This is a genomic window from Luteibacter sp. UNC138MFCol5.1 (assembly GCF_900110505.1).
GTDB lineage: Bacteria > Pseudomonadota > Gammaproteobacteria > Xanthomonadales > Rhodanobacteraceae > Luteibacter.
The window spans coordinates 1-52080 of sequence record NZ_FODZ01000008.1; the positions used below are offsets into that span (position 1 = coordinate 1).

Here is a 52080-nt window from a genome sequence, read left to right on the forward strand (position 1 = left end):
AAGAACGGCGTGTGACGGCCACCCTCGTCCTTCGACAGGATGTACACCTCACCCTCGAACTGCGTGTGCGGCGTCACCGAACCCGGCTTGGCCAGCACCTGGCCACGCTCGACGTCTTCACGCTTCAGACCGCGGACCAGCACGCCGACGTTGTCACCGGCCTGACCCTGATCCAGCAGCTTGCGGAACATTTCCACGCCCGTCACCGTCGTGCTCTGGGTGTCCTTCAGGCCGACCACTTCGGCCGCGTCACCCACCTTGACGATGCCGCGCTCGACGCGACCGGTCAGCACCGTGCCGCGACCCGAGATCGAGAACACGTCTTCGACCGGCAGCAGGAACGGCTTGTCGATGTCGCGCTCCGGCTCCGGGATCCAGCTGTCGAGCGCGTCGACCAGCTTGATGATCGCCGGCACGCCGATGTCCGACTGGTCGCCGTCCAGCGCCAGACGCGCCGAACCCGCGATGATCGGGGTGTCGTCGCCCGGGAACTCGTACTTCGACAGCAGCTCGCGCACTTCCATCTCGACCAGCTCGAGCAGCTCGGCGTCGTCCACCATGTCGGCCTTGTTCAGGAACACGACGATGTACGGCACGCCGACCTGACGCGACAGCAGGATGTGCTCGCGCGTCTGCGGCATCGGGCCGTCAGCGGCCGAGCAGACCAGGATCGCGCCGTCCATCTGCGCCGCACCCGTGATCATGTTCTTGACGTAGTCGGCGTGGCCCGGGCAATCGACGTGACCGTAGTGACGGGTCGGCGATTCGTATTCCACGTGCGCGGTCGAGATCGTGATGCCGCGCGCCTTCTCTTCCGGCGCCGCGTCGATCGAACCGTAGTCCTTGAATTCACCGCCGAAACGCTCGGCGCCGATCTTCGTCAGGGCAGCCGTGAGCGTGGTCTTGCCGTGATCGACGTGACCGATGGTGCCGACGTTGACGTGCGGCTTCTTACGTTCGAACTTACCCTTTGCCATGAGCGCTAAACTCCGCTGGAGCCAATGAGATAGTAAAAAAGGAACCGCCGCGGACGACGAAGATGGTGCTCATGACTGGAATCGAACCAGCGACCTCTTCCTTACCAAGGAAGTGCTCTACCGACTGAGCTACATGAGCACGTGACGCAGTGCGCGTAGAAACAATGGAGCGGGAGACGGGAATCGAACCCGCACAATCAGCTTGGAAGGCTGAAGTTCTACCATTGAACTACTCCCGCACCGCGCGGAACTCGTATGGTGGAGGAAGGTGGATTCGAACCACCGAAGGCGTAAGCCAGCAGATTTACAGTCTGCCCCCGTTGGCCGCTTGGGTATTCCTCCAACAAAGAACGCCTATTGTCGCGAGCGTCCTGGAACCTGTCAACAACTTCCGCACGTGGAAATCACGCGTGGCGACCGTTTCACAACGGTGTCGACGACCCGCCGGGACGGGTTCCGGTCGGGGGCCGCGAAGTGTAGCGACGACGCCCGACGAATGAAAGGCCTCCGTTGCAGGTAACCCTCTGGGTGCCCGCTCCGGGTGATGGCTCAGGCCTCGCGCGTCGCCAGCACGAGCGGCTCCATGGCGCGCGACATCTCCATGAGCTTCAGCGCGTATTCCTGCAGCCGGACGTCGCGTTCCTCCACGGGCTTCCATGGCGGTACCGGCGTCGGCTTGCCGCCGTCCGGCTTGTCCAGCGCCACGAACACCATGACGCAGCTGGTCGCCAGGCGCTGCTCGCCGCTGCGCAGGTCGCGGGCGAGCACGTCCACGGACAGGTGCATGCTGGAGGTGCCCGTGTGGATCAGCCGTGCCCTCACCGTAACCAGGTCGCCGATCAGGATCGGCGCCAGGAACTGGATGCCGCTGACCGACGCGGTGACACAGTAGGCGCCGCTCCAGCCCACCGCGCAGGCGTAGCCCGCCTGGTCGATCCACTTCATCGCCATGCCGCCGTGCACCTTGCCGCCGAAATTGACATCGGTCGGCTGGGCCAGGAAACGAAACTCGACTTCACGCTGGGTGCCGGGCATGCCCTTACCTTGCTGGGGGAAAGTCTCATTATGACGTTCCGGTGGCTTGTCGGGCTGCCCCGGCGGGCATAGATTCGGGTCATAGCCCACCGGAGCCACCCATGGTCCTTCGCAGCGTCGCAACGCGGCTCGCCCTGGGCGTCCTGCTGGGCTCGGCGATCGTGCTGATCGTGACCGGTGGCCTCATGCTCTCGCACACCCGGGAGCAGATGCTCGCGCAGACCGAGCAGGAGGCCTCCGCTGTCTCAGGCTGGGCCGCGACGCGCATCCAGGGCCGTCTCGATGCCGTCGCCCGCGTGGCGCGCGTGCTCGCCGGCGTCCTGAAGACGCGCCGCGACGAGGCCCCTGCCCTGATTCGCGACACCCTGGCCGTGAATCCCGAGATCGTGGACATCACGGCGGCCTTCATTCCCCACAACGGCGCCGCCCGGGAGGCCGACGCGGCCATGGCACGCCGCGCGCCCGACGGCGCGCTGAGCATGGGCAGTCGCCTCGCCGATCCCGAAACGTACTGGACAGCCCCGTGGTTCGTTCGCGGCCTCAACTGCGAGCACGGCTGCTGGCAGTCGCCCTTCCACATGGCGGGACGCAACGACACGCTGGTCGGCTACTCGGTCGCCATCCCGGGTTCCACGACGTCGGTCGCCGGCGTGGCGGACGTCACGATCAGCCTCGGCTGGCTGCAGCAGCTGCTGGGCGAACTGAACAAGCCCGACCACGCCGCGGCGTTCGTGGTGGATGCCGACGGCATGTTCCTCGCCCACGACTGGACGTCCTACGTCGGGACGCGTGGCAGCAAGCCCTTCGTCGCCGCGCTGAAGGAACACCGCAACCCGGTCCGCATCACCCCGGAGATGGGCGGCCGGGTGAGCGAGCCCGTGTGGGTCTACCTGGTGCCGATCGCCGGCACCACCTGGACCGCCGGACTGACCATGCCGGAGCGCGAGGTGCTCGCGGACCTCCGCCGCACCTACTATGTCGACATCCTCCTGGGCCTGGCCGCCCTCGCCGGCGTCTCGCTGATCGCGCTGGTCATCACGCGCCGGATGATGGCCCCGCTCGGCATCCTTTCCGATCGCGCGGAGGACGTGGCCCGGGGCGAACTCGACTTCGCGCTGCCCGACGTGCGCCGCAAGGACGAGGTGGGACGCCTGACGCGCGCCTTCGACCAGATGCGCCGCCAGCTCGCGGGCCACATCGACAGCGCCAAGCAGCTCGCCCGCGAGCAGGAGCGCATGGCCAGCGAACTGGACATCGCCCGGCAGATCCAGCTCGCGCTGATTCCCGAGGCGCACTGGCTCGCGGACGATGGCCGCGTCGAACTGCACGCAGTCCTGCGCCCGGCGAGCGCGGTGGGCGGCGATCTCTACACCTACTTCGCGCTCGGCGCGAAGCACATCTGCGTGATGGTGGGCGACGTATCCGACAAGGGCATCCCCGCCGCCCTGTTCATGGCGCGCACGATCACGCTGGCGCGTACGATCGCCACGCACGCGCGTTCGCCCAGCGACATCCTCGGCGCGCTGAACCGCGAACTGTGCAAGGGCAACGACACCTGCATGTTCGTCACGCTGCTGTGCGGCGTGCTGGAAACCGAGACCGGCCTCCTCACGCTGGCCAGTGCCGGCCACGAGCAGCCGGTGCTGCACGCGGGCGGCAGCGCGCTGTTCGTGGACGTCGAAACGGGCCCCGCGCTCGGCCTCGACCGCGATGCGCGTTACCCTGTGCGCGTACTCACGTTGCTTGGGGGCGACACCGTGCTCATGTACACCGACGGCGTCAGCGAGGCGCACGCGGCCAGCCAGAAGCTCTTCGGGTCGCACGCGATCCTCGACAGCGTCGCGCGCCTGCAGGACGGCGCGACGCCCGAGGCCTATGTCGAGCAGGTGCTCGGCGACGTCGACGCGTACGTCGCCGGCGCGCCGGCGTACGACGACATCGCCTTGCTCGCCCTCACCTGGCACGACAGTCGCGTGACGGAGGTGCCGCTCGATGCGGTTGCGCATTCCTAACCGGCTCGAGGATGTCTTCCTCGCGCTGGACAGGGCCGAGGGAACCCTCGACCGCGCCGAGGTCGATCCGTCCTGTCGCGCGGACGTGCGCCTCGTGCTGGAAGAGCTGCTGGTCAACACCGTGCGCCACGGCTACCCCGACGGGCGCGAGGGAAGCATCGAGATCCTGCTCCGGGTGGAGACGGACGTCGTGCACCTCGAGCTCCGCGACGACGCGGTGCCCTTCGATCCGCTGCAATACGAAACACCCGAACTGCCCGGCGACATCGCGCGCCGCGAGATCGGCGGCCTTGGCCTCCACCTCGCGCGCAGCATCGCCAGCGACTTCCACTATGCGCGCGATGCCGACGGCAACCGTGTCGTCATCCGCTTCGACCCTTCCGACGAGCCCGCCACATGACCCTCATCGTCCGCAGCGAAACCCCTTCGACCCACCGCACCGTCGTCTGGCTGGAGGGCCGCCTCGACGCGGCGAACTACACGGCGCTCGACGAGGCGCTGCGGGACATCACGCCGCTGGTGGACAACGGCGGCACGCTGGTCGTCGACCTCTCCGCGCTCGAATACATCAGCAGCGCCGGCCTGCGCAGCCTGGCGCAGTTGCGCAAGAGCATGCACGACCGCGACGCCCGCACGCTGCTGCTGAACCCCCAGCCCCAGGTGAAGAAGGTCTTCGAGATCGTGAAGGCCGTGCCGATCGCCGAGGTATTCGCCACCGTGGCCGAACTCGACCAGTACCTCGACCACATGCAGCGCCAGGTCAGCGGCACCGGCTGAACGATCAGCGGCGATTGTTCTCGACGAGGCCCGAGCGCAGGGTCTCGAGCTGGTCCTTCAGGCTGACGAGCGTGTCGACATCGCAACCGGTGGCGCAGAACACGTCCACCGGCACGTCGGCCGCCTTCTCGCGCATCGCCCTGCCCGCGTCGGTCAGCGTCACGATGACCTGCCGCTCGTCCTCCGTGCCGCGCGTCCGTTCCACCAAGCCGGCGGCCTGCAGCCGCTTCAGCAGCGGGGTGAGCGTCGCGGAATCGAGGAACAGGCGCTCGCCCAGTTCCGACACCGTGATGCCGTCGCGCTCCCACAGCACCATCATCACCAGGTACTGCGGGTAGGTGATGTCCAGGTTCGCCAGCAGCTGGCGATAGAGCTTGCCCATCGCCAGGTTCGCCGAATACAGGGCGAAGCACAGCTGCCCGTCGACCGTGCGGGGCACCTGGGTACCGGCGGGAATGGAGGGCTTGCTCATGCCCCGGAATCTAGGGGCGAGGCAGTTCGATTGCAAGCGATTGAATTGCCCGCCAGTGGGCTGGAGCGGAACGGGCCCGGACGCCGATGGAACCTTGAGCTGGCGACACGCCCTCGCGAAAAGCTGTCGCGGCCGGGTCCGCTCCCACAGGGGCACTCCACGCTGCCCCTGAAAAAAAAAACCCCGGCGGGGCCGGGGTTCGTCGTTACACGTTGAAGCGGAAGTGCAGGACGTCGCCTTCCTTGACGATGTAGTCCTTGCCTTCGAGACGGAGGCGGCCCGCTTCCTTGGCGCCCTGCTCGCCGTTGAACTTGATGTAGTCGTCGTAGCCCACCGTTTCGGCGCGGATGAAGCCGCGCTCGAAATCCGTGTGGATGACGCCGGCGGCCTGCGGCGCCGTGGAACCGGCGCGGACCTGCCACGCACGCACTTCCTTCTCGCCGGCCGTGAAGTAGGTCTGCAGGCCGAGCAGCTTGTAGCCGGCGCGGATCACGCGGTTGAGGCCCGGCTCGTCGAGGCCGAGGTCCTTCAGGAACTCGTCGCGGTCGGCGTCGTCGAGCTGCGAGAGCTCTTCTTCGATCGCCGCGCAGACGGGCACGACTTCCGCGCCCTCCTCCACCGCGCGGGCGCGCACGGCGTCGAGGTGCGGATTGTTCTCGAAGCCGTCTTCCGCGACGTTCGCGATGTACATCAGCGGCTTCATGGTGATGAGGAACATGTCCTTCACCAGCGCCTTCTCGTCGGCGTCGAGGCCGGCGGCGCGCGCGGACTTGCCCTGGTCGAGGGCGTCGCGCAGCTTCTCGAGCACCGGCTTCTTCGCCAGCGCGTCCTTGTCGTTCGCCTTCGCCGAGCGCGTCGCGCGGTCGAGCGCCTTCAGGACGGATTCGAGATCCGCGAGCGCCAGTTCGGTGTCGATCGTCTCGATGTCGGCGATCGGATCGACCTTGTTGGCGACGTGGATGACGTTGCCGTCTTCGAAGCAGCGCACGACGTGCGCGATGGCATCGGTTTCGCGGATGTGCGCGAGAAACTTGTTGCCGAGACCCTCGCCCTTCGACGCGCCGGCCACGAGGCCCGCGATGTCGACGAATTCCATCGTCGTCGGGATCACGCGCTGCGGCTTCACGATGGCCGAGAGCGCGTCGAGGCGCGGATCCGGCACCGGCACGATGCCCGTGTTCGGCTCGATCGTGCAGAACGGGAAGTTGGCGGCGGCGATGCCGGCCTTGGTCAGCGCGTTGAAGAGGGTGGACTTGCCGACGTTAGGCAGGCCGACGATGCCGCATTTGATGCCCATGGCGAATCTGTGTCCGATGAGATGTGGGAGTGGTCAGGCGACCGTGTGCAGGCGCTTCATGGCTTCCTCGAACTTGCCATCGAGCGCCAGCGGCAGCACGTCGAACGCGCGCCCGATGCCGTGCATGATGGCGTCCTCGTCGGCCGCGCTGGGACGTCCGAGCACCCAGGGGGTGACCTTGTCCTTGTGCCCCGGGTGGCCGATGCCGACCCGCAGGCGGTGGAACTTGCCGTGGCCCAGGTGGGCCATGATGTCGCGCAGTCCGTTCTGGCCGCCGTGGCCGCCGTCGAACTTCATGCGGACGGTGCCGGGCGAGAGGTCCAGTTCGTCGTGGGCGACGAGGCACTCTTCCGGCGCGATCTTGTAGTAGCGCAGCGCCGAGGCGACGGCGATGCCGCTCTTGTTCATGAACGTCGCGGGCTTGAGCAGCCAGACCGTCTCGCCCCCGATGCGCAGCTTGCAGGTCTCGCCGTGCAGCTTGCCGTCGAAGGTCCAGCGCTCCCCCTGATCCATCGCCAGGGCGTCGACGCACCAGAACCCGGCGTTGTGCCGGGTCCTGACGTATTCGGCCCCGGGGTTACCGAGGCCGACGATAAGACGAAGTGTCGCCATTGCGAAAAGCGGAGCCGGCCCGCGGCGCGGAGGCGCGCGGGCCGGTGCCGATTACTTCTTCTCTTCGGTCGCGGCGGCGTCGCCACCTTCGGCGGCCGTCGGATCGACTTCTTCCTGGATCGCGGCCACGGTGACGACGGCGACGTCGTGCTCCTTGCCGAGGCCCAGTTCCGGGATTTCCACGCCGGCCGGCAGCTTGAGGTCGGACAGGTGGACGATGTCGCCGGCCTTCAGGTCGGCCAGGTCGAGTTCGATGAACTCCGGCAGGTTCTTCGGCAGGCACGAGACGGTCACTTCCGTCAGGTTGTGCGAGATCACCAGACCGGCGGTCTTGCCGGCCGGGGACTTCTCCTGGTTCAGGAAGTGCACCGGAACGGCGACGCGGACGGCCTCGTTCTCGTTAACGCGCTGGAAGTCCATGTGCAGCATGAGCTGCTTGAACGGGTGCTTCTGCCAGTCCTTGATCAGGACGCTCTGCTTCTTGCCGTCGACCGTCAGTTCGATGACCGACGAGTAGAACGACTCGAAACGCGAACCGAGCAGGATGTCGTTGTGAAGGACCTGGATCGCCTGCGGGGCTTCGCCCGCGCCGTACACGATAGCCGGCACGTAGCCCGCAATGCGAAGGCGGCGGCTCGCACCCTTCCCTTCGATCTTGCGGCTCGTGGCGGTGAGCTGATGATTGGTAGCCATGGTGTTGCCTCAAGTAAACCGCCTCGCGGCGGTGGGTAAAGGACTCCCCCGCGACCAGGGGAGCCCGAAAAAACGAAGATCAGTCGATGTAGAGCGAGCTCACCGATTCGCCGTAGGCGATGCGGCGGATCGTCTCCGCGAGCAGTTCCGCGACCGACAACTGACGGATTTTCGCACAGTTACGGGCGTTGTCGCGCAACGGCAGCGTATTGGTCACCACCAGCTGGTCGAGCTGGGAGTGCTCGATGTTGTCGATCGCGGCCCCCGAGAGCACCGGGTGGACGCAGTAGGCGACGACCTTGCGGGCGCCCTTTTCCTTCAGGGCGGCCGCCGCGGCGCAGAGCGTGCCGGCGGTATCCACGATGTCGTCGACCAGGACGCAGGTCTTGCCGTCCACGTCGCCGATGATGTTCATGACCGTGGCCACGTTCGCCTTCGGGCGGCGCTTGTCGATGATCGCGAGGTCGGCGTCGTCGAGGCGCTTGGCGAGCGCACGCGCACGCACCACGCCGCCGACGTCCGGGCTGACCACGATCAGGTCGTCCATGCTGTGGTGACGCCAGATGTCGGCCAGCAGCACCGGCGAGGCGTACACGTTGTCGACCGGGATGTCGAAGAAGCCCTGGATCTGGTCCGCGTGCAGGTCGATCGTGAGCACGCGGTCCGCGCCGGCCGTGGCGATCATCTTCGCCGCCAGCTTCGCCGTGATCGGCACGCGCGCCGAGCGCGGGCGACGATCCTGGCGGGCGTAGCCGAAGTACGGCATGACCGCCGTGACCGTGCCGGCCGAGGCGCGCTTGAGCGCGTCCACCAGCACCAGCAGGTCGAACAGGTTCTCCGCGCTGGGAGCGCCCGTCGGCTGGATCACGAAGACTTCCTGCTTGCGGACGTTCTCCTCGATCTCGATCTGGGCCTCGCCGTCGCTGAACCGGCCGATGAGGGCCTTGCCGAGCGGGATGCCCAGGCGGGCGGCGACATCGTCGGCGAGCGCGCGGTGCGCGTTGCCGCTGAACAGCATCGGGGTGGACGTATCCACGGAGGAACTCCTGGCGTTTGGTGGGTTGGTGTTCGGCTCTGCCACCGCGGACGGTGGCTGGGGCGGCAGGATTCGAACCTGCGCATGCGGGAATCAAAATCCCGTGCCTTAACCAGCTTGGCGACGCCCCAACAATTCGTTCCGGCGAGCCGTGCGGCGCGCCCTCGCTTTGCCGCAGCCCGCGGCCCTACCCGACGTTACGACACGATTCCCTTCGCCCCGATCCGGTTCCGCGCGACGAGCAGCGGTGACGGATCGATGCCCGCGGCCACGTGGGCCGTGAAGCCCCCGGGACAGCGCGAAGCGACACCGAGCGCCGCCTCGTGGGTTCTCGTTTCCAGGAAGACGCAGCCGCCGCTGCCGGACAACCGCGCATGGCCGAAGCCACCCAGCCAGTCCAGCGCCGCTGCCACCCGCGGGTGCCTCGCGCGCACGACCGGCTCGAAGGCGTTTTCCGCCGAAGCCCCGGAAACAAAGGATGAAATTGTCGCCCGCGGGGCCTGGCGTGTCAATTCGGGCGCCGCGAAAAGCGCCGCCGTGGGGACGTGCTCCCGGGGGTCCACCACCACGTACCAGCGGCGCGGCAGTTGCATCGGGGTCAGCGCCTCGCCCACCCCCTCGGCCCAGGCGGAACGCCCGCGGACGAAGACCGGCACGTCGGCGCCGAGCGCGAGGCCGAGCGCTGCCAGCGCGTCCTCGTCGAGGCCCGTGTCCCATAGCGTGTTGAGACCGACGAGCACCGACGCGGCGTCGGAACTGCCGCCCCCCAGGCCGCCGCCCATCGGGATCCGCTTCGACACCTCGATCTCGGCGCCCAGCGCGGTGCCGGTATGCACCGCCAGGAGCCGGGCGGCGCGCACGGTCAGATCGGCCTCCTCGGGCACGCCGGGAACGGCCTTCGGACGCGTGATCGCGCCATCCGTCCGCACCCGCAGACGGACCTCGTCGCCCCAGTCGAGCAGGCGGAAGACGGTCTGCAGTTCGTGGTAGCCGTCCTCGCGACGGCCGACGATGCGCAGGAACAGGTTGAGCTTGGCCGGTGCCGGCCAGACGGTCCAGTCGCCTTGCGCCAGCGGTTCGAGCGGCCGGCTCATGAACACGCGGAGGTGGTCGGGGAAGCCGTTCTCGCGATCGCGCCGCAGCGCTCGCGCGAAGTCCGGTGCATGCTTGTCGACCACCGCGAAGCCATGCTTCGCGTAGAACGGCGCGTTCCAGGGAACGTCGGCCAGCGTGCCCAGGTCCACCCGGCGATATCCCGCCTCGCGGGCCCACGCGCAGGCGTGCTCGAGCAGCGCCGCGCCGATCCCCTTGCCGCCGAACGCCGGCAGCACGTCGATCTCGGCGATCCCGATGGCGTGTTCGGCCCCGTCGGTGTCGAGGCACACGAAGCCGACCACGTCGCCGTCGGCCACCGCCACCCAGACCATGCCGCGGGCGATCAGCTCGCGCACCGTGTCGACGGGCAGCGACATGCCCGAGTAGGAAGGCCATGCCTCGTGCCCACGGAACAGCTCGACGGCCGCGCGCTCGATCGCGCAGAGGCGTTCGGCGTCGTCGTCGTGGGCGCGGGAGATCGTGAAATGCATGGCGGAGCCGCGTTACGGAAGCCGCTCAGTATAGCGGCGGCCCTCCGCGATCGATGACGGATAGGCCCCCGCGTAGGAGCGGACCCGGCCGCGATGGGTGCTCGCGGCCAGGTCCGCTCCTACGGGGCAATAAAGGTGCGGATCAGCGGCCGAACGACCAGCTCTCGATCGACAGGCGGACCTTGTACGGGGGCCGCTCGGCGAAAACGCGCGAGGGCATCGCCGGCTGCCTGACGGTGTCCCATTGCCGGTAGTCCACGGTCCAGCCGTCCTGCACGAGCCGCGACGGCAGGCGATCCGCGCCGAAGGCGATGTCGGCGGGGCCGGTATCCGCGCGCAGCCCGAGCACCCAGCGCTTCAGTTCGGCAAGCGGAATCTGCCAGCCCACGGTCTGCGCCATGAGCGTCTCGGCGTCGGGGCCGCGGCGCGTCCCGCCGTCGAGGCCTTCCAGTTCGGCTCCCGCGGGCCCGCCCGTCAAGCGGAACGTGCGGCCGGTGACGGGGCCGCGCACGACGAACTCGTAGCGGTCGCCGTCCTGGCGCCAGCTCAGGCTGCCCGACCCGGAATCCTTGTCGCTCGCCACCGAAAGGCGGCCTTCGAGCGTCCAGTGATCGGTATCGGCGAGCGAGCGCTCGCGTTCCTCCTGCAGACCGAGCGTCACGGCGTCGCCGGGCTGGCGCACCGGCGGGCGCGTGGTGGCGCAAGCGGCGAGGAAGAGGATCGACAGCGCGGCGAGGACACGGATCGGATGCGGCATTCGCGAAAGGGGCGCCATCAGGGTTTCAGTTTCCGCTCGGTCTTTTCGAGCGACGCGTTCCTGGGGTCGATGCGGCGGACCTCGTTGAGCAGCTTGCGCGCCTCGTCGTGATGGCCGCGGCTCCACAGGACTTCGGCGAGATGCACGCCGATGTCGCCATCCTTGCGCTGCGCCCAGGCGCCGCGCAGGGTGGCTTCCGCCTGGTCGAGGCGGCCCTGGCGAAATTGCAGCCAGCCCCAGGAGTCGGCCACGGACGGATCGTCGGGGCGCGCGGCGCGCGCCGCCTGGATCAGCGCCTGGGCCTCGCCGAGGTCGCGGTCGTTGTCGGCCAGCGTGTAGCCGAGCGCGTTGCTCGCCTCGATGTCGCCGGGCTTCAGCTCGAGCACCTTGCGGAAGTCGCTCACGGCGCGGTCGACCTGCCCCGCCTCGGCGTAGGCGAGACCGCGGCCGTAGAGCATGTCGGTGTCGTCCGGCTTCACACGCAGCGCCTTGTCGTAGGCCGCGGCGGCCGCGTCGAAGTGGCGCCCGTCCATGTTCAGTTCGCCCTCGAGGGCGTAGGCCTGGCGGAGCTGGTCCGGCCGGTCGGCGTAGGTGGTCTGCAGTTCCGCCACGATCTCCTGCGCGTCGTCGTCCTTGCCCTGTTGATGCAGCACCACGGCACTGCGGACGGAGGCATCGAAGATATGCGGGTCGTCGTCGCCCACGGCGGCGTACCAGTCCAGCGCGTCCTCCTGCTTGCCCAGCAGTTCGGCGAGCTGCCCCAGCACGAAGGCGTTCTCTTCCTGCACCGCGTCGGGGCGGCGGCGGATCTCCTGATACAGGCGGCCGACCGCAGCCTTGTCGCCGGCGCGCGCGGCGAGGCTCATGCGCAGGGCGTAGGTATCCGGGTTCTGCGTCCCCGTGGCGAGGAGGGTGCCGGCGGTCTTGAGATCGCCGTCCTGGATCAGCAGGGTGGCGTAGGCGAGGCGCAGGCGCGGGTTCTTCGGGTCCTTCGCGACCGCCTTCGCGAAGAGCTTGCGCGCGCCGGCCTTGTCGCCGGCGCGATAGGCCTGCTGGCCAGCCCAGGCGTAGGTCGTGCCGTCATGGAACTTCGCCAGCGCGGCCTCGCCGATGCGCTTCGCGTAGTCGTGCCGGCCGAGGTTCTCGCCCAGTTCGCTCATGGCGAGCCAGGCCGTGGCGTCGTCGGGCAGGCGCTGCGGGGTGGCGATGCGCTCGAGCAGCACGCCGGCCTGCGCCGCGTCGCGGGCGCCGACCACGATCCGGCCGAACTCGCGCCAGGCATCCGGGCTACCGGAGGCGACGAGGATCTCCAGCTGCCGCTGGGCTTCGTTGGTGTCGCCACGGTCCAGCGCCATCCGGGCGCGGCCGCTTGCCAGGTCGGCGGGCGTGGCGCCCAGCGCGGCCCAGCGGTCGAGCGCCTTGCCGGCGGCCGCCTGATCGTGGACGGCGAGGGCCAGCTCGACCGCGCGCGCGGCCACTTTCGGGTCGTCGCCGATCGCCGCGGCCTTGCCGTAGGCGTCCGAGGCGGTCTTGAGATCGTTGGACGCCAGCGCGAAGTCGCCGGCCATCAGCTGCGCCTGCAGGTCGCGCTCGGGCGGAACGATGGCCACGTGCAGCCGATCGAGCGGCTGGACGCCGGTCCGGACGGCCTGCGGGGCCTCGCCCGGCGACGGGCCATGGCCCGTGGTGGCGCAGCCGGCCAGGACGACGCCGAGGGCGCCGGAAATCACAAGATGCCGCACTCGCTTGAACTTGGACCGACCGGTCAGCACACTACTCTCCGTCATCTGGAGGACACATCCGGACAATCCCCGGCCCTCCTGTCAGCGCACAATGCGCCCTTAGCTTAGCCGACGCCACTCAAGCCGACCTCAGAGTCATGCCACTCATCGCCCTCGGGCTCAATCACCTCACGGCGCCGGTCAGCCTGCGCGAGCAGGTGGCCTTCGACGCCGCGGTGACACCCGAGGCGCTCGGCGACCTCACCCGGCAACCCGGGGTCGAGGAGGCGATGATCCTGTCCACGTGCAACCGCACCGAGCTGTACTGCAGCGTGGCGGAAGGATTCGAGGGCACGCCCGGCCAGTGGCTGTCGCGCCAGCACCGATTGACCCCGCAACGCCTCGACGAGTTCCTCTACCGTCACGACGAACACGACGCCGTCAGGCACATGTTCCGCGTCGCGACGGGGCTGGACTCGATGGTGCTGGGCGAGCCGCAGATCCTGGGCCAGGTGAAGGACGCCTACCAGCACGCGCGCTCGGCGCAGAGCCTGCGCGCCCCCATGGAGCGGCTCCTGCAGCACACCTTCGCGGTGGCCAAGCGCGTGCGGACCGACACCCGCATCGGCGCCCACACGGTGTCGGTCGCCTACACCGCCGTGCGCCTGGCCGAGCAGGTGTTCACCGATCTGCGCCAGGCCTGCGTGCTGCTGATCGGCGCCGGCGAGACCATCGAACTGGCCGCGCGCCACCTCGCCGACAAGAACGTGCGCCGGCTCATCGTCGCCAACCGCACCCTCGAGAACGCCCAGGAGCTGGCCGGCCGCTACGCCGGCTACGCGATCTCGCTGGCCGACCTGCCCCGCCACCTCGCCGAGGCCGACATCGTCATCACGTCGACGGCGTCGCGCCTGCCGGTGGTGACGCGCGCGATGGTCGCCGACGCCATCGCCGCGCGCCGCCGTCGCCCCATGTTCATGGTGGACATCGCCGTGCCGCGCGACATCGAGCCCGAGGTGGCGACGCTGGACGACGTCTACCTCTACGGCATCGACGACCTGCGCCAGGTGATCGATGAGAACCGCCGCTCGCGGGAGCTGGCCGCCCGCGAGGCCGACGCGATCATCGATCTCCAGGTCGAACGCTACATGGCCTGGCGCCGCGCCCTCACCCTCCGCAATCCGGCGGTGGACATGCGCGCGGCGGCCGAGGCGCAGCGCGACGAGGTCCTCGCCCGGGCCCAGGCCATGCTGGGCAAGGGCCGTCCGGCCGAGGAAGCCCTCGCCTTCCTCGCCAACACGCTGACCAACAAGCTCCTGCACACCCCCAGCGCGCGGCTGCGCGACGCCGCCATGGCGGGCGACCTCGACCTCCTCCACGCGGCCGGCCGCCTGTACGGACTGGACCCGGACGACGACGTTTCCGCATGATGTACGGCTTGGGACTCGCCCAGAGCCGGACCTCACGCACCGCATGACCCCCTCGATCCGCCGCAAACTCGAAGCCCTCGCCGAACGTCACGAGGAGATCGGCCTGCTGCTCGCGCAGCCGGACGTGCTCGCCGACGGCCAGCGCTTCCGCGATCTGTCGCGCGAATACGCGCAGCTCGAACCCGTCGCCCTGTCGCTGAAGGATCACGACGAGGCCGAGCGCGAACTGGCCGAAACACGGGCGATGCTCGACGACCCCGAGATGCGCGACATGGCCGCCGACGACATCGCGCGGATCGAGGCGCACCTCGCGCGACTGGACGGCGAGTTGCAGGTGCTGCTCCTGCCGAAGGATCCGCGCGACGAGGGCAACCTCTTCCTGGAAGTGCGCGCGGGCACCGGCGGCGACGAAGCCGCCATCTTCGCGGGCGATCTGTTCCGCATGTACGCGCGCTACGCCGAACGCCAGCGCTGGCACGTGGAAATCCTCAGCGCGAGCGACGGCGAGCACGGCGGCTACAAGGAAATCGTCGCCCGCATCGAGGGCCGCGGCGCGTATTCGAAGCTGAAGTTCGAGTCGGGCACGCACCGCGTGCAGCGCGTGCCGGAGACCGAATCGCAGGGGCGCATCCACACGTCCGCCGCCACCGTGGCCATCCTGCCCGAGCAGGACGAAGTCGGCGACATCGAACTGCGCGACGCCGACCTGAAGGTCGACACCTTCCGCGCCTCGGGCGCGGGCGGCCAGCACGTCAACAAGACCGACTCCGCGATCCGCATCACGCACCTGCCCACCGGCACGGTGGTGGAATGCCAGGACGAACGCAGCCAGCACAAGAACCGCGCCCGGGCCATGAGCCTGCTCAAGGCGCGACTGCTGGACGCCGAGCGCAGCAAGCAGAGCGCGGCCCAGGCCGAGTCGCGCCGCCTGCAGGTCGGTTCCGGCGACCGCAGCCAGCGAATCCGTACGTACAACTTCCCTCAGGGCCGCATCACCGACCACCGCGTCAACCTCACCCTGTACCGCCTGACCGAAGTCATGCAGGGCGACCTCGACGAGCTGATCGACACCCTCACCCGCGAGAACCAGGCCGACGAGCTGCAGACGCTCACCGCGGGCGGTTGACCGTCCTGCGAGCACCCATCGCCGATACGAACGGCTCCCACCCTCCGGTAGTCATGCTGCTACCCGAGGGTGGTGTCGGCGGTCCGGTGTCGCATCGAGGCTGACGACACCGTGACGCTCACTGAGGCACAGTTCGCGGACCACACGGGAGGCATCCGGCATGGGCAAGAAAAAGAAGTACGAGAAAGCGCTCGAGGAACTCCAGGTCGAACTCATCGGCCTGACGCGCTGGCTCAGGCACACCGGCAAGCGCATGGTCGTCGTCTTCGAAGGCCGCGACGCGGCCGGCAAGGGCGGCACCATCAAGGCGATCACGGACAAGCTCGACACGCGCGCCGCGCGCGTCGTGGCGCTCTCCAAGCCCACGCCGACCGAAGACACGCAGTGGTATTTCCAGCGTTACGTCGCGGAACTGCCGGCGGCGGGCGAACTCGTGCTGTTCGACCGCAGCTGGTACAACCGCGCCGTCGTCGAACCCGCCATGGGCTTCTGCACCGACGAGCAGTACGACCGCTTCATGAAGGCCTGCCCCGTCTTCGAGAAGATGCTCGTCGACGACGGCATCATCCTGCTGAAGTACTGGCTCTCGGTCGATCAGGAAGAACAGGAGCAACGCTTCGCCGAACGCGCGGCGGATCCGCTCAAGCGCTGGAAGCTCTCGCCCGTCGACATCAAGGCGCGCGACAAGTACGCCGAGATCGGCGACCTGCGCGACGCCATGATCCAGCACACGGACACCGAGGACGCCCCGTGGTTCGTCGCCGACTTCAACGACCAGAAGACCGGCCGGCTGAACCTCATCCGCCACCTGCTCGACCGCATTCCCGACAAGCTGACGCCGGACAAACCCTTCGACCTGCCGCCGCTCGCCGGCAAGCCGAAGAAGGACAAGGTCACCGCGAAGGCACAACGGGTGCCCGAGGTCTACTGATCGCCACGATCGCCCGCTGAATCGAGCATCTTCACCAGGGTCAGCAGCTCGTCGCGCGGTGCGTCGGCGAGCTGCCGGATGGAGATCTCCGACCATTCCGCGATGCCTTGCGCGTTCGGTCGGGCGACGAGAGCCGAAGGGCTTTCGTCGCGGAGGGGCCCGTAGGATGGAAGCACGGGAGGTTCGAGCGCGTTTTCCGCTGCCACCGACGCACCGTACGCGGCCAACGATGCCGTCGACCCCCACCCCCTCCAGGCGCGCTCCGCGTCACTCATGCCCGCCGAAATCCGGGCATCGCCCAGATAACTCAGCGCCTCGTGCCAGGGTCCACGGCGCTTTTCGTCCATCGAAGAGGCAAGTTCGTAAACGCTGGTTCTGAAGGATGTGTCGCGCTCGCTCATCGTCATGGAGGCCAGGTGCCGCTCGACCGAAGTGAACGCTCCCGAGTCGTCGAATGCGATCTGCGAGAGGGTCATTCTGTCGAGCGACTCGAACGGATTGGCCGCCGACACATCGGCGTGGATCTTCGCGCCACCGTAATAGATCACCGATACGCAGTTGCTCGCTTGCCTGGCGAGCGTCAGCCTGTCGCTGGACCCGTCGCGAGGGACCTCGTTGAAGACATCCGCGCGGATGCCCTCCGCGCGGATCTGGCTACCGATCGACGCGACGAAGTCACTGAACGTCGCTGCCGCCGCCTCGGGATCGACGGTTCGCCCCCGCCCCACCGACGCAAGCGCCAGACCGACGCGGGACAGCGAAAGACCGCCACCCGCGGGGTCCGCGCGCCCTGCCGCCTCTTGCTTCGCGAGCATGTCGGTGTAAGGTGCGCCATTGACGATGCGCACCGTATCTCCCGCCCGCATCTCCCTGTCGATCGACAGGCAATCTGCACGAACAAGTTCCATGTGCCCTCCTTGCGCGAATGCCGCGGCAACGAGCCGCGACGCGGTTCGTCTCTGATCGATTCGCCGTGGGAAGGGCATCGGCACGTCGACGGCAAGGTTTTGACGGCGATCGACGAAAGCGATGTAGGGATCCGCGCAAGGTGGCGAGCGATCTTTCTCGCTGTGGGCCCCGCGAGCACCCGTCGCGGCCAGGTCCGCTCCTACCAGGCGCCTCGCGGTGAAAGCGTCTGTCCGACGTGCTGCCTCGGTGATCGGAGAGGTGCCGGGCTGTGCCCCTCGGAGCGAGTTCGGTCGCCTGCGACCGCATGTCCGAGCGCCGAGGGGCACAGACGGGCGCCTCCGCGCCAGGCGACACGGCGTGCGACACCAACGCGATCGCGAAGCCGAGCCAGCGCCCGGCTGGCGTTACGAATGGGTGACCGTGTGGCGACGGGGATGCACGGGGCGACGCGGCAGGCGTCCGTTGCGCGAGAGGCGCAGCCATTGCTGGAGGGCGAGCAGGCCGCCGGCCGATTCGATCATCGCGGCGGGGACCCACATGATGACGCCGCCGATGAGCTGCCCGGTGAGCACGTTCATCGTGAACGCGCGGCCGCAGATCTCGAAGATCGGATAGAGATCGGTCTTCGAGAAGGTGACGATGGCACCGGCGACGATCTGCGGCGTCATCGTGATCGCGGGCGACAGGACGCGCCAGCCCGGGGCCATGCGTCCCGGTGGCTTGGGCCGGTGATCGAGGACGATCCACCAGTAGGCCAGGCCCGAGATCATCATCGACCAGTTCATGAGTCGGTAGAGACGCCAGTCGAGCATCGCCAGCGTCTGCATGTCGGGGATGAGCCAGACGAGGATCAGCGCGACGAACGACGCCGTGACGAACGCGGGGTTGAGCGCGACGACCGAGAACGCCCGCCAGGCGAGCGAGTGTCCCGCGCGGCGCAGGCGGACGCGCCACGCCAGCGGGAGGCCCGCGCGCAGCACGCTGCCCGGATACGCCGCGACGATCAGCAACGGCGCAAGGTGATGCAGCAGCACCTGCTGGATGCGGTGCATGAAGAATTCATGCTCCGCGTAGTAATCGAAGTACGTATGCAGCGCGACGTACACGATCGTCATGCCGACCCAGAACGCCGCCTGCCTGGCTGGCGGCACGCGGAGGCGCCGCGCGCCGCGCACGTAGAGCCAGGCCGCGCCGACGAAGAGGACGAGGAACACCCAGGAGAACTCCCAGGGCACGATCCACTTCATCGCGACGGACAGCACGGTCAGAGCACGCGCCGGCTTCGGCGCGTGCGCCGCCAGCCGTAGATCAGGCCGATGATCGCCACCAGGCCCGGCACCAGCACGATGTTGATGAACTTCAGTCGCAGGCCCAGCGCGTCGATCTCCGCGTTGAGCTGGTGCTGCACGTCGCGCAGCTCCTTGCCGATGGCGAGCTTGCGCTGCAGGTACTGCTCGACCTCGCGACGCTGTTCCGCCGTGGCGGTCGACGGGCCCGTGCCGTTCTTCGTGGGCTGCAGTTCCGCGAGGCGGCGCTGCGTGTCGTAGAGCTCGTTCTCCAGCTCGCGCTTCTTGACGAGGAACTTGCGGTCCGCCGCCGCCTGCAACGAGCGCACGCGCGTGAATGGCCGCTGCGAGTTCACGCGACCGCGGATCGAAAGCAGCGCGGTGGATCCACCGAGGTTGTCGACGATGTTGGCCACGAAGTCGCCGTTGTTCGCGAACGGCGTCATCTGCTGCTGACCGAGCAGCGGCTGCACGTCGATCCAGAGGCGATCGGAGAGCAGATCGGTATCCGCGATCAGTACGACCTCGCCCGGGGCCGCGGCCTGGTCGAGATGGCCCTTTTCGCGGCGCTCGGGGAACGCCGTGCGGAACGTGTCGCGCAAGCGGCCCGCGATGACGTAACGCTCGTGCGTGGGTTCGTAGTTCTCCAGAAGCGTCGACGGATCGCCCGTCGCGTCGCGCACGCGCTGCGCCGGGACGACGGCCGCCTCGTCGGAGGTCTGCACCAGCGGCGTGAAGCGCGCCTTCGTGTCCTGCGCGAGTTCGAAGAAGCCCGCGGTCGAGAAGTTCACGCGCTGCAGGCTTGCCGTGACCACGTCGTCGTGGTTGAGATCCTGCGCGCCGAGGCCGAGCATCGCCGGGTGGGCCACGGTGTTGCCGTTGAGCTCGATCGTCAGCGCCTGCGAGCGGTCGAGAACCACCTTGGTCGGGTCGTACAGCACGCCCCACGTTTCGAACAGGCGGCGCAGGTCGGAGTCGTGGTCGTCCACGATGCCGCGCGAGTCGATCAGCGGCGCGTTGTCCATCTCCGCGTCGGGATCGACGAACACGACGAGGTGCCCGCCGCGCAGCACGTACTGGTCGATCGCGTACTGGGCATCTTCCGTGAGGTGCTTCGGATGGATCAGCAGCACGACCTTCAGCGCATCGTCGATGTGCTTGAGGCTCGCGGGGTCCAGCGTGGTCACGTCGGCGAGCTGGTCGAGCTGGCGCACCACGCCCCAGGCCGGCTCGCCGATCACGAGGTTGCCTTCCACCGGCAGCGTGCTGATGACGCCGAGGCGCGGCTTGGTCGGCATGCCGAGCTCGTAGAGCAGCTTCGCGATGTCGTATTCGACGAAGGGCTCGCGGGCCGGGTCGAAGAACGGGATCGACTGGGGAGGCACGTCGCCCGAGCCATCCATGCCGACCAGCCCGAAGAACACGCGCTCGCCGTTGCTGCCGCCGCTGGCCGGCGAAAGACCATAGCTCTCGGCGGCGTCCTCGTCGTCGGAATACGGCACGGGATCGATGACCCTGAAGCGCACGCGGCCATGGGCGCGCACGGCGATCTCGCGCAGCATCTCGTGCACGCGCTGCTCGTAACTGCGGATCTGCGGCAGGTCGCGCGTCGCATGGTCCGAGAAATAAAGGGTCAGCGTCAGCGGCTTCCGCAGGCTGTCCACGATCTGCTGGGTGCCCGGCGTCAGCGTGTAGATGCGGTCCTCGGTGAGGTCGACGCGCGCGGTGCGCAGCGACATCGAACTGAAGGCGATCGTCACGAGGAACAGCACCGCGATGCCGAGCAGCGCGAGCCGGAGCCGGAAGGAGCGCGTCACGTGCAGGTGTCGCATCGTCAGCGCGTCCGCTTCAGGTCGAGCACGATGACGCTGGCGCCAAGCCAGGCGACGATCGTGGCGAAGAAATAGACCAGGTCGCGCAGGTCGAGCACGCCGCGCGCGATCGCGTTGGCGTGACGCGAAATGCTCAGCTGGCCCAGCGCGCCGATCAGCCGCGGCGGGAGCGAGTCCTGGAAGAAGTCGACCACCTGCGGCTGGCCCACGAGCAGGAGCAGGAAGCACACCGCCGCGGTCAGGATGAACGCGACGATCTGGCTACGCGTGGACGCCGACATGCAGGTGCCGATCGCGATGAACGCGCCGGCCATCAGCCAGCTGCCGACGTAGCCCGCGAGGATGACGCCGTTGTCCGGATCGCCGAGGTAGTTGACCGTGATCCAGATGGGGAACGTCAGCACGAGGCAGATGCCGATGAACGCCCAGGCGGCGAGGAACTTGCCGAGCACCGCCTGCGCGATCGAGGCCGGCAGGGAGAACAGCAGTTCGAGCGTGCCGGAGGCGCGTTCCTCCGCCCACATCGGCATCGTCACCGCGGGCACCAGCACGAGGTACAGCCAGGGGTGCATGTCGAAGAAGGGCTGCAGGTCGGCGAGGCCGCGGTCGTAGAAATCGCCCGCGTAGAACGTGAGCAGGCCCGCGAGAACGAGGAAGATCACCATGAAGACGTACGCCACCGGGGTGACGAAGTAGCTCCACAGTTCGCGTCGGGCGATCGCCGAGACCGCCGTCATGCCTGTGCCCCGCGCGGCTGCGTCGTGATCTGCCGGAACACCTCGTCGAGGCGTCCCTGCTCCAGCTGGATCTCCGATACCTGGAGGTTCTGCGTGCGCAGCAGCGCCTGGACATCCTCGAGGATCGGCAGGCCGGGCCGCGGGAACACGGTCACGCGACCGTCGAGCGGGTCGACCTCCACCATCGCGACGTTCGGAATGCGCGCCAGCATCTCGCGCGACACGCCGCTGCCCTGCGCGCTGAACGAAACCGCGCCGTGGTAGCGCGAACGCGCCTCGAGCTCCGCCGGGGTCGCATCGGCGAGCAGCTTGCCGTTGGCGATGATCGCCACGCGATTGCACAAGGCGTGCACCTCTTCGAGCAGATGAGTGGAGATCAGGATCGTGCGCTCGCGCGCCATGGCGTCGATCAGCATGCGGACCGAATGCTTCTGGTTCGGATCGAGGCCGTCGGTCGGCTCGTCGAGCATGAGCACCGGCGGGTCGTGCAGGATCGCCTGCGCCAGGCCCACGCGGCGGCGCAGGCCCTTGGACAGCGTGCCGATCGTCTGCTCGAGCACCTCTTCGAGTTCGAGGCGCGAGACCACCTCGTCGAAGCGGCGGAAGGCCACGTCGCGCTCCAGACCGCGCACGCGGATCATGAAGACGAGGAACTCGCGGATCGTCATCTCGCCGTAGCTGGGCGCGCCTTCCGGCAGGTAGCCCAGTGCGCGCTTGGCGGCGAGCGGCTCCTTGCGGATGTCGTGGCCGCAGACGCGCGCCGTGCCGGACGTCGGCGTGAGGAATCCGGCGATCATGCGCATCGCCGTGGACTTCCCCGCGCCGTTGGGACCCAGCAGCCCCAGCACCTGCCCCGGCTCGGCGCGCAGGCTCAGCGAATCGACCGCGGTGAGCGGGCCATAGCAGCGGGTCAGTCGGTCGGCTTCGATCATTGCCGCGAGTGTAACGGGTACGAGGTGTGCTGCGTTCCACCCGGGTCGGACCGTCGCGATCGCAAAAAAAACCCCGCCGTCGCCGGCGGGGTTCTTGCGTCTCGCGAGGCGCGGCGCTTACTGCGCGGCGGTGCCCGCCGGTGCCGGGGCGGTACCGGCCGGGGCCGGTGCCGTGCCCGCGGCGGCCGGGGCCGTCGAGGAACCGGCCGGAGCCGACTCTTCAAGACCCGGCTGCTTCATGCCGGCTTCCTGCTCCGGGGTCTGGTCCGGAATGTTGTCGCCCTGCAGCGGGAGGTAGATCTCGAACTTCTGCTCGTCGTAGCCCTCGATCGTGCCCTTGTTGTTCACCGGCGCCTTCACCTGGATGTCGTAGGCGCGGTAGGTCACGTCGTCGTACTTGTAGCCGTGGGTCTGCGAGTAAGCGGTCAGCATCTGGCGGGTCTGCGGGAGACCGGCGCCCGTGCCGTTCCACTCGGCCTTCAGCGCCTTGCCACCGAAGGCCAGGACGGCCTTGACGTTGCCGTCGACGATGACGCGGCCGAACTTGTCCTTGCTGCCCGGAGCGGCACCGGCATCGGCGGCGGCCGGCGCGGCGGCGGTCGAAGCCTCGGCAGGAGCGGCGGCGTCGAGCGCCGGACGCTGGGCGGCGGTGAGCTCGACGTCCTGGCCGTTGATCTTCAGCGTGGTCGCGTCGATCTCGGCGGCGACGTCGAACGTGTAGTTCTGGTCACCCCAGTTCGTGGTGAAGGTGATGCGCGGACCGACCACGTTCACGCCGAGCTTCTTCGCGGCGGCCTGGATCTCGGCCATCGCCTTGTCCGACGCGGTGTCGACGTCGTCGAGCGTGCGCGGCGCGGTGGTGGAGACCAGCAGGACCGGCTTGGCCGGGGTTTCGACGATCGACGGAACCATCTTGCTGTAGTCGATGTTGGGGATCGACGCCATCAGGTTCTGCAGGTTCGACAGGCTGAACTGGATCAGCGCGTCGGGATCGCCGTGGATGTAGAGGTTCGAGAAGCGGTTGATCAGGTTGAAGCCGTACGAGACGTCGTAGGCCCAGTTCACCTTCACGAGCTTCTGGCTGCGGCCGGTGCGCTCGAGCTTGATCGTGAACTTCTTGTCGTCACCGCGCCAGGCGTTGTCGACGTTCCAGACGATCGTGCCCTTGCCGGCATCGGTGACCTGGGCGAAGTTCGGATCGATCGAGGCGATCTCGAGCGAGCCGTCGCCGACCTTCTCGTCAGCGGCCTTCCAGGAGATCTTGGAGCCGACGCCATAGGCCTTGCCCGACAGCTCGAACTGCACCTTCGGATCGAAGGAGCGCAGGACGGTGTAGTCGGGGAAACGACGGAAGTTGCTGAAAACGTCGTAAACCTGGCGCAAGTCCTTGCTGATCAGCATTTCGCGCTCGACATGTCCGGTCGAGGGCATGGCCACGCCGACCACGACACCGAGTACGGCGACGATGACGAGGGCGACAATAAATTCTAACAGACGCGTCATTCCACGGTTCTCCGAACGTCTCACGAACGGGCTCCACGCACGGCATGGACGCCGGGTGGTCACCCCTGAAGAATCGGCCCGTGGCAGGGGTTCGCCCGCGCCGAAAGAGCCGATGGTACTTGCTCGCGGCGGGGAACGCCATTGGGTTGCCTGCCCTTTTTCGCAACCCGGCACAAGCGGGTTTTCGGCCGGTGTGACGGGGCTTCCGGCCGATCCTGCCGCAATCGGTCAGACGATCCCGAGTTCGAGGGCCTTCAGGACCGCGCGCGTACGGTCGCGTACGCCAAGCTTGGAGAGGATGTTGGACACGTGGTTCTTCACCGTTCCCTCCGCCACGCGCAGGGAATTGGCGATTTCCTTGTTGCTGTAGCCGCCGGAGAGCAGCCGCAGGATCTCGGTCTCACGTTCCGTGAGAGGGTCTGGCTGCTCCAGGCTGGAGAACTGGTTCTGGATCCGGCCGACCCCCGCCAGCAGCCGCTGCGTGACCATGGGGGCGACCAGCGACCCGCCGGCGGCGACGGTCCGGACGGCCTCGACGAGCTGGTCGAGCGAGACGTCCTTGAGCAGGTAGCCGCGGGCGCCCGCCTTCAGGCCCGACAACACGAGCTGGTCGTCGTCGAAGGTGGTCAGGATGATCGTCGGCGGCAGTTCGTTGCGGGCCCCCAGTGCCTGCAGGACCTCGAGGCCGCTCATGTTCGGCATGCGCAGGTCGAGCAGCACGACGTCCGGGCGCACGACGGGAATCTGCTGCACCGCCTGCGCGCCATCGGCGCATTCGGCCACCACGCGGATGTCGCCCGCGAGGTCGAGCAGGGAGCGTATGCCCTGGCGAACCAGGTTCTGATCGTCGACGAGGCAGACGGAAATCATGGGAGGTCCTCGGAAGGAACGGAGAGTGTGGCACGCGGCGCCTGCCCGGACGCGTCGTCCGGGGCGGGCTCGAGGAGCTGTCGCGCGGGCGTATGGGCCAGCGTGGATTCTTCGCCCAGCGGCAGGCGCGCGGTCAGCGCGAACCCGCCGGCCGGGTCGGTCCGGAACGTGAGCGTGCCACCGAACTCGGCGAGGCGCTCGCGCATGCCGTTCAGGCCGTTGCCGGGACGGAACTCGCCGCTTCCGCGCCCGTCGTCGCGCGCGTCGAGGCAGAGTTCGTCGGGGCCGGTGTGACGGAACGTCAGCCAGAGGTGGCGGGCGTTCGCGTGGCGCACGGTGTTCGTCAGGATCTCCTGCACGCAGCGCAGCAGCATCTGCGCGCGGCGGGGATCTTCCACGCCGAAGCGCGGCGGCACCGAGAGGCGGACGTCCAGACCGGGCACCCCCTCGGTCAGGCTGCGCAGGGCCTGCGTGAGGTCGATCGCATCGTCCTGGCGCAGTTCGCTCACCACCTCGCGCACGTCGGCGAGCAGTTGCTTGGCCGTGCTCTGCGCTTTCAGCACGTGCTCGCGGGCGACGTCGTTGGTGAGGTGGCTGGCGACCTCGAGGTTGAGGCTCAGCGCGGTGAGGTGGTGGCCGACCAGATCGTGCAGGTCGCGGGCGATGCGCATGCGCTCGGCGATGCGCGTGGACTCCGCCAGCAGCGCGCGCGTGGCGCGGAGCTCGGAATTCAGGCGGCGCAGTTCCTCGCGTTCCTCCGCCTGCTGGCTGGCGACCATCGAGGCGATGAAGACCAGCGCCGAGAAACCGAAGTACAGGCACGCCTGCATGAGCGCGCTGATCACGCCCCATCCCGGCACCTCGGCGAACACGGGCACCAGCGCCACGTGCGCCACCACCATCCACGCGATGCCCAGCGGCAGGCTGACCAGCCACGGCACCACGGTGGCGACGATGATGAGCAGCAAGGCGCCGACACCGCTCTTGCTGAGCGCGCCGATCGCCAGCGCGGTGCCCGTGAGGATCACGAGCACCGCGACGCGCGTGGCGCCGTTGAGGCGCGCGCCCAGCTGGTTCGTCAGCAGCCAGTGCACCAGGCCGAAGACGAGGTAGCACGCGGTCCAGGCCAGCAGCGCCATGTCGCCGATCGCCCCCGGACCCGAACCGGCCCGCTGCATCGACAGCGGCAGGCCGGCGCACAGGAACACGAAGTACGTCGCGTAGCGAAGCAGGCGGACGTGGTTGAACTGGACCTTGGACATGCCCGCATCATAGGGCTTCGCGCGGCCGGCACCACCTGACTGAAGTCACGTGCCGGCGGCCGGCAAGCGTCGGCTTTACAACGGTTTTACAAGCCCGGCGCGCTCCCCGGCGAGACCCGGGCGTGCCATAATGCCGCGCATTCGGCGGCCCGGGGGTCGCTTTTCCAGATCACTCCAGCGGAGCAACGAATGGCCCTTGCCATCCGCGACGTGCGCGAGCACGACCTGGGTGCCGTGCTGAGCCTCAACAACGAGGCGGGCACGGGCATCCTCGCCACGGACCTCGACCGCCTGCGTCACCTGTACCAGATCGCGCACTACTTCCGCGTGGCCGAGCAGGACGGCCGCATCCTCGGTTTCCTCATCGCCATGCGCCAGGACGCCGGGTACGCCAGCCCGAACTTCCGCTGGTTCCAGGCCCATTACGAAAGCTTCGTGTATATCGACCGCATCGTGATCGCGTCCGAATCGCGTGGCCACGGCCTGGGCCGGATCTTCTATTGCGATGTGCAGAGCTATGCAGAGGTACGCGTGCCACTTTTGACCTGCGAGGTGTTCCTCGAACCCCGCAACGACCAGACCGTGCTCTTCCACGGCACCATGGGCTTCCAGGAAGTCGGCCAGCAGAAGATGGGCGCCGACGGCCCGATGGTGAGCCTCCTCGCGCGCGAGCTGCCCAGCTTCCCGTTCGTGCGCGAGCGCTACCTCGAGCAGGACGGCCTGCCGGCCGTCGACTGGCTGGCCGAGCGCCGGCGCCCGGCCGACGCCGCGGGGGTGGCCGCATGAACGCCCGCGCCGAATCCCTCGAAGCCGCCTGCGACCTGCGCTTCGGCCAGGTGGGCATCGCCTGCGTGCGCCTTCGCCGCGTCGACGCCGCCGCGCTGGTGGAGGAACTGGAACGCCGCGTGCGGTCCGCGCCGCAGATGTTCGCGCGCGCCGCGGTGGTGCTCGATCTGTCGCACCTGCCGAAGCTGCCCGACGACGGCATGGTCGACGCCCTGCTCGAAGCCATCCGCAGCGCCGGCATGCTGCCCGTCGGCCTGGCCTACGGCACCAGCGAGACCGAAGCGCTCGCCGAGCGCATGGGCCTGCCGCTCATCGCCAAGTTCCGCGCCCAGTACGAGCCGGCGCAGGGCGACGCGGCGGCGGCGGTCGCCGCGCCGTCGCGCAGCGAGCCGGTGCACGCGTCGCCCGCCGCCACGCACGACGCCGACACCGGCGGTACCGTCACCGCGCAGCACCACGGCGAGGGCACGGTCCGCTCGGGCCAGCAGGTCTACGCGCGCGAACGCGACCTCGTCGTCAGCGCCACCGTCGCCAACGGCGCCGAAGTGATCGCCGACGGCTCCATCCATATCTACGGCACCCTGCGTGGCCGCGCCATGGCCGGTGCGCAGGGTGACGAATCGGCGCGCATCTTCTGCTCCGACTTCCGCGCCGAACTCGTCGCGATCGCCGGGCATTACCGCGTGTTCGAAGACATGCCCAAGGAATTCGAAGGCCAGGCCGTGCAATGCTGGCTCGAGAATGGAAAACTCATGATCGCGCGGCTGTGACCACAGCCGCCTCGCAATACTCGGAGACATCCCTTGACTGAAATCATCGTCGTCACCTCCGGCAAAGGCGGAGTCGGCAAGACCACCACCAGCGCCTCCCTCGCCACCGGCCTCGCCATGCAGGGCAAGAAAGTCGCCGTCATCGACTTCGACGTCGGCCTGCGCAACCTCGACCTCATCATGGGCTGCGAGCGCCGTGTGGTTTACGACTTCGTCAACGTCGTGCACGGCGAGGCCACGCTCAAGCAGGCCCTGATCAAGGACAAGCGCCACGAAAACCTGTTCGTGCTCGCCGCGTCGCAGACGCGCGACAAGGACGCCCTCACGCAGGAAGGCGTCGAGAAGGTGCTCGACGAACTGACCAAGGAAAACTTCGACTTCGTCGTCTGCGACTCCCCCGCCGGCATCGAGAAGGGCGCGCACCTCGCGATGTACTTCGCCGACCACGCCGTCGTCGTCGTCAATCCGGAAGTCTCCTCGGTCCGCGACTCCGACCGCATCCTCGGCCTGCTCGCGAGCAAGACCCGCCGCGCCGAGAAGGGCGAGGCGCCGATCAAGCAGCACCTGCTGCTGACGCGCTACAACCCGAACCGCGTCGAAGCCGGCGAGATGCTCAGCGTCAAGGACGTCGAGGAAATCCTCGGCATCTCGGTCGTCGGCGTGATCCCGGAGTCCGAGAACGTGCTCGCCGCGTCCAACGCCGGCGTGCCGGTGATCCTCGACGACAACTCGAACGCCGGCGCGGCCTACAAGGACACCGTCGCCCGCATCCTCGGCGAAGAGCGTCCGCTTCGCTTCCTCGAGCCGGTCAAGAAGGGCTTCCTCAAGCGCGTCTTCGGAGGTTGAGCATGGGTATCCTCGATTTCCTGAAGCGCAAGCCCGAGCCGAGCGCAGGCGTCGCCAAGGAACGCCTGCGCATCATCGTCGCCCAGGAGCGCTCGACGCGCGGCGGCCCCGACTACCTGCCGCTGCTGCGCAACGAGCTGCTCGAAGTCATCCGCAAGTACGTCAACGTCGACGTCGAGGCCGTGAACATCAACCTCGAACGCGACAGCGGCCATGAGGTGCTCGAACTTTCGGTCGCGCTGCCCGACGGCAAGCCGGTCGTCTGAGCCTCGCCATGGACGACACCTCCGCCGGGGCCGCCACGGTCCCCGGCAGCGACCCCGCCGACGCGGTGCTCCGCGTCGGCGAGATCGGATTCGACGAACCACGCGCCCTCCTCGCCCGCTACGGCCTGCGCCTCGTCGCGGTCGCCGACGGCGAGCCGATCCCGGGCAGTTTCTGGGGCGACACCGAGGCCGGCATCATCGGCACCACGGTCTACGCCCGCGCGGACACGCCGGTGCACTCGCTGCTCCACGAGGCATGCCACCTGATCGTGCTGCCCGAGGCGAAGCGCGCGCTCGTGCACACCGATGCCACCGATTCCATCGAAGAAGAAGACGCCACCTGCTACCTGCAGATCGTCCTCGCCGGGCAGCTGCCGTCGGTGGGCTCCGCGCGCCTCATGGAGGACATGGACCGTTGGGGTTACACCTATCGGCTCGGTTCCACGCGCGCATGGTTCGAGCAGGATGCGCCCGAGGCGCAGGCGTTCCTGCGTGAGCGCGGGTTGCCTACGAACGCCCACTCGTAGGAGCGCGCCCTGCGCGCGACAGCTTCTCGCGACGAGGTAACAGGTCCTGCGACGCCCGGCCCCCAAAGATGTCGCGCGCAGGGCGCGCTCCTACGGAGCCGGTACGGCCCGGCTCAACCCGGCTCGTTACGCTCGACCTGCGACGGCACGCTCGTCACCGCCACGGCTGTGGCGCGCGCCACGCGACGGCGCTCGATGCGCGTGTACCAGGTCCAGGCACCAAGGCCGATGAGGCACATCGCGGTGGAACCGAGGGCGAGGTCGAGCATGTTGCCCGACAGGGCCGGCGAGAGGACCCCGGCGACCAGCGCCGTGAAGGCGAGGCTGCCGAAGGCCTGCACCGAGGAGACGCCGCCGCGCTGATCCGGGAAGCGATCGAGCAGCAGCAGGGTCAGCGTGGGGAACGCGAGCTGCACGCCCAGGCCGTACAGCGCCAGCGGCAGCGTCGACCACGGCACGCGCGGCGCGTCGAGCACCACGGCGAGCAGCAGGTTGAGGGCGCACGACGAAAGCATCGCCATGTAGCCCCAGCCCACGGTGCGCATCGCGCTGACGCGGCCCGCGACGCGGCCCGAGACGAAGGCGCCCGTGACCATGCCCGTCACGACGGGCACGAATAGCCAGGGGAAGCCATCCGCCCCCAGGTGCAAAAGGTCGCGGATCAGATGCGGCGCCGATGCCACGTAAAGGAACAGGCCGGAGAAGTTGATCGAACCCGCGATTGCCAGCGGCCAGAACGGCCGGTCGCGAACGATGCGGCCGTAGCCTGCGAGCAGCGGCTTCGGCCGGAAGACCGTCCGCCGCTCCTCGGGATGCGATTCGACGAGCAAGTACCCGACGGCCAGCGTCAGCGCCACCGTGAACGCCGACAACGCCCAGAAAATGCCCCGCCAGCCGTCGATCCCGAGCAGCCAGGCGCCGACGATCGGCGCGATCGCCGGCGCGATGCCGAAGATCATCATGACCTTCGACATCATGCGTTGCGCTTCCTCGCCCTGCATGGTGTCGCGCACGACGGCGCGACCCACGACGATGCCCGCGCCGCCGGACAGGCCCTGCAGCACGCGGCAGCCGAGCAGGACGGCGAAGCTCGGCGCCAGGGCCGCGCCGATGGACGCGGCCGTGTAGATCGCCATCGCGATGACGATCACCGGCTTGCGGCCGTAGGCATCCGACAGCGCGCCATGGAACAGGCTCATCACCGCATACGCCATCAGGTACACGCTCAGCAGCTGCTGGAGCCCGACCGCGCTCACCTGGAAGTCGCGACCGATGTCCGGAAAGCCCGGGAAGATGGCGTCGATCGAGAACGGCCCGATCATGGTCAGGGCCGCGAGCAGCAGGGGCAGATAGCGACGCGGGTCGCGGGTCGCGGAGGACATGGTCCTGCAAGGCCGTGCGGGGAAAGATGGGCGAGTATACCTGCGGGGTCCGGCTCGCGGTCAGGCGGCCATCGGCCCATACTCCGTCCATCCCATGTCCACGAGAGGGTCGCGTGAGCTACACCGGATTCCTGGCCGTCGGCGTCGGCGGCACCCTTGGTTGCTGGTTGCGGTGGTGGCTCGCCGTCGCCCTCAACCCGTTGTTTCCTTCCGTTCCGCTGGGAACGCTCGCCGCGAATCTCGCCGGCGGCCTCGTGATGGGCATCGCGCTGGCATTGTTCGACCATTTCCAGGCCTTGCCGGTAGAGATGCGGCTCCTCGTCGCCACCGGCTTCCTCGGTGGCCTGACCACCTTTTCGACGTTTTCGGCCGAGGCGTCGATGCTGCTCCTGCGGGGGCAGTACGCGTGGTTCGCCGGACACGTCGCCGTCAACCTTCTGGGTTCGATCACGCTGACGGTCATCGGCCTCACCGCGACACGTGGAGTACTCAAGCACTTCTAGCAAGGCGCCGACGCCGCGCGGGGCGGCGCACGAGGGTCATAAGGAATCCATCCATGAGCCACGATTCTTCTTCTCTCAAAGCACGTGCGCAGGAGCTGCTCCAGCACGCCGGGATCACCCTCGGCGGCAACCGCCCGACGGACATCGTCGTGCACGACGACCGCACCTACGCCCGGGTCTTCGCCCATGGCTCGCTGGGCTTCGGTGAGGCGTACATGGACGGCTGGTGGGATGTCCCCGACCTGCCGGGCTTCTTCTCCCGCGTGCTCTCGTCGCACCTCGACGACTCGCTGCGCACCCTCGACACGCTGATCGCGCACCTCAAGGCGCGGTTCCTCAACCTGCAACGCGGCGACCACGCATGGGATGTCGGCAGGCAGCACTACGACCTCGGCAACGATCTGTTCGAGGCGATGCTCGGCAAGCGCCTGGTGTATTCATGCGGCTACTGGGCCAACGCCGACAACCTCGACGACGCGCAGGAAGCCAAGCTCGACCTGATCTGCCGCAAGCTCCAGCTACGGCCCGGCCAGCGCATCCTCGACATCGGCTGCGGCTGGGGCGAGGCGCTGAAATACGCCGCGGAGCGCTACGGCGTCAGCGGCGTGGGCGTGACCATCTCGAAGGAACAGGCGGAGTTCGCGCGGGAGCTGTGCCAGGGCCTGCCGATCGAGATCCGCCTGCAGGATTACCACGAGCTCGACGAACGCTTCGACGCGATCCTCTCGGTGGGCATGTTCGAACACGTCGGCGGGAAGAACTACCGATCGTGGTTCGAAGTCGCACGGCGTTGCCTGCACCCCGAGGGACTCGCCCTGCTCCACACCATCGGCAGCAACGGCACGCCGGGCCGTCCCGACCCGTGGATCGAGAAATACATCTTCCCGAACTCGGTCATTCCGTCCATGAGCCAGGTCGCGACCGCCCTCGAAGGCCTCTTCGTCGTCGAGGACTGGCACAACTTCGGGCCGGACTACGACCGCACACTGATGGCCTGGCAGGCGAATTTCGACGCGGCCTGGCCCAGGCTGGCCGGCCATTACGACGAACGGTTCCGGCGCATGTGGCATTTCTACCTCGGCTGTTCGGCCGGCGTGTTCCGCAGCCGGCGCGACCAGCTCTGGCAGCTGACGCTCTCGCCACAGGGTGTCCCCGGCGGCTACCGGGTGCCCCGCTGACGCGGAGCGTCCCCCGAGGTCAGCCCTGCGACTCGGCCACGTTGAAGGGCAGCACGCCCGGGGCGTGGCCTTCGGCGGCGGGGCGTCGCGGCTGCGCCGGGCGCGGCGACGACGGGGCGGTACGTCCGAGCGTGATGTTCTTCGAGGCACGGACCTCGCGGTTGGCGAAGGTCCAGATCTCGCCCGTGGCGGTGATGAACACCGTCCAGTACAGGTCGGACTCCGGACCGTAGTCGATCAGGAAATGGGCGAAGCCTTCGCCCTTGGGCGTGTTCATCGGAAGTGGCGGATTCAGCTGCAGCATGGGTTCCTCCTCGGTGCCCTCATTTGCAGCGAACGCTCGTGGCGAGCGAGTGAACGTGCCGTGGTTCACGCCTCACCCGTCGCGACCGCCCTTTTCTCCCCCGCCCCGGTAAAATGCCGGTCCAGTCACCCAAGCAGGAACACAGGGCGTGCAACGTAACTTCGCCGTATCCGTCGTCCATCCCGGCGGCAAACCCGCGCTCGAGATCGAGTTCAACGAAAAGGTGCACAACCTCGCCGGGGACTCGCTGTGGCTGTCCCTGGAAGACGGCACGTCGGAAGAGGACGCCGAAACCCTGCGCGCCCTGCTGGCCCGCATCGGTCACCGCATCACGGTAACGAACGTACGCTCCTGACCGGAGCGGCCGCGGTGTCCTTCACGGCCACCGCCAGGGGAACCACGTGGGGCGGCAGGCGGTGGTGGTTCACGCCGTGGACCTTGCCGCAGCCCAGGCAATGCCGGATGAGGCCGAGGCCCCGCCGCGCCGCGCGCGGCGAACCGAGCAGGCAACCGCACACATAGCAGCCGGCGATCGCGCCGCGGTCCCAGAGGCGAAGGCGCAGCGTCTGCACCGCGCCGATCGTCAGCGCGACGACGAGCGCGACGCCGAAGGTCCACGCGGGAAGGTTCGAATAGAGGGAAAGCGTGCCGAGGTCGCCCGGCATCTGCTGCGCGGCCTTCAGGCCCGCGGCGGCCATGCCGCCCGCTGCCAGGACGAGAACGCCCGGCAGGTACATCCGAAAGACCATACGCCCGGCGTACGACATGACAGCCCCCTCTCCCTACCGGGTCCTCCCGGCGGTGGTGAGATTGTCGGTTGGGCGGTCTACCGATCGTGAACGGCGCGGACGAAATCGTTTGCGGCGCTCGGTGCGAGCGAGCGATCGCCGATACGATCGGCTCCCACCCTTCGGTAGGGCTGCTTTGGCGGGAGCCGATGGCGGATGAGACAAAAGCCCCACCCGCCTCGGGCACTCAGGCCGTCGCGGGCGCGCCGAACGACGGCGGACGGTCGTCCGGCGCCTTGCCGAACGCCTCGTTGGGCTTGTCGCCCATCACGAACGACAGCGTGCCGCCCGCGGTCAGGTCCTTGTGGGAGATCCAGCTCTTCGTCCAGGGCTTCCCGTTCCAGGTGACCGACTGGATATACGGCCGGTCGGGACCGTTCTCCTTCGTCTCGATCACCAGCGTGCGACCGCCGCCGACCTTCACCTCGGCACGGTCGAGCAGCGGGCTGCCGAACACGTAGTTGGTGCTGACCGGGTCCACGGCATACAGGCCCATCGCGCTCATGATGTACCACGCGCTCATCTGGCCGCAGTCCTCGTTGCCGGGCAGGCCGTCGGGCTCGGGCAGGAACATCGTGTCGAGCAGCATCCGCACGCGCGCCTGCGTCTTGTGATGCGCACCGGTGTACGCATAGAGGTAGGGCATGTGGTGCGCCGGCTCGTTGCCGAACGCGTACTGGCCCACCATGCCGGCGATGTCCGGCGGTGCGTTGTCCGGCAGCACCGGGTCGGCGTTGAACAGTCCGTCGAGCTTCTTCTCGAAGCCCTCCGCGCCGCCGAACAGGTCCATGTAGTTGTAGACGTCGTGCTGGTTGAGGAACGTCGCCTGCCACGCGTTGGATTCGGTGAAGTCGCGCCAGCGCTTCGAGTGACCGATCGCGATCGGATCGAACGGCTGGATCCAGCTGCCGTCCTCCGCGCGCGGCCGGACGAACTGCATGTCCTTGTCGAACACGTTGCGATAGTTCTGCGAACGCTTGCGCAGCAGCGCCGCGTCGTCGGCATGACCGAGCGCCTCGGCCATGTGCGCCACCGCCCAGTCGTCATAGGCGTACTCGAGCGTCTTGCTGACCGCCTCGCCTTCCTTGTCGCTGGGAATGAAGCCCATCTTCCGGTAGTACGGCAGGCCGAAATAGTCGTCCTGCATGGCCCGGCGACGGAACACCGGCCAGCCCTTCGCGTAGTCGATGCCGGTGAAGCCCTTCGCCTGTGCCTCGGCCACCACCACCGCGGAGTGGTAGCCGATCATGCAGACCGTCTCGATGCCCTGCAGCGGCCACACGGGCGCGCCGCTCGGGCTTTCCACGGCCAGACGGACGAGGCCGTCGACGAGGTCGGGCACGCGTTCGGACTGGTACAACGTGAACAGCGGGTGCTCGGCGCGATAGGTGTCCCACAGCGAATAGGTGCTGTAGTTGTGGCGGCCTTCCGGCAGCGTGTGGATCGCCTTGTCCATGCCGCGGTAACGGCCGTCGATGTCGCTGAAGACGGTTGGCGCGAGCATCGTGTGGTACATGGAGCTGTAGAACGTGCGCATGACCTTGTCCGACGAGGACTGGATGCGGATCTTCGACAGCTCCTGCTCCCACTCGGCTTCGGCGGACGCGCGGATGCCGTCGAAATCCCAGCCCGGCATTTCGCCGTCGACGTTGCGCATGGCGCCGTCGATGTCCACGCCAGAGATACCGACCTTCACCAGCAGCGGCTCCTTCGACGCGTCGTCGAAGTGCAGCGCGGCCTTGAGGTGGTCGCCCTTCGCGGTGGACGTACCCTTCGGCAGCGCCTTGTCCTCGGAGTACAGCGTGACGCTGCTCACCGGACGCGAGAGCTTCATCGCGAAGTAGATCACGCGGCCGGCGGCCCACTGCCATACGCGACGACCGCCCACGAGCGTGTCGCCGTTGACCAGCGTGAGCTCGGCGTCCGTGACGTTGGCCGGCTTGTCCATCGCGTCGGCGAAGCCGTGCGTGAGGTCGACGAGGAGGTGCGCCTCGCCGCTCTTGCCGAACGTGTAGCGGTGCATGCCCGCGCGCAGGGTCGCGGTCATTTCCGCGAGGATGTCGAAGCGCGTCAGCTTCGCGCGGTAGTAACCGGGATGCGCCTGCTCGCCGGTGTAGTGCGAGCGGTAGCCCTTGACGCCCGTCTTGTAGCCCTTCTCGGCCTTCTCGCCGCTCTGCTTCCTCGCATCGAAGCGCGATACGTAGTTCACGCCGTCGAAGTCGCGATCGCCGGGCTGCAGGAGCACGGGACCCATCGACGGCATCACGAGGAAGTCGAGCATGTCGCTCGCGCCGGTGCCGGAAAGATGGGTGTGCGAGAAGCCCATGATCGACCCGTCGCCCTGGTGGTAACCGGACGAGCCGTCCCACTGCGCGTTATACGTATCGGGACTCAGCTGCACCATGCCGAACGGCCGCGTCGCACCCGGGAAGGTGTGACCGTGGCCGCCCGTGCCGACGAAGACGTCGACGTGACGCAGGACGCCATCGCCGGCGGTGCCGCCGCCGGTCGATGGCGCGTTCAGGCCATCCTGCACACCATGGGCCAGCGCGGTGAGGGAGCCGAACTGACCGACGGCCGTGACGGCGGCCATTCCCTGCAGAAAACGTCGACGGGTAACCATGAAACCTCCAGCGTGGGCGACGCGTCAGACGCGCCGCAGGGTATCGGGATGCTTGTCGGCGAGGTGAACGATCAGCTCGCCGAAGAGGGTGTTCGCCCAGGCGAACCACGAGCGCGTGAACTGCTTCGGGTCGTCCTGGTCGAAGGCTTCGTGCATGAAGCCGGTGCCGGCATGGGTCGTCTTCAGCCAGTGCAGGCACTGGCGGATCTCGGCCGTATCGTCGGTGGTGAAGGCCTTCATCATGATCGACATCGGCCAGATCATGCGCAGGCCTTCGTGCGGGCCGCCGATGCCCTCGCCCGCGCTGCCCTTGAAGAAGTACGGATTCTCCGCGCTCCACACGGCGGCGCGGGTGCGCGCGTAGCGCGCGTCGCGCGGCGTGCACTCGAGGTACGGCAACGCCAGCAGGCTCGGCACGTTGGCGTCGTCCATGAACAGCGTGTTGCCGAAGCCGTCCACTTCGTACGCCCAGTAGTCGCCCTGCGCGCCCTTGATCGTGCCGTACTGCTCGAGCGCGGCGGAAATCTCGTCGGCCATCGCGTTGCATTCGTTCGCGAAGACCTGGTCGCCGAAGAGCGTGCCGTGCATCTGCGCCAGGCGGCGCAACGTGACGACGGCGAACAGGTTGCCCGGAATGTTGAACGGATAGACGGTCGCGTCGTCCGACGGACGGAACATCGCGTGGATCAGACCCACCGGGCGCGTCGGCTGGCCGTAGCCGTCGAGGAACTGGCTCTCGGTCGGCTTGGGCGACGTGCGCTGGAAGTGGTACGGGCCGCGATCGTCCTTGCGCTGCTGCTCACGGAAGGTCTTGACGATCAGCTTCGTCGCCGCGCGCCAGGATTCGTCGAACGGCTCGCGGTCGCCGGTGGTCTGCCAGTAGCCGTGCGCGAGGCGGACGGGATAGCACAGCGAATCGATCTCCCACTTGCGCTCGGCGACGCCGGGGCGCATGTCGGTGTGATCGGCCTGGGCCCAGTCGAGCTCGCTCTTGCCGCGCGGATCGGGCAGGAAGGCGTTGGCGTACGGATCCAGCATGATGCAGCGCGCCTGGCGACGGATCAGCCCGCGGAACAGCTTGCGCAGCTTCTCGTCCTTCGGCGTCAGCGGCAGGTACGGCCACACCTGTGCCGACGAATCGCGCAGCCACATCGCGTCGATGTCGCCGGTGACCACGAAGGTGTCTTCGAGACCGTCGAGGCGGCCCAGCTCGACCGTCGTGTCGAGGGTGTTCGGGAAGCAGTTCTCGAACAGCCACGCCAGTTCCGGATCGCCGATCTTCTTCTTCGTCGACGCGATCAGCGCTTCGACCGCCTCGCTGGTGAACTTGCGCTTGGCGAGCGGCGGGCGCTGCGTGGGAAAGCGCGAGGCGGCGGAGGCACCCATGCTCACGGTCGCGGTCATCGCGACACCGGGCACGAGCGAAAGCCATTTGACGAGGTTGCGGCGGCTGGGATTCAAGGCGTGGCTTCCTTCAGGGCATCGACAAGGGAGCGTACAGACAATGTGCGGCGGAGCGTATCGATATCAACGTCGCCTTTCACGACGATGTCGACACTTTCGCCCGGCAACAGGTCGAAAGCGTTCTCGTCGAGACGTACGTCGAGATCGCCGGTGTCGATCCAGACCGCGCGCGCGAGCCGCTTCGCGGTCACCGTGAGCAGGGTGCGCCCACCCTCGCTGCGAAGTTTCGTAGAGAGCTCCGGACGGGGCAGCGCGAGCGTGCGCGCGGCACCGAAGTAAAGCAGGTGGTGGGCGGCCGGCTTGCCCGCTTCGAGCAGGTCGAACGACACGACCGTCCTGCGCGGGTCGGCACCCTTGAGCAACGTGGCGTCGTCGACGGTGACGGCCTTCGTGCTCGCCAGCGCCGCCGCGCGAACCGGCTGACTCGTTTCGCGCAGCAGCTTGCCCCCCATGTCGTAGACGCGGGTACGCAGCGTGGCATCGAAGTCCGTCGTGCGATCCGAGACCGCGAAGACCTCGGTGCGTCCGTCCCGACGCATCGGGACGACGTCGACGGGCGCGTAGAAACGCTTCGCGTGGAACTGCAGGGCCTTCCAGCGGTTGAAGTAATCGACGCTCGCCCAGGACGCGCCCGGCCAGACGTCGTTCAACTGCCAGTACAGCGAACCCATGTTGCGCGGACGCGCGCTGCGCAGGTGTTCCGCCGCCAGCTCGATGCCTTCGGCCTGCATCACCTGGCTCAGGTAGACGAACGACGCGAAGTCCTTCGGCTCGCCGTATTCCTGTCGGATGTAGAGCAGCAGGCGCTGGTTGCCGTCGCCGTTGGCGAACTTCTGGTGCGCGCGCATCACCTTCGATTCGGGCTCCATGTCCTCCGCCTTCGCGAAGGCCTTGATGGTGGCCATCACCGGGAACGACTGCAGGCCGTACTCGGACTGGAAACGCGGCGTGACGTCGAGGTAATGCGAGATGGGCTCGGAGCCCGACCACACCTTCCAGTAATGGTAGTCGCCGTCGTCGAGCACGTTGGCCTCGCGCTCGAAATCCGTGCCCGGCGAGCTAGCCCAATACGGGACCTCCGGCGAGAGGCTCGTGACGACCTTGCGCAGCGTGTCGCCGAAGAGCACGCGCATGCCGTCCTCGATGCGACGGACTTCGTCGGCGTTGACGAACTTGCGGAAGTCTTCGCGGTCCGGCCACGATTCCCAGCCGGTTTGCACTTCGTTGTTGCCCGCCCAGAGCACGATCGACGGATGGTCGCGCAGACGGGTGACCTGTTCGGTCGCCTCGATACGCGTGGTCTCGCGGAACGCGTCGTCGTACGGCGTGATGGCGCCGCCGAACATGAAGTCCTGCCAGATCATCATGCCCATGCGGTCGGCCGCCGCGTAGAACGCGTCGTCCTGGTACGTGCCGCCGCCCCACATGCGCAGCATGTTCATGTTCGCGTCCTTCGCCGAGCGAAGGATCGCTTCGAGGCGCTCCGTCGACACACGCGAGGGGAAGGCGTCGTAAGGAATCAGGTTCGCGCCCTTGGCGAAGATCGGCACGCCGTTGACGACGAACGCGAAGCCCCTGCCCCACTGGTCCTTCTCGCGACGCAGTTCGACGCTGCGCAGGCCCGTCTCGCGATCCGCCTCCGCCAGCGACGTGCCGCCGGCGCTGACGCTGCCGTGGAAACGGTAGAGATCGGGCTTGCCGTAGCCGACCGGCCACCAGCGCTGCGGGTGGTCGATGGCGATGGGCACCTCGACGTGGTTCTCGCCGGCCTTCAGCGCGACGTCGCGCTTTTCGCTGCCGGTCTTGCCGTCCGGCGCGGTCCAGGCGACGTCGAGCGTCACCTTGCCGGCCTTGTCGGCGCGCACGTCGAACTGCGCGGCGAGCTTGGCCGTGTCCGCGTCGACGTGCCGCTGCGCGATGTGCAGATCGGCGAGGCGCAGGTCGTCCCAGCTTTCGAGGCGCACCGGGCGCCAGATGCCGAGCGTGACGTAGCGCGGACCCCAGTCCCAGCCGTACTGGTAGTTGGCCTTGCGGACGTAATTTGAGGTCTGCTTGCCCTTGGGCTCGTCGCCGAAGGCGGAATCGAATTCACCCGGCAGCGAATAGGGCTGCTTCATCAGCCACGGCTGGAGCCGTGCGATCGGGGATTGCAGGTGCACGGTGAGCGTGTTGCGACTGGCACGCAGGGTGTTCTTCACCGGAAGGCGCCACTGGCGGAACATGTTGTCCGCCGATAGCAGCTTCTTCCCGTTGAGGCTGACCTCGGCATAGGTGTCGAGGCCGTCGAATACGAGATCAACGTGACCACGCGCGAGCGTAGCCGCGTCGACATCGAAGTCCAGCTGGTAGTCCCAGTCGGAGAGGCCGATCCATTGCAGGCCGGCCTCGTTGTCGCGCCAGAACGGATCGGCGATCCGTCCCAGCTCGAGCAGGTCCGTCTGGACCGCACCCGGCACGTGGGCCGGCCGCCAGTCCCTGAACGGCTTGCATCGCGCGTCGCATGCCACCGGCTTCGTCAGGCCTCCCGACGCGCCGCGGAACGAGTCCGCGGCGCCACCGGAAGCGAGCCGGAACCGCCAGCCGGCGGAGAGGTCTTTCTCCACCGGCGTGGCCGCGCCGGCGACGCCGGCGAGAAGCCAGGCCACCAGCGCCAGCGACGCGCGGCGCATCACAGCTTGAAGCCCATCGTGACGGTGTAGGTGCGACCGTTCTTATAGGCGTTGAGCGGCTGCGCCGGGGTGTTGTTGTAGACGAAGTACGTCTCGTCGAGCAGGTTCGTCGCATCCAGCGACACACGGATGTGGTCGTTGATCTGGTAGCCGACCGACGCGTCGAGCTGGCGGAAGATGCCCGTGATCTGCTGCGACTGCAGCTGGGCGATCGACGTGAAGTACGAGGAGCGCCAGCTGTAGGTCAGGCGCGCGCTCCACGGACCCTGCTCGTAGAACGGCGACAGGTTGAACGAGTTCTTCGAGTTGTACGGCAGCGGGAAGTCGTTGCTGGTGTCCGCGTCGGAGTACGTGTAGTTCGCCAGCAGGCCGAAGCCGTAGCGGAAGTTCTGCTGGTAGCTGATCGACGCGCCCTTGACCTTGGCCACGCCGGCGTTGATCGGCACCTGCATCTGGTACACGTCGTCGCGCAGGTTGGTCAGGTTGTAATGCGTCTCGGCGACGTTCGTGTTGAGGATGTAGCCGGAGATGCGACGGAAGAACACTTCCGCTGCCAGCACGCTGTTCTCCGAGAAGTACCACTCGGCGGACGCGTCGTAGTTGGTCGACTTGTACGGACCCAGGTCGGTGTTGCCACGCGAACCGGTCAGGGTGCGGTCGTCGAGCGCCACGTACGGGGTCATCTGCTGGTAGCGCGGGCGGGCCACGGCCTTCGCGGCGGCGAAGCGCAGCGTCAGGCTGTCGGTCGCGTCGTACGCGATGTTGAACGACGGCAGCCAGTCATGGTACGAGCTGCGCTTGTTGACCGGGCCGTACGTGTCGCCGCCGAGCGCGTTGTAACCGTTCACCGTGTCGCGGGTGCGGAAGTAGCGCACGCCGAGGTTGCCGCGGTAGTCGTCGCCAGCGAAGTCGCCCTGGATGTAGAACGCGCGGTTCTGCTCCGCGACGCTGTAGGTGGCCTTCGGATCGAGCGACACCGTGCCGTTCTTCAGCTGCTGGATGTACGCCTTCATCAGGCCCGGATCGATCGTCGTCCAGTCACCCATGTTGCCGGCCTTGCTGAGGCCGTCGAGGTAACCGCCGGGCGTGCCGCCGTGCGCGAAATCCGCGAGCGAGAGGCCGTTGCCGTCCTGCGACGGCAGGCGCGCCGCGTAGGCATCCTGGCCGTCGAGGTGGTTCGTGGCCTTGATGCCGACCTCGATCTGGTTCAGCGGACCCCAGCTGACGTCATGCGCGAAGTCGGCCTGGAAGTAACGCTCGCGATCGTAGCTCGGCGCGTAGCTGTAGCCGGCGCCGTGCAGCAGCATCGCCGTCGGGTTGTCGGCGTTGTTGTAGTTGATCTGCGGGTGCTGGCCCTTGAGGTTCCAGTCGAAGCCGCCGAAGCCCTGGAACTGCGTGTTCCAGATGCCGTCCGAACCGCCGGTGGAGCCGGTGTAGCCGATCTGGCTCGACGCGGTCCAGCCGTCACCGAACCAGTCGGCGCGCAGGTTGGCGACGCCCGTGTTCACGGTGGAATCGCGCTCGTAGCCGTCGAGGTAGGTCGAGGTGTTGGCGTTGTAGCTGCCGCTGGTGGCGACGCCGTTGTTGAAGCCCAGCGCCGTGGCGTTGGCGGCCGAGCCGGACCACTCGCCGTAATGGCTCTGGTTGAAGTTGTTGAACTTCTCCGTGACGTACAGGCCGGTGAAGTTCAGCTCGAACGCGTCGTTCGGCTTCCACTGCAGGCCGGTCGACACGCCGTCGCGCGTGCGGCGCTGCTGGAACCACGCGGTGTTGATCGCGGTCGGGTATACGCCGTGCTGGTCGGGCGGAACGACGGCCGGATTGAACTGGTGGTCGGGGTTCGTGTCGGTGGGATCGTTCGCGCGCTGGTAGCCGAAGATTTCCGTGCCCTGGCGATCGATGATGCGATCGGAGTGCATCAGCGAGCCGAGGACGCCGAAGGTGTTGTCCTTGTTCTTCCAGCTGTAGAGCACGGAAGCGTTCGGCTTGCCCTTGTCGGCGCGGTCGTTGTAACCGTAGCTGACGCTGCCCGTCAGCGTGTTCGCCGGCAGGTCGAGCGGACGGCGCGTGTTGACGATGACGGTACCGCCGATGCTGCCTTCGTCGATGTTCGCCTGCGGGGTCTTGTAGACCTGGGCGTTACCGATGATTTCCGAGGCGAGCAGGCTGTAGTTGAACGAGCGGCTGTCCGGGTTGTTCGGATCCGACGTCCAGTTGGTCGACGCGACGGTCTGGCCGTTGAGCAGCAGGCGGTTCAGCGCCGGATCAGTGCCCAGGATGCTGACCTTGTCGCCTTCGCCGAAGTTGCGGTCGACGCTGAGGCCCGGGAGGTGCGAGAGCGACTCGGCCACGTTCGTGTCCGGGAACTTGCCCACGTCCTCGGCCGAGATGGCGTCGACGATCGAGTCGGAGTTGCGCTTGAGGTCGAGCGACTTCTGCAGGCTCGCGCGGATGCCGGTGACGGTCACGCCTTCGAGATTGGCGGCGTCGGTCTGCGGGGCGGCGGCGGTCTTGTCGGTCTTGGCCGGCGGGGGCGTGGTGCCCGCGTCCTGCGCCATCGCGCTGCCCGTGGCGAACAGGCCGGCCATGATGGCCATCGAAAGCGCGCTGATACGGTGATTCACGTGTAGCTCCTGGGGAGGGAGGGATGCGACGAAGGAGACGACCGCTCACGCGCTCGCCCCCTTCCGTGTGGGGACAATCCGGAAGCGAACGCCGACGCGCGGACCGGAATCCGCGTTGGCCGTCGTTCGTTTCGTTGATTCGTTTCCCGCTGCCGCGACGCCGTGCCCCCTCGGGCGGATCGATCGCGTCGGCAACTGCCTTTGCAGCGGTATGACAGCGTCGATTCTCAGAGGCCGCTGACAACGTTGTCAACGACTTTTTTAACTCGATCTAAAAATGCGAGTTTCGACGCAAGTGTCTGTGAGACATCGTCTTTTTTATTTCCAGAAAATACTGCGGTGCGCCATAGCGTCGCCGTACTTTGGATCGATCCATGCCCGCGCACGGATCGCTTCGCTTTCCCCTAACCCATTCAGTGGAAAGCGTTATTTCCGGGAACGTCGGAAGTGGCTCCGCGCGGCAGGCTTACCGCGGCCACTTTGCTGCACCGCAACGAAAAATAAGACCTTTCGCGCGAAGACTTTTTTGTATCGCGGACTGGCCCGCTGGCGCGGGTTCGCGCGCGAGCGCGCTTCCCACAGGGGCACCGGCCGAGGGGGGGGATGCTCCCGCCTTGCTGGCGGGAGCACCCTGAGGCCTTACTTCGCGCGCTTGGGGGCCGTCTTGCGGGCGGTGGCTGTCTTGCTGGCGACCATCTTCTTCGCTGGCGCCTTCTTCGCGGCCGTCTTCTTCGCGGAGACCTTCCTGGTCGCCGGCTTCCGGGCGGCGGCCTTTTTCGGCGCCGCCGCCTTCTTCGCCGTCGCACGACCCCCGCTCTTCTTCGCCGCGGCGCGCCTGGACGGGGCGCCCTCGGACGTCTTCTCGGCCGACGACGCTTCCGCCTTCGGCTTGGCCGTCCGTCGCGTATTCAGTTCCGCGGCGGAGTTCAGCGGACGCCACGAACGTCCGCCCAGCGCCAGCAGCGTATCGGCGGACGCCGGACCGGCGCTGCCCGAGGCGTAGTTCGGGAAGTCGGCCGGCGTGCGCTGCGCCCAGTCGTCGAGGATCGGCTGCACGGCGCGCCAGCACGCCTCGACCATGTCGGCACGCTGGAACAGCGTGGCGTCGCCGGTCATGCAATCGTAGAGCAGCGTTTCATAGCCGACGTTCGGCTCGGCGCGGAACCAGTCGGCGTACTTGAAGTCCATGCGCACCGGCGCGAGCTCGACGCGCGGGCCGGGGCGCTTCACGTCGAACTGCAGCGAGATGCCTTCGTCCGGCTGGATCTGCAGCACCAGCCAGTCCGGGCCGAACGCGTCCATGCCGGTGCCGCGGAACGGGGCGAACGGCGCGGACTTGAAGCGGATCGCGATCTCCGTCGTGCGGCGGCCCATGTGCTTGCCGGTGCGCAGGTAGAACGGCACGCCCGACCAGCGCCACGTATCGATCGAGAGCTTCATCGCCACGAAGGTCTCGGTGACCGAGTCCGCCGCCACGTTGGGCTCGTCGCGGTACGAGATGGCGAGCTCGCCGTTGACCGCGCCGGGACCGTACTGGCCGCGGACGGCATCCTCGGGCTGGATCGGCCGGATCGCCTCGATGGTCTCGGCCTTGCGCGTGCGCACGGCTTCGGCGTCGAACGAGGTCGGCGGCTCCATGGCGACCATCGCCAGCAGCTGGAACAGATGGTTGGGCACCATGTCGCGTAGCGCGCCGGTCTGCTCGTAGAACGAACCGCGGCGCTCGACGCCCACAGTTTCCGCCACGGTGATCTGCACGTGGTCGATGCGGTCGCGGTTCCAGATCGGCTCGAACAGGCCGTTGGCGAACCGGAACGCCATGATGTTCTGCACCGTTTCCTTGCCCAGGAAATGATCGATGCGATAGATCTGGTCTTCGCGCAGGACCTTCAGGATGCGCTCGTTCAGCGCGTGGGCCGAGGCGAGGTCGTGGCCGAACGGCTTCTCGATGATCACGCGGCGCCAGAAGTCTCCATCGTGACCGCCGTCGTCGACGAGGCCGGCATCGCGCAGCTTCTCGATGACGTCGCCAAAGAAACGCTCCGGCGTGGCGAGGTAGAACAGGACGTTGCCCTTCGTGCCGCGCTTGCGTTCGGCCTCGCGCAGTTTCACGCCAAGGCTCTGGAACGCGGACAGGTCGTCGAAGTCGCCGGCGTGATACGTCATCTGGCCGCTCAGCCAGCCCCAGGCCTCCTCGTCGAGCTTGCCGCCGGAATTGCCGACGAAGCGCTCGAGCGATGTGCGCAGGCTGCCGCGCCAGGCGTTGTCGGTCATCTTGCCGTGGTTGAAGCCGATGACATTGAAGTTGTCGGACAGCAGTCCGGTGCGGCGCATGTTGTAGAGCGCGGGAACGACGAGGCGACTGGTCAGGTCGCCGGCGGCGCCGAAAATCACGACGGTACACGGGTCGGCCGGATGAGCGCGGGACGTGGCGCGCTTCGGTTGGGCTTGGCTCATGCACGGACTCCTTGGGGATCGATGGCTTCGGGGGTGGCGTGGCTATCCGCCGTCGCGCTGTAACCGTGCGCGAGGGAGAAAGCGGCATTAACCAACGCCACGTGCGAAAAGGCTTGGGGGAAATTGCCCAGCAGCCGCTTCGACCGGGGATCGTACTCCTCCGCGAGCAGTCCGAGGTCGTTCGACAGGCCGATCAGGCGGACGAACAGTTCGCGCGCTTCGTCGAGCCGGCCGAGCAGCACGTAATTTTCCACGAGCCAGAAACTGCACGGGAGGAACTCGCCCTCGCCCGGAGGCAGACCGTCGACGCCGCTGCGGGTGTCGTAGCGGCGCACGAAACCCTGCACGAGGAGGTCCTCCTCGATCGCGCGGACGGTGGCGGCGATGCGGGGATCGTCGGGAGGAAGGAAATCGGTGAGCGTGACCAGCAGGAGGCTCGCGTCGAGCTCCTTCGATCCGTACGACTGCGTGAAGCAGCCACGCTCGGGGTCGACGCCCTTGGCCAGGATGTCCGCGCGGATCTCGTCCGCGACGGCCCGCCATCGATAGGTGAACGCCGGATCGCGCCCGTGCCTGTCCTGTTCGGCGGCACGCTGGAAGGCGAGCCAGGCCATGACCTTGGAATGGACGAAGTGACGTGGCTCGCCGCGAATCTCCCAGATGCCTTCATCCGGCTCGCGCCAGATCCGCTCCAGGTGTTCGAGGAACACGGCCTGTACCTCGTCGGCCTCGGGCTGCAGGGTGACACCGTGCCGGATCGCGTGCGCGAAGGCGCCCACCAGTTCGCCATAGATGTCGAGCTGGAACTGCATGGACGCGGCGTTGCCGATGCGCACCGGCTTCGCGCCCTCGTAGCCCGCCAGCCAGGGCACCTCGAACTCCTCGAGGCGACGCTCGCCGGCCAGGCCGTAGAGCACCTGCAGCTGGTCGGGCGAGCCGGCGACCGCGCGCCGGACCCAGTCGCGCCATGCGCTGGCCTCGTCGTGGTAACCGGCGTTCACCAGCGCGGACAGCACGAACGTGGCGTCGCGGGCCCAGCAGAAACGATAGTCCCAGTTGCGCTGACCTCCGAGCTGCTCGGGCAGCGACGTGGTCGGCGCGGCGACGATCCCGCCCGTCGGGAGATAGCTCAGGCCCTTGAGCACCACCAGCGAGCGGCGCACGATGTCGCTCCACTCGCCCGAGTCGTTGCAGCGGCCGGACCAGCGCTCCCAGAACGCGAGCGAATCCCGTAGCGCGACATGCGCGTCGGTCGTGGGAGGCGGCGGCAGGTGCGACGGTCCCCAGGCGAGCGCGAACGGCACGGTCTCGCCTTCGCGGACGGAGAACCGCGCCACGCTGTGCATGCCCTCGCCTTCCAGCGCGACCGGACTGCGCACCACCAGCAGATCGGGACCGGCGACCGCGGTCATCGTCTCGTCGTCGACGCGCTTCACCCACGGCACCGCGTTGCCGTAATCGAACCGGATGGTAAGGACGACCTCGAAGTCGACGCATCCTTCGATGCCCTCGACGATGCGGACGATGCCCACCTGCTCGCCCTCGAACGGCATGAAGTCGACGACGCGCGCACGGCCCGTCGCGGTGCTCCACACCGTCTCCAGGACGAGGCTGCCATCGATGTACTGCCGTGTGTTCATCGCATCGGCGTCGGCCGGCGCGATGCGCCAGCGACCGTTCGCATCCTCGCCGATCAGAGCCGAGAAGCAGGAGGCCGAATCGAACCGCGGCAGGCAGGCCCAGTCGATCGAGCCGTTCCGCGCCACGAGCGCCGCGCTGCGGCAGTTGCCGAGCATCGCGTAGTCTTCGATCCGGGATGCCATGCCGTCCTCACTGTGCCGATTGCCATCCTGCGAACGGTAGCCTCGGCCGTGTTACAGGGACGTATCGACGGATGGCGCTTCTTGCTCCCGCTTGGACGGGTCTGCGGCTCGTTGGAGCCACAGGCCGGACGTCAGTGCACGGACGCCTGCTCCCGCTTCGGCTGCGCGGCTTCGAACATGCTGCGTGCCAGCTCCTGTTCGCCGTAGATCACCTCGCTGGCGCCAAGGCCGGAGAGGTGCCCGACGCAATCGGGCGAATGCGCGCGGGCGACGATGGGGAGGTCCGGACGCAACGCGCGCGCCGCGCGCACCACCTGCCCGCCCTCGAAGGGATCGGGCACGGCGACGATCAGGGCGCGGGCGCCGGCGATGTTCGCCTCCGCCAGCACGGGCGCGGACGCGGCGTTGCCGATGACGAGCTCGACGTCGCCGCGCTCGCGCAGATCGCGCACGGCGTCCTCGTCGGTCTCGATGACCAGCGTGCGCGCCCCCGTCGCCTGCAGCTCGGCGAGCACGCGACGGCCGACCCGGCCATGCCCGACCAGCACGGTATGACCCGCGATGGCATCGGGGTGATCGTCCGGCGCATCGGCGTCGTGCTTCGCGATCCAGCGATCGAGCGCGGCGAACAGCAGCGGATTGATGAGGATCGACACGATGGCGGCGGCGAGCAGGATGTCTCGGCCCTGCTCGCTGAGCAGCCCGAGCGACACGCCGAGCCCGGCGAGGATGAACGAGAATTCGCCGATCTGCGCGAGGCTCGTGGCGATGGTGAGCGCGGTCTTCGTCGGGCGGCCGAAGAGTCGCACGATGGCGAACGCGGCGACCGACTTGCCGACGACGATGATCAGGCACGCGGCGAGCACGACCCACGGACGGTCGACCAGGATATGCGGGTTGAACAGCATGCCGATGGACACGAAGAACAGCACCGCGAACGCGTCGCGCAGTGGCAGCGTTTCCTCGGCCGCGCGCTGCGAGAGCTTCGATTCGCCCATCATCATGCCGGCGAAGAAGGCGCCCAGTTCGAACGAGACGTCGAACAGGTGCGCGGCGCCGAAGGCGACGCCGAGCGCGATGGCGAGCACGGCGAGCCGGAACAGCTCGCGCGAGCCGCTGGCCGACACGGCCTGCAGCATCCACGGGATGAGCCGCTTGCCGACGATGAGCATCAGCGCGACGAAGCCGACGACCTTGCCGACCGTGAGCGCGACCGTGCGGAACAGCTCGCCCATGTCGGGGGCGGCGGCGCCGTTGTCCGCGCCAAGGAAGCCGCCGATCGCCGGCAGCAGGACCAGCGCGAGCACCATCGCGAGATCCTCGACGATGAGCCAGCCGACCGCGATGCGTCCGCGATCGCTGTCGAGCAGGCGGCGCTCTTCCATCGCGCGCAGCAGCACGACGGTGCTGGCCACGGACAGCGCGAGGCCGAACACGAAGCCCTCCGCCACCGGCCAGCCGAGGCCCCAGGCGAGCAGCATGCCGAGGCCCGTCGCGACGGCCATCTGCACGGCGGCACCGGGGATGGAGATCGCCTTGACGGCGAGGAGGTCCTTCAACGAGAAGTGCAGACCCACGCCGAACATCAGCAGGATCACGCCGAGGTCGGCGAGCTCCTGCGCGATGCCCGCGTCCGCCACGTAGCCGGGCGTGAAGGGGCCGGCGACCACCCCGGCGACGAGGTAGCCCGCCAGCACCGGAAGCCTCAGCCGGTGCGCGATGGCGCCGAAGAAGAAGGCGAGTACGAGACCACCGACGATGGTGGCGATGAGTGGCGTGGCGTCGTGCATGGGCGGCTCCCCGAGTCGTCGTTGGCCGCGGGAGGACCGCGGCATGCACCCTCGTCTCGTCACGTCGAAAGTGCGAACGTATCGAATGGGGTCGTCCATGAAGCATTGGGGACGACCCGGCCCGCATGCAACCTTCAGCGAGCTAAATTCTCAATGTTTTCCGGCATTTTCAGAATAGCCTCAAACCACAGGCACGTTAGCCCGCCGCCGTGAGCACCGCGAGGAAGTCCTTTCCGTAACGCTTGAGCTTGTTCTCGCCCACACCGCTGATCGATGCCAGTTCGTCTTCGTTGGCCGGCAGCGCGCGGAGCATCGCGAGCAGGGTCGCGTCGTGGAAGATCACGTACGCCGGCACGCCATGCTGCCGTGCGAGTTCGGCGCGGACGCGGCGCAGTTCGTTCCAGAGCGGCTGCTCGATTTCCTCGATGCCCAGCGACGCGCCGGCGGTGGCGGGGCCCGCGCGGCCCGGCGTGCGCCGACCCCTGGCCGGCCTCGCGTCCTCGCGCAGCGACACGCGGCGCTCGCCCTTGAGCACGGGCCCGCTCGCCGCGGACAGGCGCAGCGTGCCGTAGCCTTCGGGGTCGGCCTCGATCAGCCCCGCCGCGAGCAGCTGGCGAAAGACGGAACGCCATTGCGTCGCGTCCGAGTCCGCGCCGATGCCGAACACGCTGAGCTTGTCGTGGCCCAGCTCACGGACGCGCTCGCTGGCGTCGCCGCGCAGGATGTCGATCAGATGGCCCGCGCCGTAACGCTGGCCGCTGCGATAGATGCACGACATCGCCTTCTGCGCGGCGACGGTGGCATCCCACGTCTTCGGCGGCACCAGGCAGTTGTCGCAGTTGCCGCACGGCTCCGGATAGGTCTCGGCGAACGCTTCGAGCAGGAGCTGGCGCCGGCAACGCGTGGCTTCGGCGTAGCCGAGCAACGAATCGAGCTTCAGTCGCTCGATGCGCTTGCGGTCGTCGCCGGCCTCCGACTGCGCGATCATCTGGCTCATCGTGACCACGTCGCCGAGGCCGTAGATCATCCAGGCTTCGGCGGGCAGACCGTCGCGGCCCGCGCGACCGGTCTCCTGATAGTAGCCCTCCATGCTGCGCGGCAGATCGAGGTGCGCCACGAAGCGGACGTCGGGCTTGTCGATGCCCATGCCGAACGCGACCGTCGCGACCATCACGACGCCGTCCTCGCGCAGGAAACGCTGCTGGTGCCGCGTGCGCACCTCGGCGTCGAGCCCCGCGTGGTAAGGCAGCGCCTCGACACCCGCTTCCGCGAGCCATGCCGCGGTCTCGTCGACCTTCCGCCGGCTCAGGCAATAGACGATGCCGGCCTCGCCCCGGTGCGCGTCGAGGAAATCGACGAGCTGACGCCGCGCGTTCTGGCGCGGCGCCACGCGGTAGCGGATGTTGGGGCGATCGAAGCTGGAGACGAACCGGCGTGCCTCGTGCAGGCCGAGGCGCTCGACGATCTCCTCGCGGGTGCGGTCGTCGGCCGTCGCGGTGAGCGCGATGCGCGGGACCTCGGGAAACCGCTCGTGGAGCAACGCGAGCCCGCGGTACTCCGGACGGAAATCGTGACCCCACTGCGATACGCAGTGCGCCTCGTCGATGGCGAAGAGCGCGATGGGGATGCGGTCGAGCAGCGCGAGGAACCGGCCCGTGAGCAATCGCTCGGGCGCCACGTAGAGCAGGTCGAGGTCGCCGGCCAGCAGGAGGTCCTCGACCTCGCGCTGCGTGACCGCGTCGAGGCTGGAGTTGAGGTACCTCGCCCGCACGCCGGCCTCGGTGAGGGCGTCCACCTGATCCTGCATCAGCGCGATCAGTGGCGACACGACGATGCCGGTGCCGTGGCGCATCAGCGCGGGGATCTGGAAGCACAGCGACTTGCCGCCGCCGGTGGGCATCAGGACGAGGGCATCCTCGCCCGCGGCGACGGCCTCGACGATGGCCTGCTGCTGGCCGCGAAACCCGGGATAGCCGAAAACGGAGTGGAGGAGGTCGAGAGCCTGGGACTGCATCCACGCATGCTAACAAACCGACGCCCTGCCCCGGCAGCGAGACGACAGCTGAACGGGGTGTAGGCCTACACCGATTTGCGACGAAGGTTGTTTTCTTCTGGGCGCCATCGGCAGCTAATGGAGCCGGGCACGTCGCCCGCACACAACGCGTTTGACATCCTTCAAGAGGGGGGGGATCTCATGAACAGAGCGCTTGCCATCGTCGCCCTGCTGGGCGGCATCGTCGCGATCGCGCCGGCCGCGGAGGCCGACAGCGGTCGCATCGCCTTCCGCGGCGCGATCGTCGAGCCCGCCTGTGCCGTACGGGACATGCGACTGGACTGCCCGCGGTCGCGCGAGACCGCTGCGCAGGTCGTCGCCTTCGACGGCACCTCCGCGACCCGACGACTTAAGTCCGAGCTGTTCGACTACGCGCGCGCCCGCGATCCGGACCACGCGTGGCGGCTACTGGAAGTCACCTGGCGCTGAGCGTCAGATCGGGAAACCCCAGATCGCGCGGTCGAGGTCGTGGTCGAGGCCGAACGCGCTCATGGGAACCCGGCCGTCCTTCACCACGACGCCCTCGGCCTTGAGGCGACGGCACTGCTCGCGGTATCCCGCCGTGCCGGGCGGGATGCCGATCTTCCCGTCAGCACGAAGCACCCGGTGCCAAGGCAGGTCCAGGCGGTTCGGCGCGTCGCCCAGCACCCGGCCGATCAGCCGTGCGCGCCCCGGATAGCCCGCGCGCGCCGCTATCGCACCGTAGCTCGCGACCCGACCGCGCGGGATCGCGGCGACCGCCTCGATGATCCGTTTCGCCCTGATGGCGCGGGCCTCGTCGTCGTCGATCTCGTCACCCATGGCGGTTTCGTGCATGTCGGCTGGAAGCCGGGAGCGTACCATCGTGGTCCCGACGACGGACCCGTGGACGGTCATGCGACATTTCGAGGCGATTCGCTCCCACGTAGGCGCCATTCACCGGCTGCGCCAGAACGAGCCCTACCTCATCAGCTTCGACCTGGAACTGCCCGACGGGCGGCACCAGGGCATCTATCTGGCCGAGCTCGAGGACGGCGACGGGCAGCGCTTCCTGCGCCTGTCGACGCCCATCGGCCCTCTCGCCGGCGTGGACGCACGCCGCTGCCTGCGCTTCAACTGGGAACAGCGCACCGGCTATCTCGCGGAGGCCGATCTGGACGGATCGCCCTACCTGCACCTGTGCGAGAACCGTCCCTACGATTACCTCGACGAGAACGAACTGGCCCGCCTCATCGAAGAGCTGGGCGCCACGGGCGACCAGCTCGAGCAAGTGGTCAACGGCGAAGCCGACGCGCTCTAGGCCGCCCGCGCTACAACCGGTAGGAGCGCGCCCTGCGCGCGACAGCCTCTCGCGAGAAGCCCCAGGACCTGCGGCTCACGGCCTCAAAACATGTCGCGCGCAAGGCGCGCTCCTACGCGAGGACCGGGCGGTGATGTAGGAGCGCGCCCTGCGCG

46 protein-coding genes and 4 tRNA genes are annotated in these 52080 nt (G+C 68.0%); 16 read left to right on the forward strand and 34 right to left on the reverse strand.

The features are described 5' to 3' along the window. The 5 genes from tuf to BMY69_RS17970 form a co-directional block, all read right to left on the reverse strand. Positions 1-977 (reverse strand): elongation factor Tu (gene tuf / locus BMY69_RS17950; RefSeq protein ID WP_090180884.1); only part of this gene is annotated, 977 nt, incomplete at its 3' end. Positions 978-1040: 63 nt separating this feature from the next. Next, positions 1041-1116, reverse strand: a tRNA-Thr gene (locus BMY69_RS17955). A gap of 26 nt (positions 1117-1142) precedes the next feature. Then, a tRNA-Gly gene (locus tag BMY69_RS17960) sits at positions 1143-1216 on the reverse strand. A gap of 17 nt (positions 1217-1233) precedes the next feature. Next, positions 1234-1319 (reverse strand) — tRNA-Tyr (locus BMY69_RS17965). A gap of 207 nt (positions 1320-1526) precedes the next feature. Then, positions 1527-2012, reverse strand: a complete 486-nt coding sequence (locus tag BMY69_RS17970; RefSeq protein ID WP_090055000.1) for an acyl-CoA thioesterase — start codon at positions 2010-2012, stop codon at positions 1527-1529. Positions 2013-2113: 101 nt separating this feature from the next. Between BMY69_RS17970 and BMY69_RS17975 the strand changes: the two genes are divergently transcribed. Genes BMY69_RS17975 through BMY69_RS17980 form a run of 3 tightly spaced genes read left to right on the forward strand, consistent with a single transcriptional unit; the run spans position 2114 to position 4801 of the window. Further along, positions 2114-4024: a SpoIIE family protein phosphatase gene (locus BMY69_RS17975; protein ID WP_255364609.1), complete on the forward strand. Its 1911-nt coding sequence runs from the start codon at positions 2114-2116 to the stop codon at positions 4022-4024. Beyond that, positions 4005-4424, forward strand: a complete 420-nt coding sequence (locus tag BMY69_RS19950) for an ATP-binding protein (protein ID WP_254779186.1) — start codon at positions 4005-4007, stop codon at positions 4422-4424. Before BMY69_RS17975 ends, BMY69_RS19950 begins: the two co-directional genes overlap by 20 nt. Further along, entirely contained in the window at positions 4421-4801 is a 381-nt protein-coding gene (locus tag BMY69_RS17980) for an STAS domain-containing protein (protein WP_090180886.1), read from the forward strand. The genes BMY69_RS19950 and BMY69_RS17980 overlap by 4 nt, the downstream gene beginning before the upstream one ends. A 4-nt stretch (positions 4802-4805) precedes the next feature. Here the strand turns inward: BMY69_RS17980 and BMY69_RS17985 are convergent, their stop codons facing one another. From BMY69_RS17985 to BMY69_RS18025, 9 genes are all read right to left on the reverse strand, one after another. Further along, positions 4806-5273 (reverse strand): MarR family winged helix-turn-helix transcriptional regulator, encoded by a 468-nt coding sequence (locus tag BMY69_RS17985; protein ID WP_090180888.1) that lies wholly within the window; start codon positions 5271-5273, stop codon positions 4806-4808. Positions 5274-5478: 205 nt separating this feature from the next. Then, positions 5479-6570 (reverse strand): redox-regulated ATPase YchF, encoded by a 1092-nt coding sequence (ychF, locus tag BMY69_RS17990; protein ID WP_090055005.1) that lies wholly within the window; start codon positions 6568-6570, stop codon positions 5479-5481. A 33-nt stretch (positions 6571-6603) separates the two neighbouring features. Further along, positions 6604-7182: an aminoacyl-tRNA hydrolase gene (gene pth / locus BMY69_RS17995; protein WP_090055007.1), complete on the reverse strand. Its 579-nt coding sequence runs from the start codon at positions 7180-7182 to the stop codon at positions 6604-6606. A gap of 51 nt (positions 7183-7233) precedes the next feature. After that, a complete protein-coding gene (locus BMY69_RS18000) occupies positions 7234-7875 on the reverse strand; it encodes a 50S ribosomal protein L25/general stress protein Ctc (RefSeq protein ID WP_090055008.1) in 642 nt (213 codons plus the stop codon). Positions 7876-7954: 79 nt separating this feature from the next. Next, a complete protein-coding gene (locus tag BMY69_RS18005) occupies positions 7955-8893 on the reverse strand; it encodes a ribose-phosphate diphosphokinase (RefSeq protein ID WP_090055010.1) in 939 nt (312 codons plus the stop codon). 72 nt (positions 8894-8965) lie between these two features. Further along, positions 8966-9042: transfer RNA gene (locus BMY69_RS18010), tRNA-Gln, on the reverse strand. A 66-nt stretch (positions 9043-9108) separates the two neighbouring features. Continuing rightward, positions 9109-10497, reverse strand: coding sequence for a 4-(cytidine 5'-diphospho)-2-C-methyl-D-erythritol kinase (gene ispE / locus BMY69_RS18015; RefSeq protein ID WP_090180891.1), 1389 nt, complete (start codon positions 10495-10497; stop codon positions 9109-9111). Positions 10498-10639: 142 nt separating this feature from the next. Beyond that, positions 10640-11254 carry a lipoprotein insertase outer membrane protein LolB gene (gene lolB, locus BMY69_RS18020; RefSeq protein WP_090180894.1) on the reverse strand — a complete coding sequence of 205 codons (615 nt, stop codon included), beginning with the start codon at positions 11252-11254 and terminating at the stop codon, positions 10640-10642. A 17-nt stretch (positions 11255-11271) separates the two neighbouring features. Further along, entirely contained in the window at positions 11272-13041 is a 1770-nt protein-coding gene (locus BMY69_RS18025; protein ID WP_090180897.1) for a tetratricopeptide repeat protein, read from the reverse strand. Between the two features lie 92 nt (positions 13042-13133). On the opposite strand from BMY69_RS18025, the gene hemA reads away from it, so the two are divergent. The 3 genes from hemA (at position 13134) to ppk2 (ending at position 16462) form a co-directional block, all read left to right on the forward strand. After that, on the forward strand, positions 13134-14405 hold the full coding sequence (gene hemA / locus BMY69_RS18030; RefSeq protein ID WP_090055016.1) for a glutamyl-tRNA reductase: 1272 nt from the start codon (positions 13134-13136) through the stop codon (positions 14403-14405). A gap of 43 nt (positions 14406-14448) precedes the next feature. After that, entirely contained in the window at positions 14449-15531 is a 1083-nt protein-coding gene (prfA, locus tag BMY69_RS18035; RefSeq protein WP_090055017.1) for a peptide chain release factor 1, read from the forward strand. 160 nt (positions 15532-15691) lie between these two features. After that, positions 15692-16462 carry a polyphosphate kinase 2 gene (gene ppk2 / locus BMY69_RS18040; RefSeq protein WP_090180900.1) on the forward strand — a complete coding sequence of 257 codons (771 nt, stop codon included), beginning with the start codon at positions 15692-15694 and terminating at the stop codon, positions 16460-16462. On the opposite strand, the gene BMY69_RS18045 is transcribed toward ppk2, so the two are convergent. From BMY69_RS18045 to BMY69_RS18080, 8 genes are all read right to left on the reverse strand, one after another. Beyond that, the gene (locus tag BMY69_RS18045; RefSeq protein WP_090180902.1) at positions 16456-17370 is read right to left on the reverse strand and encodes a hypothetical protein; all 915 of its coding nucleotides are present in this window, start codon (positions 17368-17370) and stop codon (positions 16456-16458) included. The genes ppk2 and BMY69_RS18045 overlap by 7 nt on opposite strands. Positions 17371-17775: 405 nt before the next feature. Further along, entirely contained in the window at positions 17776-18633 is an 858-nt protein-coding gene (locus BMY69_RS18050) for a cytochrome c oxidase assembly protein (protein ID WP_090180904.1), read from the reverse strand. Between the two features lie 2 nt (positions 18634-18635). After that, on the reverse strand, positions 18636-20489 hold the full coding sequence (locus BMY69_RS18055) for a GldG family protein (RefSeq protein WP_090180906.1): 1854 nt from the start codon (positions 20487-20489) through the stop codon (positions 18636-18638). Positions 20490-20491: 2 nt separating this feature from the next. After that, positions 20492-21226, reverse strand: coding sequence for an ABC transporter permease subunit (locus BMY69_RS18060; protein WP_090180908.1), 735 nt, complete (start codon positions 21224-21226; stop codon positions 20492-20494). Further along, complete coding sequence (locus tag BMY69_RS18065) at positions 21223-22158, reverse strand: ABC transporter ATP-binding protein (protein ID WP_090180910.1); 936 nt, start codon at positions 22156-22158, stop codon at positions 21223-21225. The genes BMY69_RS18060 and BMY69_RS18065 overlap by 4 nt, the downstream gene beginning before the upstream one ends. A 117-nt stretch (positions 22159-22275) precedes the next feature. Continuing rightward, entirely contained in the window at positions 22276-23661 is a 1386-nt protein-coding gene (locus BMY69_RS18070; protein ID WP_090055034.1) for an SRPBCC family protein, read from the reverse strand. Between the two features lie 228 nt (positions 23662-23889). Then, entirely contained in the window at positions 23890-24531 is a 642-nt protein-coding gene (locus tag BMY69_RS18075; RefSeq protein WP_090055035.1) for a response regulator, read from the reverse strand. Continuing rightward, positions 24528-25793 (reverse strand): sensor histidine kinase, encoded by a 1266-nt coding sequence (locus tag BMY69_RS18080; protein WP_090180912.1) that lies wholly within the window; start codon positions 25791-25793, stop codon positions 24528-24530. The genes BMY69_RS18075 and BMY69_RS18080 overlap by 4 nt, the downstream gene beginning before the upstream one ends. Positions 25794-25982: 189 nt before the next feature. On the opposite strand from BMY69_RS18080, the gene BMY69_RS18085 reads away from it, so the two are divergent. From BMY69_RS18085 to BMY69_RS18105, 5 genes are read left to right on the forward strand one after another with little or no spacing between them, the layout of a single operon-like run. Beyond that, positions 25983-26579 (forward strand): GNAT family N-acetyltransferase, encoded by a 597-nt coding sequence (locus tag BMY69_RS18085; RefSeq protein ID WP_090055039.1) that lies wholly within the window; start codon positions 25983-25985, stop codon positions 26577-26579. Next, a complete protein-coding gene (gene minC / locus BMY69_RS18090; protein ID WP_090180915.1) occupies positions 26576-27349 on the forward strand; it encodes a septum site-determining protein MinC in 774 nt (257 codons plus the stop codon). The genes BMY69_RS18085 and minC overlap by 4 nt, the downstream gene beginning before the upstream one ends. A gap of 33 nt (positions 27350-27382) precedes the next feature. Then, entirely contained in the window at positions 27383-28195 is an 813-nt protein-coding gene (gene minD, locus BMY69_RS18095; RefSeq protein WP_090055043.1) for a septum site-determining protein MinD, read from the forward strand. A gap of 2 nt (positions 28196-28197) precedes the next feature. Continuing rightward, complete coding sequence (gene minE / locus BMY69_RS18100) at positions 28198-28461, forward strand: cell division topological specificity factor MinE (protein WP_090055045.1); 264 nt, start codon at positions 28198-28200, stop codon at positions 28459-28461. Between the two features lie 8 nt (positions 28462-28469). Next, positions 28470-28988: a hypothetical protein gene (locus BMY69_RS18105; protein WP_090180917.1), complete on the forward strand. Its 519-nt coding sequence runs from the start codon at positions 28470-28472 to the stop codon at positions 28986-28988. Positions 28989-29101: 113 nt separating this feature from the next. Here the strand turns inward: BMY69_RS18105 and BMY69_RS18110 are convergent, their stop codons facing one another. Next, a complete protein-coding gene (locus BMY69_RS18110) occupies positions 29102-30370 on the reverse strand; it encodes a multidrug effflux MFS transporter (RefSeq protein ID WP_090180920.1) in 1269 nt (422 codons plus the stop codon). 113 nt (positions 30371-30483) lie between these two features. Between BMY69_RS18110 and crcB the strand changes: the two genes are divergently transcribed. Then, complete coding sequence (gene crcB, locus BMY69_RS18115) at positions 30484-30873, forward strand: fluoride efflux transporter CrcB (RefSeq protein ID WP_090180922.1); 390 nt, start codon at positions 30484-30486, stop codon at positions 30871-30873. A gap of 53 nt (positions 30874-30926) precedes the next feature. After that, positions 30927-32051 (forward strand): cyclopropane fatty acyl phospholipid synthase, encoded by a 1125-nt coding sequence (cfa, locus tag BMY69_RS18120; RefSeq protein WP_090180925.1) that lies wholly within the window; start codon positions 30927-30929, stop codon positions 32049-32051. A 19-nt stretch (positions 32052-32070) separates the two neighbouring features. On the opposite strand, the gene BMY69_RS18125 is transcribed toward cfa, so the two are convergent. Continuing rightward, on the reverse strand, positions 32071-32355 hold the full coding sequence (locus BMY69_RS18125) for a hypothetical protein (RefSeq protein WP_090180928.1): 285 nt from the start codon (positions 32353-32355) through the stop codon (positions 32071-32073). 148 nt (positions 32356-32503) lie between these two features. Here BMY69_RS18125 and BMY69_RS18130 point away from each other — a divergent pair, with 148 nt between their 5' ends. Beyond that, positions 32504-32710 carry a hypothetical protein gene (locus tag BMY69_RS18130; RefSeq protein ID WP_090180930.1) on the forward strand — a complete coding sequence of 69 codons (207 nt, stop codon included), beginning with the start codon at positions 32504-32506 and terminating at the stop codon, positions 32708-32710. Here the strand turns inward: BMY69_RS18130 and BMY69_RS18135 are convergent. The 9 genes from BMY69_RS18135 to recQ all read right to left on the reverse strand — a co-directional run bounded on the left by BMY69_RS18135 (position 32685) and on the right by recQ (position 50607). Further along, complete coding sequence (locus BMY69_RS18135) at positions 32685-33122, reverse strand: hypothetical protein (protein ID WP_090180933.1); 438 nt, start codon at positions 33120-33122, stop codon at positions 32685-32687. The two genes, BMY69_RS18130 and BMY69_RS18135, sit on opposite strands and share 26 nt — an antisense overlap. 208 nt (positions 33123-33330) lie before the next feature. Beyond that, complete coding sequence (locus BMY69_RS18140; RefSeq protein ID WP_090180936.1) at positions 33331-35766, reverse strand: GH92 family glycosyl hydrolase; 2436 nt, start codon at positions 35764-35766, stop codon at positions 33331-33333. Between the two features lie 24 nt (positions 35767-35790). Beyond that, positions 35791-37170 carry a glycoside hydrolase family 125 protein gene (locus tag BMY69_RS18145; protein ID WP_090055897.1) on the reverse strand — a complete coding sequence of 460 codons (1380 nt, stop codon included), beginning with the start codon at positions 37168-37170 and terminating at the stop codon, positions 35791-35793. A 53-nt stretch (positions 37171-37223) separates the two neighbouring features. Next, positions 37224-39899, reverse strand: a complete 2676-nt coding sequence (locus tag BMY69_RS18150) for a beta-mannosidase (protein ID WP_090180938.1) — start codon at positions 39897-39899, stop codon at positions 37224-37226. Continuing rightward, on the reverse strand, positions 39899-42523 hold the full coding sequence (locus BMY69_RS18155; protein ID WP_254779190.1) for a TonB-dependent receptor: 2625 nt from the start codon (positions 42521-42523) through the stop codon (positions 39899-39901). Before BMY69_RS18155 ends, BMY69_RS18150 begins: the two co-directional genes overlap by 1 nt. Positions 42524-43162: 639 nt before the next feature. Beyond that, positions 43163-44980: a glucose-6-phosphate dehydrogenase gene (zwf, locus tag BMY69_RS18160; RefSeq protein WP_090180941.1), complete on the reverse strand. Its 1818-nt coding sequence runs from the start codon at positions 44978-44980 to the stop codon at positions 43163-43165. Then, complete coding sequence (locus tag BMY69_RS18165; RefSeq protein WP_090180944.1) at positions 44977-46803, reverse strand: glycoside hydrolase family 15 protein; 1827 nt, start codon at positions 46801-46803, stop codon at positions 44977-44979. Before BMY69_RS18165 ends, zwf begins: the two co-directional genes overlap by 4 nt. Positions 46804-46934: 131 nt before the next feature. Further along, positions 46935-48593, reverse strand: coding sequence for a YbaL family putative K(+) efflux transporter (gene ybaL / locus BMY69_RS18170; protein ID WP_090180948.1), 1659 nt, complete (start codon positions 48591-48593; stop codon positions 46935-46937). Positions 48594-48789: 196 nt separating this feature from the next. Then, complete coding sequence (gene recQ / locus BMY69_RS18175) at positions 48790-50607, reverse strand: DNA helicase RecQ (RefSeq protein WP_090180951.1); 1818 nt, start codon at positions 50605-50607, stop codon at positions 48790-48792. Between the two features lie 180 nt (positions 50608-50787). Between recQ and BMY69_RS18180 the strand changes: the two genes are divergently transcribed. Further along, entirely contained in the window at positions 50788-51075 is a 288-nt protein-coding gene (locus tag BMY69_RS18180) for a type 1 fimbrial protein (protein WP_090180954.1), read from the forward strand. A gap of 3 nt (positions 51076-51078) precedes the next feature. Here the strand turns inward: BMY69_RS18180 and BMY69_RS18185 are convergent, their stop codons facing one another. After that, positions 51079-51447, reverse strand: a complete 369-nt coding sequence (locus BMY69_RS18185) for an MGMT family protein (protein ID WP_255364611.1) — start codon at positions 51445-51447, stop codon at positions 51079-51081. A 73-nt stretch (positions 51448-51520) separates the two neighbouring features. Between BMY69_RS18185 and BMY69_RS18190 the strand changes: the two genes are divergently transcribed. After that, complete coding sequence (locus tag BMY69_RS18190; RefSeq protein ID WP_090055074.1) at positions 51521-51925, forward strand: hypothetical protein; 405 nt, start codon at positions 51521-51523, stop codon at positions 51923-51925. Positions 51926-52080: the final 155 nt, after the last annotated feature.

What these genes read in the sequence shown, in the direction of transcription:
- lolB (WP_090180894.1), bottom strand. Translation starts at nt 11,254, where the DNA reads ATGCCGCATCCGATCCGTGTCCTCGCCGCGCTGTCGATCCTCTTCCTC.
- BMY69_RS17980 (WP_090180886.1), top strand. Translation starts at nt 4,421, where the DNA reads ATGACCCTCATCGTCCGCAGCGAAACCCCTTCGACCCACCGCACCGTC.
- BMY69_RS18005 (WP_090055010.1), bottom strand. Translation starts at nt 8,893, where the DNA reads ATGCTGTTCAGCGGCAACGCGCACCGCGCGCTCGCCGACGATGTCGCC.
- BMY69_RS18055 (WP_090180906.1), bottom strand. Translation starts at nt 20,489, where the DNA reads ATGCGACACCTGCACGTGACGCGCTCCTTCCGGCTCCGGCTCGCGCTG.
- prfA (WP_090055017.1), top strand. Translation starts at nt 14,449, where the DNA reads ATGACCCCCTCGATCCGCCGCAAACTCGAAGCCCTCGCCGAACGTCAC.
- BMY69_RS18070 (WP_090055034.1), bottom strand. Translation starts at nt 23,661, where the DNA reads ATGACGCGTCTGTTAGAATTTATTGTCGCCCTCGTCATCGTCGCCGTA.
- BMY69_RS18000 (WP_090055008.1), bottom strand. Translation starts at nt 7,875, where the DNA reads ATGGCTACCAATCATCAGCTCACCGCCACGAGCCGCAAGATCGAAGGG.
- minC (WP_090180915.1), top strand. Translation starts at nt 26,576, where the DNA reads ATGAACGCCCGCGCCGAATCCCTCGAAGCCGCCTGCGACCTGCGCTTC.
- BMY69_RS18165 (WP_090180944.1), bottom strand. Translation starts at nt 46,803, where the DNA reads ATGGCATCCCGGATCGAAGACTACGCGATGCTCGGCAACTGCCGCAGC.
- pth (WP_090055007.1), bottom strand. Translation starts at nt 7,182, where the DNA reads ATGGCGACACTTCGTCTTATCGTCGGCCTCGGTAACCCCGGGGCCGAA.
- BMY69_RS18080 (WP_090180912.1), bottom strand. Translation starts at nt 25,793, where the DNA reads ATGTCCAAGGTCCAGTTCAACCACGTCCGCCTGCTTCGCTACGCGACG.
- BMY69_RS18135 (WP_090180933.1), bottom strand. Translation starts at nt 33,122, where the DNA reads ATGTCGTACGCCGGGCGTATGGTCTTTCGGATGTACCTGCCGGGCGTT.
- BMY69_RS18140 (WP_090180936.1), bottom strand. Translation starts at nt 35,766, where the DNA reads ATGGTTACCCGTCGACGTTTTCTGCAGGGAATGGCCGCCGTCACGGCC.
- ybaL (WP_090180948.1), bottom strand. Translation starts at nt 48,593, where the DNA reads ATGCACGACGCCACGCCACTCATCGCCACCATCGTCGGTGGTCTCGTA.
- ppk2 (WP_090180900.1), top strand. Translation starts at nt 15,692, where the DNA reads ATGGGCAAGAAAAAGAAGTACGAGAAAGCGCTCGAGGAACTCCAGGTC.
- BMY69_RS18110 (WP_090180920.1), bottom strand. Translation starts at nt 30,370, where the DNA reads ATGTCCTCCGCGACCCGCGACCCGCGTCGCTATCTGCCCCTGCTGCTC.
- BMY69_RS18180 (WP_090180954.1), top strand. Translation starts at nt 50,788, where the DNA reads ATGAACAGAGCGCTTGCCATCGTCGCCCTGCTGGGCGGCATCGTCGCG.
- BMY69_RS18075 (WP_090055035.1), bottom strand. Translation starts at nt 24,531, where the DNA reads ATGATTTCCGTCTGCCTCGTCGACGATCAGAACCTGGTTCGCCAGGGC.
- BMY69_RS18190 (WP_090055074.1), top strand. Translation starts at nt 51,521, where the DNA reads ATGCGACATTTCGAGGCGATTCGCTCCCACGTAGGCGCCATTCACCGG.
- BMY69_RS18060 (WP_090180908.1), bottom strand. Translation starts at nt 21,226, where the DNA reads ATGACGGCGGTCTCGGCGATCGCCCGACGCGAACTGTGGAGCTACTTC.
- BMY69_RS18125 (WP_090180928.1), bottom strand. Translation starts at nt 32,355, where the DNA reads ATGCTGCAGCTGAATCCGCCACTTCCGATGAACACGCCCAAGGGCGAA.
- BMY69_RS18045 (WP_090180902.1), bottom strand. Translation starts at nt 17,370, where the DNA reads ATGGAACTTGTTCGTGCAGATTGCCTGTCGATCGACAGGGAGATGCGG.
- BMY69_RS18065 (WP_090180910.1), bottom strand. Translation starts at nt 22,158, where the DNA reads ATGATCGAAGCCGACCGACTGACCCGCTGCTATGGCCCGCTCACCGCG.
- recQ (WP_090180951.1), bottom strand. Translation starts at nt 50,607, where the DNA reads ATGCAGTCCCAGGCTCTCGACCTCCTCCACTCCGTTTTCGGCTATCCC.
- ispE (WP_090180891.1), bottom strand. Translation starts at nt 10,497, where the DNA reads ATGCATTTCACGATCTCCCGCGCCCACGACGACGACGCCGAACGCCTC.
- BMY69_RS18085 (WP_090055039.1), top strand. Translation starts at nt 25,983, where the DNA reads ATGGCCCTTGCCATCCGCGACGTGCGCGAGCACGACCTGGGTGCCGTG.
- cfa (WP_090180925.1), top strand. Translation starts at nt 30,927, where the DNA reads ATGAGCCACGATTCTTCTTCTCTCAAAGCACGTGCGCAGGAGCTGCTC.
- minE (WP_090055045.1), top strand. Translation starts at nt 28,198, where the DNA reads ATGGGTATCCTCGATTTCCTGAAGCGCAAGCCCGAGCCGAGCGCAGGC.
- BMY69_RS18150 (WP_090180938.1), bottom strand. Translation starts at nt 39,899, where the DNA reads ATGCGCCGCGCGTCGCTGGCGCTGGTGGCCTGGCTTCTCGCCGGCGTC.
- BMY69_RS17970 (WP_090055000.1), bottom strand. Translation starts at nt 2,012, where the DNA reads ATGCCCGGCACCCAGCGTGAAGTCGAGTTTCGTTTCCTGGCCCAGCCG.
- BMY69_RS18145 (WP_090055897.1), bottom strand. Translation starts at nt 37,170, where the DNA reads ATGACCGCGACCGTGAGCATGGGTGCCTCCGCCGCCTCGCGCTTTCCC.
- hemA (WP_090055016.1), top strand. Translation starts at nt 13,134, where the DNA reads ATGCCACTCATCGCCCTCGGGCTCAATCACCTCACGGCGCCGGTCAGC.
- BMY69_RS18105 (WP_090180917.1), top strand. Translation starts at nt 28,470, where the DNA reads ATGGACGACACCTCCGCCGGGGCCGCCACGGTCCCCGGCAGCGACCCC.
- BMY69_RS18025 (WP_090180897.1), bottom strand. Translation starts at nt 13,041, where the DNA reads ATGACGGAGAGTAGTGTGCTGACCGGTCGGTCCAAGTTCAAGCGAGTG.
- BMY69_RS18185 (WP_255364611.1), bottom strand. Translation starts at nt 51,447, where the DNA reads ATGGGTGACGAGATCGACGACGACGAGGCCCGCGCCATCAGGGCGAAA.
- BMY69_RS17985 (WP_090180888.1), bottom strand. Translation starts at nt 5,273, where the DNA reads ATGAGCAAGCCCTCCATTCCCGCCGGTACCCAGGTGCCCCGCACGGTC.
- BMY69_RS17975 (WP_255364609.1), top strand. Translation starts at nt 2,114, where the DNA reads ATGGTCCTTCGCAGCGTCGCAACGCGGCTCGCCCTGGGCGTCCTGCTG.
- ychF (WP_090055005.1), bottom strand. Translation starts at nt 6,570, where the DNA reads ATGGGCATCAAATGCGGCATCGTCGGCCTGCCTAACGTCGGCAAGTCC.
- zwf (WP_090180941.1), bottom strand. Translation starts at nt 44,980, where the DNA reads ATGAGCCAAGCCCAACCGAAGCGCGCCACGTCCCGCGCTCATCCGGCC.
- BMY69_RS19950 (WP_254779186.1), top strand. Translation starts at nt 4,005, where the DNA reads ATGCGGTTGCGCATTCCTAACCGGCTCGAGGATGTCTTCCTCGCGCTG.